Below are 44005 nucleotides of genomic sequence, written 5' to 3'. Positions count from 1 at the left end.
TACCGAAACATAAACCTATTCATATTCACTCATTTATTTATTATACATCGCTGATGTTATTAAATTTTCATTCCTAAAAGCTTAAGAAGTTGCTGAAATAGATAAATCAGCGTTTCAATCCCTGATAGGGATTTAGGTTGATTGCAACATGGTGCAATAATTGAGAGAGCATCAGAATGGATTGTGTTTCAATCCCTGATAGGGATTTAGGTTGATTGCAACTCTGGAATATCCCGGAAGGAGATTTGCTTAAAGAAGTGTTTCAATCCCTGATAGGGATTTAGGTTGATTGCAACTGGAACTACTTCTTACGCAGCCAATCAAGTAATGGGGTTTCAATCCCTGATAGGGATTTAGGTTGATTGCAACAGTTAGTTTCTGAAACTTTTACTGTATTTAATTTTCAAGGTTCGTTTGCGTCTGCACTAAAAGTACCATTTCAATACCGACCTGTCAAGAGGCAAATTTTTCAACAGCCCTCAAAACCAATCACAGCAAGCATTACAGCGTTTCCGCGAACCGATTTTTTCCCAAAAGTAGCTCAACTCCTTACATAGCAAGCGATACAGCCGAAAAAAAACCACCCCCAAAAAAAACCTACCCATTCCCGGAAAACTCAACCCTCAACCCGATTCAAATTCCAGTCGTAAGGCAAAAAAACGATCGCCCATCCATCAGTCACAGCCGCCTCCGGCCCCAAATAACCGCCCACATACTCAGCCACCGAACCCGCCGCCTTCACAAAATCCTCGCCGTACCACTCAAAAATTTTGCTCAAATAAAGCGTCTTTTTCTGGTCATCGTACCGCACCTTATCAGGATTGTGAATAAAACGGCTGGCATCCGCTTCTAATTGAGTCCGTACCGACTCGGGAAAATAAGCCCCCCGGCGCAGCAGCGGGCACCCGACAGCAGCGCAAACTAATGCAAAATGGATGCGCGGTTCCGCAAATTCCGGCCGCAATATTGCGTGTTCGATTTGATTGAGACTGTACTTTTTGCCGCCAATAATCGAATTTGAACGAGTGAAAAAATCCAAAAAACTCAGCCAGTTGGGAATTCCCAAAACTTTGGGACGGATGGACGCGATCGGATATACTTCCAGAACTTGAGAAATTGCGATCGCATTGTACGCATTCAGCCACAACGCCAGCCGCGCATCCGCATCGGTACATTCCGCCAAATCCAAATCGGCCAAACTTTCCAGCCACGCCCTCAAAACATCCGCCCCCTCAGCTTTCCAGCGTCGATAATTGACGCGGCCGAAATCGTCAACGTAGCGTTGCAGCAACTCGTCCCAAATCTTAAAGTCGATCGTACCGATCATTTATTACTATCCATATGATAAGGCGGGCATTGCTTTAACTTCTGCTTCTATTTAATACTACCGTCAATCGATTTTAGATTTGAGATTTGAGATTTTAGATTGACCCCACGGATAAATGCGGGGGCTTGAGGATTTTCGATTTGAGATTTTCGATTGATTCCACGGATAAATGCGGGGGCTTGTACCATCAAGAAATTCTTGGTCAACCGAAATAACACCTGCAACGGTAGCATTTTTTAGATTAGCCCCGTCAAACGGGATCGGGTTAAATTAGCATCGCTCAAATTAGCACCTTGTAAATTAGCTTGCCGCCAAGAAGCCCCGCGCAAATTCGCCCCCGATAAATTAGCTTCTCTAAAATTTCCTCCTCTCAAATCTGTCCCTGGCAAATCCGCATTTGCTAAACTCGCCTGCGCTAGGGGAATGCCGATCAAATCGCAGCCCGGAAACTGGTTAGCTTGCCGCAACTAATTGACTTGCTGGGGGTTAGCTGCAATCACCGGTGCAGCCAACCCGAACATCTGTCCCCATGAAACTGCTCCCAAATTTACAGATTTCCTGCTCTTTACCTTCTACAATTTTAAAAGATTCTTAATTTCAACTTCTACAGGGATCGGTTTCTTCCGGCACAACACCAATCCCACTTTGATCGGCAATTTTTTAAATTCCCCTTACCTCCCTAACAAACTATGACGGATCGAACCAACTTTTTCGATAAACTGTTAGCGGCTGTTGAAAACAATCAAAGTTTGCTGTATTTAGCCCTCGACCCCGACCCGGAAACCTTGCCCGCGCTGGTTTCCATGACTGGGGAGGAAACTCAAACTTTTGTAACTGATTTGTTGTCAAAGCTAAAAAGTGCGATCGACCAAACAGCCGATTTAATTTGTGCTTGCAAAATCACCCTCGGTTTTTACCAATCTCTCGGTATTCCCGGTTGGGCATTGCTGCAAGAAATTTTAACAATTATTCCCCCTCACCTGCCAGTAATTTTAGATGCCAAACACTGCGATTTAAATACCAGCACGGTGTTTGCAAAAATTGTATTTCAAGACTGGCGAGTTGACGCTATTACTTTAAGTCCCTATCCCGGATTCGACCAAGTAGCGCCTTTTTTGTTATACGCTGGAAAAACTGTTTTTGTGCTCTGTGCCACCGCCAACCCGTCAGCGACGGATTTACAAGAATACCCGACGCCAAACAACCCTTTTTACTTGCAATTAGTCCGACTCTCTCAAACTTGGGGAACTCCTGAAAAAGTCGGTTTAGAAGTAGGAGTAATGCCGGATATGTTAGCCCGCATCCGCAAAGAGGCTCCTGAACGCCTAATTTTAGTCGAAGGAGACATCCCCGCAGAAAATGACCTCACAGAAGAAAACGACCTCGCACAACTGCTGGCGGCCGGTTTAAGCAAGAATGGTGAAGATTTGCTGCTGCCAGTGCCCCCGAGTTTATTAGCGGGGAAAGAGCCGCGCCAAGAAATTGAGAAATTGCGGGATAGTATTAATAAACAGAGGCTGCGGGCGATCGAAGGTAGTCCCACTTGCGAACTGTGGCTGCCCGATGTTTGCTTTTTGCAACCGGAACCTCACCGCGATTTAATCTTGCAACTTTATGACATCGGCTGCGTAGTTTTTGGCGACCACGTACAAGCATCGGGAGCCGTATTCCCATATTACATCGACTTGCGGAAAATTATCTCAATTCCGCAGATTTTTCATCAAATTGTCAGCGCTTATGCAGACATTCTTAAAAACTTAAAATTCGATCGCATTGCCGGAATTCCCTACGGTTCTTTACCCACAGCAACCGGTTTAGCATTGCGGATGGAACGCCCGATGATTTTCCCGCGCAAGGAGGTTAAAACATACGGTGCAGGTAAGTTGATTGAAGGGCATTTTCAGGCGGGAGAAACGATTGTCGTAGTCGATGATATTTTGATTAGCGGCAAAAGCGTGATGGAAGGCGCGGCTAAGTTAAAATCTGCGGGATTAAATGTGGAAGATATTGTAGTATTAATCGACCACGAACAGGGAGTTAAAGATAAGATGCAGGTCAACGGTTATCGCGCACATTCTGTGTTAGCGCTTTCGGAAATAGCTGAAATTTTGTATCGAGCAAATCGCATTGATACCGAGCAATTCAATCTTTTGACTGCGGAACATTAAATTATAAAATTTCTAGTTACCAGGCTCTGCCTGGTAATTAATACCCGGAGGCTCTGCCTCCTTTATTTATGTCTCATTTGCCTTGTTTTAATGGAGGCAGAGCCTCCTGAAATGCGTTCCCAGGCTCTGCCTGGGAACGAGTAAAGGTAAATAAATCAACCTTGCAAAACTTCAATTAAAGCATTGCCCATCGCCCGACAGCCGACGAGTTTCATGCCTTCTGACATGATATCACCAGTGCGATAACACCGATCCAAAACTTCGACAACTGCTTGCTCGATTTTATTAGCAGCTTCCGGTTGATTTAAGGCGTAGCGCAGCATCATTGCCGCACTCAAAACTTGGGCGATGGGATTGGCTTTATCTTGTCCCGCGATGTCCGGTGCGGAACCGTGCACGGGTTCAAAAACTCCCGGCCCGGTTGCTCCCAAACTAGCAGAAGGAAGCATCCCAATACTACCAGTTAGCATTGCCGCCGCATCGGAAAGAATGTCGCCGAATAAATTGCCGGTGACAATTGTATCGAACTGTTTCGGCCAGCGAATTAACTGCATTGCTGCGTTGTCAACGTAAATGTGAGAAAGTTCGACATCAGGGTATTCTGAAGAAAGGGCAATAATACGATCGCGCCACAGTTGCGAAACATCCAAAACATTCGCTTTATCAACGGAACACAGCCTTTTTCCCCGCTTCCTGGCCGTCTCAAAAGCGACTCGCCCGATTCTGTCAATTTCTGACTCGGTGTAAGCCATCGTATTGACACCGCGTTTTTCGCCTGTTTCCGTCTCAAAAATACCTTTCGGTTTGCCGAAGTAAATGCCGCCTGTGAGTTCGCGGATGACCATAATATCGACGCCTTCGACAACTTCCCGTTTCAAACTAGAAGCATTAACCAATTGCGGTAAAATAGTCGCCGGCCGCAAATTTGCAAACAATCCCAATCCGGCGCGCAGCCCTAATAATCCAGTTTCCGGGCGCTGTTCGCGGGGCAAATTATCCCACTTGTAACCGCCAATGGCTGCTAACAACACTGCATCGCAGTTGCGGCATTTTTCCAGTGTTTCTTCTGGCAGCGGATTGCCTGTTGCGTCAATAGCAGCGCCGCCCATTAAAGCTTCTTGAAATTCAAACCCGATGTCCAATTGTTGACCGACAAGTTTCAGGACATCTACCGCCACAGCGATAATTTCAGGGCCGATGCCGTCTCCTGGTAAAAGAGTGATGCGGTAGTTTTGAGTCATATCTACTAAGTTGAGAAATTTTTGCGAGCTTATCATTGTATCAGGACAAGTCAGCTAAAAATTCATTCTCGATCTCTTAGTCCGCAGAGGCAGACTTCGTTTGACTCTTAAGCGGTTTCAACCGCCGATTGATAAAGACGATAACTTAATCTATAACTAACAATAGTTCGATCGCACGCACGTACAAAAAAATCGGCAAGGAGTCGCGGAGTGGCAGAGGGCGAAGGCATACCAATATCAGCACAGATTGATTCTCGGGACTATTCTTGGGCCTTTTGGCCAGTCGTCCCCCTCTATCCCTACAGCAAGCGGCGCACCATCCGCAAGGAAATAGTCAAGGACACAATCTGGACTTTTGACCAGCTACAAGGCATTTTCTACGTTGTCGTCCCGATTCGGATGACAGTAATTAAATTAGAACCCGAAGGCCTTCTCGTCTACGCCCCCGTTGCACCGACTCCTGAGTGCATCCGCTTGGTAAAGGAGTTAGTAGCAGAGCACGGCGAGGTGAAGTACATCCTGCTGACAACGGTTTCAGGCATCGAGCACAAAGTTTTTGTCGGCCCCTTTGCGAGGAGTTTTCCCGAAGCGCAGGTGTTGGTCGCCCCGCAGCAGTGGAGTTTCCCGGTGAATTTGCCGCTGAGTTGGCTGGGTTTGCCCGCGAAACGCACCTCTGTACTGCCCTTTGACAGCAGCAACACGCCGTTAGCAGATCAATTTGACTGGGCAATTCTCGGCCCGCTGGACCTCGGTTTGGGCAGATTTGCAGAAGTTGCGTTATTTCACAGACGATCGCGCACGCTGATGTTAACAGATTCCATAGTTTCCATTCCCGAAAATCCGCCCGCGATCGTCCAACTCGATTCGTACCCGCTGCTGTTTCACGCCAAAGACAGCGCCTTGGACACGGTGGCAGACACCCACGAAAATCGGCGCAAAGGGTGGCAGAGAATCGCCTTATTTGCCATGTATTTTACGCCTAGCGTGCTGGAAGTGCCGCCGTGGTCGGAGGTATTTGCCAAAGCACGAGAAGCGCCAGAACGCTCTAGGAAAGCTTATTTCGGGTTATATCCGTTCAAGTGGAAAAAACATTGGGAGCGATCGTTTGAGGCTTTGCGGGGAGGAGGGCGGTTGTTTGTCGCGCCGATTTTGCAAACATTGATTCTCAACCGCGCGCCGAGGGAAACTCTCGATTGGGTGGATAAAGTGGCGAGTTGGGACTTTGAAAAAATTGTACCTTGTCACTTCGATGGTGCGATCGACTCCCGGCCGCGTGAATTTCGGCAAGCATTCTCGTTTCTGGAAAAACACTCGCCTGTTAATTCTTTACCCGAAGATGATTTTAAATTGCTCAGGCAGATTGATGCGGGTTTGAATAAAACTGGTTTGGTTCCGCCTGCGAAAGACAAGGTTTAATCTTACATCTTGCACCTTTGTTAAGAACAGGCAAGATGCCTGTTCCACAAAACTTAATTTTCTTGTGGAACGGGCATCTTGCCCGTTCCTAAACAGCTAATTGATAATAGTGCAACATCTCAGTTTAATCTTACATCTTCCACTCTTCTCAAGAACAGGCATCTTGCCTGTTCCACAAAGAATGAATTTCTTTATTGTGGAACGGGCATCTTGCCCGTTGCTAAACAGCTAATTGAGAATGGTGCAACATCTCAGTTCACTCAGATATCTGTAGGGACAGGGCATTGCCGTGCCCTTACCTTTCGCACTTAAACTCATCAAACTTCACCACTTCCGACTCTGGTTTCCGCGTATCAAAATAGTAGCTGCTAACCGTACCCTTCCCCGTATCAAAAATAGTAAAAGCCGTAATATCGTTACTCTCAATATACGGCAGCGGCCGCCCGTCTTCTCCCAACAAAGGCGCAACAGTCGGCACCACAGGTTCCAATCCGTTCGGGTCTCCAATTGCGCTGTAATCTTCCCGATATCCCGGCGGCACAAATCGGCGCTTTTCCCCCGCAAAAGCACCGTAACTGTTACCAACATTAGAAGTCTCCAAAAAGTGCATTCCGCTGGAACTTACAAACCGGTTCCACAAGTGCGAATGTCCGTAAAATACCAACTGCACCCCCGCTGTTTCTAGTAGTGGCACTACATCCCGAATCAGATAATCTTGCTGTTTCGGATACTCGTAACGCACCATTTTAATCTCGCCATTCTCAGCGCGATCGACTATTTGCACTGGATCGGTATAAGCAGGTACAATATTGTCACCCAGAGAATGCGGCGGGTGGTGAAACATCACAATTTTATATTTTGCCTGCTGGAATTCCGCACTCTTTAACTCTTGTTGCAACCAAGTATATTGAGCGCTGCCCTTGACAATCGGCTCAAAAATATGCTGTCCGTATCCCCATTTTTCGGGATTATTAAAATCTTCGTTTCGTTCCCGATACCTGCCTCTAGCAGCCGGATCTAAATTCGGAGTTCGCCAGATATTGGTAACATACAAAGTTACTAACCGCACGTCCCCAAAAGTCACAGCATAGTATTTTTTGCGCCCATAAAAGTTGAAAATTTCCTCATAGGTATCGCTATTAAAACTATTGTTTTTCCGCCAGATTTCCCGCACTGAAGGCTCATTGTTGGGATTCACAAATGCAGCTCGTTGAGCGTAGATTTTATCGGCAGCGGCGCGGGGAAAAGGATCGTTAAATTGGTCGCCGAGTGTGCTGTTGGTTGCAAACCTACCCATGATTTCGTGATTGCCAATCGCCGGAAATAAAGGCGCGTGTTGGATCAGTTCGCCGCCGCTGTAAACTGTTTTGATGCCGTTTTTGTCGAGTTCGGAAAATGCGCGACCTTGCATAGCTGGAAAGAAGGCGCGGCCTCGGTAGTCGTCGAACCATTCAGAAGCGCGATCGGGTATATTAATTAAATTTCCTGCCATAAAAACCGCGTCAACTCTCCCAATTGTTTCGGCTACTTTCTGGAGATTTGCTGCTGTCATAGGCATCAATTGATGGTCGGAAGTGAGGAGAATTTTGAGCGGCATTCCTGCTGCTGGTGTCGGAGAAAGAGTGAAAACCTTGCTGCTGACAGATGCGCCGTCTTCTCTTTCGCTGGTGACTCGATAAGGAATGCGAACACCGGGCTTTAAATTGGGGACTTCTGCTTCGTGCCGCCAGATGTCGCGGACAATTGGATTGCTGTCAATTATGCTTTGTTTGATTTCATCGGAAATGTGCGAGTCTTTGTCTTCGCGAGTGCGACTTAGCTTGGTAGTATTGGCGGCCGTAATTTCATTCAAATTTTCGCCGTAATCAACCGTGTTGCGAGTACCAGCAAACTCGGTAAACCAAACAACTCGTACAGAGTTTGCTGTTGGGATTTGCAGAAACGGATCGGTTAAAAGTTGAGGTTCGTTGAGGTAAGATTGCATCATGAAACCTAGCAAGAAAATAATCAAAATCAAAACAGCAAAAAACCAGGGAGTGCGGGGCAAATCTCTAAGATTTTCTAATTTATCAGGCAATGGTGTCAACATAAGTCATTAGCCATTAGTTGGTAGTGGCGGGTTTCACCAGCCAAATAGAACTCTCCACCCAAATACATATAAACTCGCCCCCGCAAACTTTAAATTTTAAACTACCAACCTTATCAAAAAGTTAAGAAATTAGTAAAATATCTCACATCTAACAAACTTAAACCATTTTTTCACATCTTCCGATCTCTCCATTCTCTTTCTCTGCGCCCTCTGCGGTTAATTTTTTTAAAAAATTTTTCTCAAAAATGATTGAGACTTGCGATATAACATTCTTAACACCCTTCCTTCAATCTAAAATCTAAAATCTAAAATCTAAAATCTCATGACCCGCCACCTTCTCAAGGCTAACTGCAAAACTGTACACTTGGGCGGTTTTTCTCCGAAGATCGAACCTGCTTTAAGGGTGGATTCGGGCGATCGCATCGATATCGAAACCTATTCAGGATATTATGTTGCTGACAAGGCGCCGCCGGAATTTCTGACGCCGGAATTTTTAGATATTTGTCAGAATTTGTCGAGCAACCGCAAAGTTGGCCCGGGGCCCCACTTGCTAACAGGCCCGATTTATGTTAATGATGCCGAACCGGGAGACGTTTTAGAAATTCACATTGAGGATGTTTACCCGAGTTTACCAGTAGGATTTAATGCAATTCGCGCCGGATGGGGAGCTTTGCCTGAGTATTTCCCCGAATCGAAATTGCGATTTATTCCGCTAGATTTAGAGCAAAAAATTGCTGAATTTCCCGCAGGTAGCGGCATTCGGATTCCCCTGCATCCTTTTTTTGGAATTATCGGCGTTGCCAATGCAGAAATCAACCGTTCTTCTATTCCTCCAGAGCGCTACGGCGGCAATATGGACAATCAGGAACTCCAAGCAGGAACGCGCTTATTTTTACCTATTTTTCTGCGCGGCGGTTTACTGTCCATCGGCGACGGACATTCGGCACAAGGAGACGGTGAAGTTGGCGGTACTGCAATTGAAACTTCGATGAACGGGACTATTCAAATTATCTTGCGCAAGGATTTATTTCTGATATTTCCGTTTGCTGAAACGCCCACTCATATTGTGATTATGGGATTTGGTAGAACATTAGATGAAGCGTTTGAGATGGCGGTAAAACAGACGGTTTATTGGCTCCAAAATTTTGCGGCTCTCAAAGAAGAAGATGCTTATGTTTTGTGTTCCATCGCGGTAAATTTTCGGATTACGCAGGCTGTCAACAATCCCCAAAAAGGAGTTCACGGAATGATGCCCAAGTGTATTTTGCCGGAGGTAAAAATTATTGGTCATCGAGTTTGAGGTAGTATGATAACACGCGATCGACAAAAAAATTAAGATCGCGATCGCACAATCTACACAAATTTGTCACTGCTGTGGCCGATCGGGATCGCCATGCTGTTGACAATTAAGCTTAAAATGAGATAAGTTACAATATCACCTAAATCGAACTCAACATGAAAAACCAGACTGACGATGTTGCCAAAAAAGATTTAGTCGATCGAGCTTTTGAGAGTGCAGAAATACCAGATCCGACAGCGTGGGTGCACGAACATTATTTTCTGGCTAATTTCGCCTATACTCTGGCCAACATTCAAGAACATTTGTCTGATGAGAGTTGCGAAATCGGCGAGAATGGCGAATCTGGCGAGGGGATCTTATCGATCGATGCCAAAATTAGAGATATGTTGAGAGCTACTTTTAGCGACGACGGCTGGCAGTATGTCGAAAGTTTATTGTGAGTTTGGTAAAATCGATAACAATTTGTACGTTCATAACTTTAGAGCGTCCATTCTACCAGTTTAAAAAAAGAATGTAACTGTAAGCCCGTGCTCGCAACCCTGATATCGTCACTCATTCCTAATTCTTCAATTCTTTAATCTAAAACCTCAAATAGTATCAGTTTCCTCCCCCAACATTGACTAGCAACTCAGAGGGCCGGGGTGCATTTCCACCACAATTTGACCCCGCCCAAAAACGGATACTTGCGAAGGAATCCTCTCGTCGTGGATAGCTCAATATTTTAGACTAAGGTTTAAGATTCCAAATTTACCTGTGGAATCAATCAAAAATTTCAAATTTTAAATTTCAAATCGACTGACGTATTGTGATGTATGATACTCTACGTCAACCCCAAATTACTGTCGCTAGGAATTTCGATCGATCGCACAAATTCCGCACTTTCTTCCGGCAAAGCAGTATTGATAAACATCCCGCTGCCCAACTCAAACCCAGCTTGCTTGGTGACTCTGGGAATAATTGCCATATACCAGTGAAAGTATTTTGTTGCCCGTTGGGCGATCGGCACCGATCGAATATTATAGTTGTAATCGGGATTGTTCAATCCGTAATAAAACTTAGCTAGTACAGTTTTAACAGTCTCAGCAAGATCCGTAATTTCCGCATCAGTAATCTCATCAAACGAAGAGGAATGCCGGCGCGGAAAAATCCAAGTGTGGAAGGGTGAAAGTGCAGCGTAAGGGATAAACGCCACAAAATGTTCACTCTCAAAAATTACTCTTTCTCCTGCCGCTAATTCATCTTCCAAAGTCCGGCAAAACAGACATTCTCCCGTGTCGTCAAAATATCTAATAGCTTCGTCGATGCGGCTGCGAAATTGACTCGGTACAACGGGCGTCGCTGCTATCTGCGAGTGGGGGTGTTCGAGAGAAGTTCCGGCAGTTTCACCGTGATTTTTGAAGATAATAATTGTTTCAATGTGGGGATTTTTTCTAATTTCTACATACCGCTGGCGGTATACTAAAAGTATGTTGGCAATTTCTTCAACCCTCAACAAAGCGGTCGTCAAATCGTGTCGCGGGTGTTCGACAATTACTTCGTGAACGCCGATTCCGGCCATTGTGCGGTGAATTCCCGATGATATCCTCATCCATTCTGCTGTCGGGGAGAGTGCGGGATATTTGTTGTAAATTGCCCGGACTTTCCAGCCAGTGCGATCGCCCAAACGGCAAGTTTCTAAGGTTCCGTCTTCTTCATTTCCCACGCAAAACGGGCAATCGGCACGGTGCGGTGGCACTACTGCTGTCCACTGTTTTTTGTTAGCGAATTGATCCGGTCTTGTCGCCCGTTCCGTGGCGATAATTACCCAATCTCTGGTAATTAGATTTTGTCTAAGTTCAGACATTTTCTTACCTTCAGTTTCCGGGTCAAATTGTCTCTTATTTTAGATACATAATTTGTGATTTGTCATCGTTTTTTGGTAAAACCTTAATAAATCTTGACTTTTAAATTGCCGGCTTGTAGTCTGCTAGATACCAGAATTATTCAATAATTCTGGTGTCTAAAGTGGGTAAAGCTAATAGCAGTTTGAAGAAGTGAAAAAGAATCGTAAAATCGCATCTCTTGTCGGGCTAAAACTGACACTATTTCCCGAGTTATTATGTCCGGTGAATGTTACCAAGCAGTTACCCAGAAAATATTTCCGAAAAAACAGTGTTGACATCAGTTCTGTTATTTGTTACTGGTTATTGGTTATTTGATGACTTCGGTCGGAGTTTGGGCGATGCCCTAGGGGATAGCTGCGCTTCACGGGCTTATTTGAAAAAACCAGGGTCGATTTATGTGAAAAGCAATATGAGAGAAATTATGTCGATTTCGGCAATAGAATGTCCGCCACTTTCAACTCAGGGTTGCACCTGTTCAATTGGGATTTGTGGAGATTGCAGCCAGAACTAAATCAGGTTGATTGTCTAGCCTTTAGTTTTACAGTTTCTCAAGAATCGACCAAAGTTATGAGCCGCTAAAGTTGTCTTGAAGGCGAAATCGGTGCCAGAGTCTGATAAAGTTCGCAGTCTTTGTATTATGAAGCGTCCTGCGAGGATGGCGACTGACTCTGGATTAAATTGGGACATTCCGGCCGCGAGCGCATCTGGATTGACATATCCCAAACCTTCTAAAAATTTGGGTAATAATCCCAGAAAAACTATATTTTTACCTGAACCGTTAGGGCCGCAAATCATGTAAATAATTGGCATAATAGTAATATTAATTTTCTAGCTTTTCTCTTAGTCCCCCTCGGCTGGGACGATAGTTTGTGTAGGATTGGTTTCAACCGCCCAATACTCAAAGGGATAACTAACTATTCCTTCCCTCCCCATGACATCTGAACCCAGCGGCGGAATAGTTCGACAGTAATACTGTAGCAACCATCACTTTCTCGAACCACATCGTGGCGATCGAGAGTTTTTAGTGCTTCCTGTAAACTTGTCTCATCCATCCCTGTTTCTTGACTCAGCCTGTCGAGATTCATTCCTTCTAAGTGAGGTGCTAAGGCTTTTAAAATCTCCTGTAGTCCCGATGCGCCTTGCGCTGCTTGACCCCAAACTCCTGTAAAATAGTAGCGACCTCTGCTGAAGAATTCCGGGTCATCGATGACAGTTGCTACGTCTTCTAGTGTAAACATTGGATCGCGGGGGCGTCCGATTTCAAATACTTGGTCGTTGTAGAGGCGGACTAACAGAAATCCTACCAATTGCGTGAGATAGGGTTGACCGTGAGTTAGTTCATAAATGCGATCGAGGGCTTCTGGTTTGTAGTCGAGGAGAAAATCATCATCGGGATTGGCTAAAACTTGGCGAGTTGCACCTAGACTCAGGAAACCTACTCGGATGGGGATAATGCTAGCAAAAAAAGGATTGAAATAATCCTGGGTCATTTCATCCAAGGTGTGCAATCCGGCAAAAGCAAAGGCTACTTTAGAACTCATTTGTACCATCCCTCGCAAAAAACCGATAAAATCTTGATTGATGTTTCCAGCGTCTATCAATTCTTCTATTTTTTCAAACTCGTCTAAAGCAACGATCAATCCACTTTCTACATTTGCTATTACTTGTTCGATGTAGCGTCCAAAAGTGAGATAGGGTAAATCCAGTAAATCGCGATCGGCAGGAGGTGCAATCTTGACTGTTTTGGCAATGGCATCGGTGATGAAGATTAGCAGTTCGCCGACTCCTTGAGAGCAATCTCCTACCCGCAGCAAATTCACATAAGCTACCTGTACTTTTGAGCCTAAGCAGTTGCTAGCATTCAACAAAATCGAAGTTTTTCCCATCCGCCGATGACCGTAGAGAGCCACAGATTGAAGGTGATTGCCTTTTACCCACAACTCCTCTAGCTGTCTGATGATGTCTTCGCGGCCGACAAATAGATTGCCTTGGACTGGATCGCCAATTACATAGGGAATACGGACAGGTTGAGTAATCGAAATATCTCCGATTTTACCTGTCAATGGTAGTAATATGTCTATCCATTGTATGACAGTTTTAATAATTAAAATTCGTTCGGCTTGTGGTATAATATCTGCATTCTTGAGGGTAGTTGCAATCTCACCTAATGCTCGGTTGAGTGCAAAGGAACGGCCAGAACGAGATACGCTATTCTGGACGACTTGAACATCGGCAATTACCCGCCGTAGAGAGGCAATTGCTTCCCAAGTAGTCTTGCGTAGCAGAGGTGGATTTGGGGAAGCAGGCAGATTCAGGGAAGCAATCTCGGCTAGTTCTGCTGTTTGGTGAAAACCTGTGAGAATTTGCGCTAAGGTGAACATCTCCTCTCCATAAACCAGATCTCGCACTACAGCGAAAGCCTCTATAGCTTTGTCTGGTTTTTGCTCGTGGAGATACCAGAAACCAGCAGCAGAGGCACGGGCAGGAGTATCTAAACGAATTTCTGTTTGAAAAAGAGCTTTAATTTGTTCTTCTTGCCAACGTGTGATGGTAAAAAAACCTGCTACTGCTTCTGACTTCATTACTTCACTGAGAGAAGCTGAGGCAAAACGCACTAACTCGTAATCATAAGGATCTTCTGATAATTGAGCGACACGATCGATAAGTTGTTCTTTTGGCGTCTCTGCTAGCACGCTATTTACAGCTTTAACAACAGGGATAAACTGAAGGGTAAATCGTAGAAATTGGTTAATGTTGTGCAATCCTATTTCCCAATCCCGCCTCAGCCAATTAGCTATTTGAGAAGACAGGAAGGGAAGGGGAAGTGGTGTAATGTGAGGAAATTGTCTATTTTGCTGTTGAGGCTGGAGTAAGGTAAACGGTACAGCGAAAAGCCAATTTTCAGGACGTGCGAACGCCACGCCGAACGCCACGCCGAACGCCACGCCGAACGCCACGCCCGCCACGCCGAACGCCACGCCGAACGCCACGCCGGACGCCACGCCGGACGCCACGCCGAACGCCACGCCGAACGCCACGCCGAACGCCACGCCGAACGCCACGCCGGACGCCACGCCGAACGCCACGCCGGACGCCACGCCGAACGCCACGCCGAACGCCACGCCGAACGCCACGCCGAACGCCACGCCCAACCAATCGATAGAAATGCCTATTTCCTCGAAAAGTCTACTCAAGCCTACGGGGATAACAATGATTAACATCAAGGCTTGTAGAATTAACTGACGCTGGACGGAATTTTGACGCAACCACTCCCACTTTTCTCGCCAGGTTTTGGCGTCTTTTAAATTAGATTCACCCCCAAAAGTAGACTCATACCACCGCACAGCTTGAGGAAACAAAAACACCCAATATAACAATCGCAGGTAATCTAAAGGATTCCACAAAGAAAGAGGACGCTTCAGTTTGGGAGCTAAATCTAACCGCGGAACAGGACGATCGTTTTGACTCATAAATAGGTGGGAATGAATAAACAGGACTTACGCACGGGTGGTGAGAAACCGGGTTTTTTACCGAATCTGCGATGCTCTAACGAAATATTTTCGTAAAAAACCCGGTTTCTGGGCCCCGATGTGTAAGTCCTAGTTGATATAACGGGCATAAGTTTGATAGCACAACTGCATCAATTTCTGAGGATAGCCGCCACTTTCAGCAATTAACCCCGCAATTTCTTCCTCAGTAAAATTCACGGGCTGAGCAACAGGTGTTAACCAGGAAGCCTGGAGGCGACTAGCAATAAATTCACGGCTGATTTTTTCATCCCATTGCTTCAGATTTTCCTCAATGCAAATCCCTTTAAAAGGAGATGTCATATTTTTGTCTTGACTGTCAGGAAACAGCGTATCAAGAGAGGTGCAGGCGGCGACAACTAGACGCAAAGGTGCGTTATTTCCCTCCGCCAAACCCCGCAATTGGCCGCGTACTTGGTTAGTAAATCCATCCCAGGTCATTTTCTCGACTTCATCTAAAAGCAACAGCAATCGGTGCGATTCTAAAGCCCGTTCTAGTAAATATCCCTTCACTGTTTCGATACCCGCTTTGTGGCACAAAGCGCCGTAAAAGTCATTTTCATCGCAAACATTTTTTAAATCGAGGTAAATGGGTTGGCGCAGATGATGAAGTTGATTTGGTGCTTCTCGGTAAATGGCTTGTAGCACAGAACTTTTGCCGATCGCTCTTTCACCAATGATTGCTACGCTACTGCCACAATTCAGCGTCTGGAACACCCACCGAATTTCCCTTTCTCTGCCAAAGAAAAATCGCGGATCGTCTATCTTGCCATGCTGGGGAATAAAGGGATTATTATGGTTGATATTTAGCTGTTCTAATTCTGCTATTGGATTGTCATTTGGTAAGGATGTTTGGGGCGATGTAGTTGTATTAAGCTTTTTAATTTCTTGCCAATCCAATCCTAAAGCCTTGCAAATTCCAACAAAATACTGGCGTTTGACTCTGTTGCCGGTGAAAAAATTATTAACTGTTTGAAGACTGATGCTTTTCTGGAGAGTTTTGCCTTCCACCACGACGTAATCGGCTAAGTCTTCGCGACTCCAGCTTTTGCCTGTGAGAGCAATTGTTGCTTTTGCGATTCCGGCCTTAGATGCTGTGAGCGTTGGTTGTGGCATACCTAAATTACAGACCTTTTAAGTATTATAGCGAGCGATCGCCAACCAAACGCATCCTAAACGCATATCAAACTCATAGTATTTGAAACCCATACACACCTTGGTTTTCAAGGTTTTGCCCTTTATGATTAAAACATCACCAATCAAAAGGTAGCAATTATGAAAGCTCAACCAAATATGACATCTGCTAAACTCAAATCTACTAAAATGACTCATAAAAACACTTCTCCTCAATCTCTCTCTCCTTTCGAGTACGTCTTCGCAACTGTTGTCTGTATTACCTTTTTTTCGGGAGGGATGTCTTTTTGGATTAGTACAGAAGTTCAGCTATCTCCCCAACGAGAACGCATTTTCGAGAATTGCAATCGCACTTGGAATATGGGTGTGGGTGCGATTTTCGGAATTTTAGGTAGTAAGGTAGTTCAAGATGATGATGATGATGATAATGAGTAATCTCTGATAGTTTATTTGCAAAAAGGCGATCGCCCGACCTGTCCAAAAGTGCGATCGCTCTTTCAAAAACCCTAACTCCTGCTCAGACATTTGACGTGCTACACTCAGAGTATCGTCACAGCCACAAACAGAATGCAAACTATTTCCATCACAATTCCAGACGATCGCCTGCACAAGCTCCAAGAAATCGCCAACCGCCTCGGCGTTTCCCTAGAAGCATTACTGCTTGCCGGCGCTGAAAACTTGCTCGCACCACCAGAAACATCCTTCCAAAATGCTATGGAATACCTCCTCAAAAAGAATGCTGAACTTTACCAAAAGCTCGCGTAATGCGCTATCTAACTTTAACAGAAGTCTTAGAACTTTATCGGCGCATTATTGAGCAGTCTGGCTGCGCTGTCATATTGTTCCTAATTCTATTTGAGAAATTCGGGCTCTGAAAACTAAACTGTATTATGCCACAGTACCATCGCCCTTCATCTCCAAAACTCCGTGAAGCGTAGCTATACCGTAGGGAATCGCCCTTAATTTCACTTCCCTTAGTTACAAAACAAACTCGGCTCTACATGAAAAAAACTTCCCAGAATCAATGCCAGCTCTTTACCAATATCTCGCTCGCCGTTAACCACTTCATACACTCTTTTTTCAGAGCCAATCACTCCCACCAAATCCGCAGGCTGTAACTCTCTTTGTTCTATCAAAAACAGCAATATTGAATGAGGCGTTGCTGTGAGTCCTGGTGCATAGTATTCTTGCTCAAATTTTTCAATTAATGCAATTAGCAATTCATATAACTCGTCTTCTTCAGGAGTGCGATCGCCCCGGTGCATTAACTCTTCCACCATAGCCAGAGCCTTCTCATTATCCGCTTCATTTCTAATGATTTTAGGTTGATACAGAGACAATAACTCTTTGTATTTATCTGGATTAAAAGTAAGGGTCATTTTTCCATTTCTCCTTATCATACTCAGCATGGGTGAGAATATATTTGATATAAATTAATTGGCTTTCATAATCCATACTAACGATTAATCGATAATTATTACCTTTGATATTAAAAACTGTAAACCCTCCAACAGCTTCGGCTTTAGGAAAAACAGATTGTACCTCAATTAAGTTAGACCATTTAGCCTTGCTAGCAATTTTAAACCAGTTATCCAAAGCTTCCCCGCAATCAGCATGAGTTTGGCTGTATTCACGCACCCGTTTGTAGCTGATTATGTGCATCTACTATACGCAATTTAAACTAAATTTTAGTTTAGCTCAAGCAATTTCTTTGGGCAAGAGCGATCGCCCTTAATCTGCAAAAGGTAGAATAGGCCGGAAAGCCTGTTCCTAGAACCCCATTTGTGGAACAGACCGGAAAGCCTGTTCCTAGAACCGACAAAAAAACAGACTCTTTGTGGAACAGACCGGAAAGCCTGTTCCTGACAAAAAGCCACACACATTACGAATCCCGATCGAGCTTCAGCACAGCCATAAAAGCCTCTTGCGGCACATCCACAGTACCCACAGACTTCATCCGCTTCTTACCCTTCGCCTGCTTTTGCAGCAACTTTTTCTTCCGCGAAATATCACCGCCGTAACACTTCGCCAACACATCTTTCCGCAAAGCTGGAATGTGTTCCGAAGCAATCACCTTAGCGCCAATTGTCGCTTGAATCGGCACCTTAAACTGGTGTCGGGGAATCAACTCCTTGAGTTTTTCCGTCAACCCGCGGCCCACATTATAAGCCTTATCGCGGTGTACGATCATCGCCAAAGCGTCAACCGGATCGCCATTAATTAAAATGTCCAATTTCACCAACGGATTTTCGCGGTAGCCAATTATGTGATACTCCATGCTCGCATAACCGCGCGATCGCGATTTCATCTGGTCAAAAAAGTCCGTCACCACCTCCGCCAAAGGCAACTCGTAAACTAGCGTAGTTCTGCCTTGACTCAGATACTTCATATCCATAAAAATGCCCCGCCGACTTTGAGACAGTTCCATCAGCGCCCCCACATAAGTTTCCGGCGACAGCATTTCTACCCGCACATAAGGTTCCTCAATTTTCTCCCGATACTGAGGATCTGGCAAGTGGCTGGGATTATCAATTGTTAAGAGTTCTCCTTTAATTGTTGTGACTTGATAAACCACAGAAGGAGCCGTAACAATTAAATCCAAATTGTATTCTCTCTCCAGTCGTTCTTGCACAATTTCCATGTGCAGCAAACCCAAGAAACCGCAGCGGAAACCAAATCCCATCGCACTCGAAGTTTCCGGTTCGTAAGAAAGCGCCGCATCGTTGAGTTCGAGTTTTTCTAAAGCTTCCCGCAAATCTGGAAATTGGTCAGCATCGATCGGGAACAAGCCGCAAAAAACCATCGGTTTTGCCTCTGTATAACCCGGCCAAGGCTCCGATGCAGGCTTTTTGACCAAAGTAATCGTATCGCCGACGCGAGCATCAGCTACCGCTTTAATTGCCGCGCCCAGATAACCCACTTCCCCCGCGTGCAGTTCGTCTACTTGAACTTGAGTCGGTGAAAGGATGCCCAATTCATCGATGACATATTCCTTACCCGAAACCATCAATAAAACTCGATCGCCCTTTTTGACACTTCCGTCCATCACCCGGAAATACACAATTACCCCGCGATAAGCGTCGTAATAACTGTCAAAAATTAGCGCCCGCAGCGGTTTGTCAACAGTATCCTGCGGTGGCGGCACCAATTCGACGATCGACTCCAAAATCTCATTTATACCAATTCCTTCCTTAGCCGAAGCCTCAATCGCCCCGCTACAGTCCAGACCGATAATTTCTTCAATTTCCCCTTTTACCCGTTCCGGTTCTGCCCCCGGCAGGTCAATTTTATTTAAAACAGGAATAATTTCCAAATTGTTTCCCAAGGCAAGGTAGACATTTGCCAGGGTTTGTGCTTCCACGCCTTGAGATGCGTCTACCACCAGCAGCGCCCCTTCGCAAGCAGCGAGCGATCGCGACACCTCGTAAGAAAAGTCCACGTGTCCGGGAGTGTCGATCAGATTGAGTACGTACTCCTGACCGTCCTTGGCAGTGTAATTCATCCGAGCCGCCTGCAGCTTAATCGTAATGCCGCGTTCGCGCTCGATATCCATATTGTCTAAAAACTGCTCCTTCATCTCCCGTGGCTGCACAGTCCCAGTCGCCTGCAACAGGCGATCGGCCAAGGTGGATTTTCCGTGGTCGATGTGAGCAATAATCGAAAAATTGCGAATGCGAGATACAGGGACGTTAGTCATGTTTTTTGTCAAAGAGCTAATCGGCAAAGGATACTTTTTGTTGTATGATTACACAAGCAAGAGTAGAGTGCTTACTTCCACCTCTTACTGGGATTGAGATCAAACCACAACTGAGGCAAACCTCAAGAGTATCAGTTATTACCCTTTCAAGTGTCCGACCGAGCCCGGACACCCAAAAGGAAAAAACTTTTCTCTCTCTCATTGTACAGAAAGCGGTTAAGCGGTTGAGGAAAGGTTGGGTGCAAATCAGGGACTTCAAATATCTAGTCCAGTCGGTTGTCATCAAAAGAATTGAAACTTAAGAATTAAAACTAGGATTTTTTAACTATGAGCGAATCAAGAATACCATCCCACAGTTCCTCAGAAAAAGTCGAACTGTCCATCCATATCGATCCTGAACTGCTAGACCAAATTAAGCACTTGACGAATGACCCCAGCAAAGTCATTGAAACAGCAATCAAGCAGTGGCTCAGAGGCGAGCGCCGCGAAGACGAGCTGGCTCTGAATTTGCGCCGCAACCCGCCAGTCCCGCCGCGCGGCGAGTGGAACGACTGAGCTTCTCTTGCCCCAGACGGCACGCGCAAATCTGCGGGCTGTAAAATTTAGATCGCGTCGGCGATCTCCGGCAGATTTCGCGGCGAAAGCTACAGGTTGTTCGGAGCGAACTGCGCTAACTCACAACCTCGTAACTCTTCAAGGTGACGTAAAAAATGCGCGATCCAGTCCCAGACTTGAGTTGTTCGCAGCCTTAGATTTTGGCGTAATTTTCAAACTCGATCGTTAATCGGTGCAGATTCCTAATTCCTAAATCTTAATTGTTATTTTTAAATTACCCAAAACGGCTGACAACAAAGAGTTTTGAGCTTTGAGTTAAGTTCAGAATTAAATAATTAATTCTTTTTGAGTTCATTGATTGCTAAAAAATCAATGGTAGAAGCATAAAAATGTTGCGATTTGTGAGTTTTGATAGGTTAATTTTTCATTAAAAAGTCAACAACTTTTTAGTGGATTAATAACTCACAACTTAACGGTCGAAGCCCCAAACAATTTGGAGTCGTGAGTTTTTAATTAAAAAATCACGACTCCAAAATCAGAACTACTTTCATCCTCTACTCTGATGGACTCTAACACAGATTTCCGGCGATCGAGCCTCGCCTCTACAGCCTTTTTTCAAGAGTTAGGGGCAGAATTAGTATTTACCCAAGACGCCTCTGGTCGATATCTATCTTTTTACTGGCAAAAAGCCGAGCAGTACAACCTCACAGCAGAACAAATTGTCGATCGCCCCCTCAGCGAAACCCTGCAACCCATCGCCCCTGAGCCTTATCTCGATATCCTGCAGCGGGCGCTCGAAACCCTCGTACCGCAACGCTTCAGCTATCCATTTTCCCACGCCGGACAATATTTTCTCTTCGATTTGACACTCACTCCGGCGATCGACTCAAACGGCAAAGCTGCAAAAGTCTTAGTTATGGGAAGGCTGCTGTCTGACAAACCCACAGACAGACCGCCAGATTCACCAGAATTCATGCTCTATCGAGCTTTGCCATCCCCCTCGGACGCCCACCAACAAATGATGCTTTCCGCGAGCCGCATCCCCGGTCGATCGCTCCCTCCGTACTCGGAAATCGACCGCAAAACCATCTCCCAAATCGCTCAAAACCTGCATAAAACCCTCGACCTAGAGACAATTTGGCAGCAAACTGTTAACAGTTTGGGTCAAGTCTTGAACGCGAGTCGCTGCATCATCTGTTCCTACACAAAAGATAGCGAAAATCTCGAATCATCCCCGTTCCTAGCCTCGGAAAATCAACAAAATTATTCAGCCGCAGCAGCCGAATTACAACACTCAATTGCCAGCGACCGCTCGCCCCCGCTTTCCCCAGCTCAAATCGAAAATCTCCAATCGAAAACTTTTAAAGTAGTAGCTGAGTACCGCCAAGAACCTTACTCTTCTATGCTGGGATTAGAACTGCGCGCAGCGGAACAGCAGGGGTGGATTCAAACTTTAGCCACCCTAAAACCAGTAGCAGTAGATTACGCCTCCCCCCTCGCCGATCCCTTCCACCGTCATTCCGTGCTCGTAGCAGCTACTTCCCATGAAGACCAACCCAATGCACTGATATGTTTGCACCGCTGCGGCAGTTCCCCGAAATGGAGTCCTGTCGAACTCGAATTCGCCCGCGAGTTAGTCGCTCAAGTCGGCAGTGCGATCGCCCACGCTACACTTTACCAAGAATTAGAACAGGCCCGCGCCGAAGCCGTAGCTCTTTCCCAACTTAAAAGTCAATTTCTTGCCAATACTTCTCACGAACTCCGCACCCCCCTCAACGGCATCCTCGGTTTCCTGAAACTGCTTGTGGACGGCATGGCAGATGACCCCGAAGAAGCGCACCAATTTATCGAAGAAGCTTACCGCTCGGCAGTACATTTGTTCAATGTTATTAACGATATTTTGGATGTCGCTAAAATCGAAGCTGGCAAAATGGAGTTAGACCTCGCTCCCGTCCAACTCGGCGAACTCTTGCAACAAGTTGAGAATTTCACACGGGTTCAAGTCGAGCAAAAGCGATTGCAATTTCAAATCCAAAAACCCGCTGTGGAAGACGAGATTATTGTATATGGCAACTACCAACGCCTGCTTCAAGTAATCTTGAACCTCACGGGCAATGCAATTAAATTTACCGGGGAAGGGGGAATTCGCATCAGTGCCGAAGTTATTAAGAAAAAGGTGACTGTTGACAACCAGCAGTTCCCCGGAATGGTAAAAATTCGAGTCGCTGATACTGGCATTGGGGTTTCTCTCGACAAGCAAGATAAATTATTTGAGTCGTTTTTTCAGGTGGACGGCGATCGTACCAGGCAATACGGCGGCACCGGTTTGGGATTGGCCATTTCTCAAAAACTGGTAGAAGCAATGGGGGGTACAGTAAATTTTTACAGTATGGGGGAAGGACTGGGATCGACTGTTACTTTTACTGTCCCGCTTTATCAAGAACCACTATTGAAAAATTAATCACTTGTAATCAATCATCGGTAATTTATCGTCGGAACTTTGAAGTAATCAGGAATCAGCAAGAGGGAATTAGGAATCAGGAATCAGGAAAAAAACAGCTATACCAGTTCTCAACTTTCGTGCGTTACTCGCCAGCTTTCTTACCAATTAGCAATTAGCAATTAGCAATTACCCAACTGTACCTCACTCACTTAAAAATTGCCTGAAGAATTGCTAGATTCGCGTATCCGCGAGTTCCATTTCGTGCATAAAGGTCATCGATAATTGGTAATTATCCTACCCAAACAGTTCGATCGCCAGTGTATCAATTTTAACTTTTCTCCGTCGCCAAGCTCCCTCCTTGGGATGCTGGAAATCAGATCGATCGCCCCCGCCGCTTCCGGGATCTACCCAGAATTCGCATCAATGGAATCCGGGGGTACGGATAACAAAGCCGATCTTTATCTGTCGGCTGGCAGCTAACACCTCCGAGTAAACCCCCGTAAACCGCCAACTTTACAAGAACTTAATCCCAGCTTTTATCACTGATTCAGCTTCTCAAACGCCTAAAGTAAAGGATTATTTAGAATACTGGATACTCTCTGTTCTCTGTAAAAACCATAAAGATCTTGTAAAGACACCGAAACTACTTAGTAATGTTTGACGGCGTGTGGCAAGATTTAAGTATAATTACGTAATTCCTAAATCGGACAGCGACAGGCTGGTAAATTCGGTAAATTCCTGCTCTGTTGGCCCAGTGGTACACTTTTGCCAGTGTAGTAGAACAAGGGTTGCTATGAATCAGCAAATATCAGCTCAATCGCAAAAACTTTTACTCCAAATTGGCAGAAAGATTCGTCGAACCTTGGATCTTGATACCATCTGGCAGCAAACAGTTAACAGTCTGGGAGAAACACTAGGCGTCAGCCGCTGCATCATTTGTCCTTATGAAAGTTCTAGCCGGCAAGTCAAAGTAGCTGCTGAATACTGCCAAGAACCATTTTTACCCATGCTGGGAATGGAAATCTCGCTCACAGCAACACCTCATTTCATTCAAGCTCTAGCCACCCTCGAACCGGTGGTAGTAGAGTCCTTTGCAGCCAATGAACCTTTTGGGCCGCAGTCGCTGCTAGTGCTGGCTACCGCTTATCAAGACCAACCTAACGGCATAATTAGCTTGCATCGGTGCCAGGGCCGATCGTCGCGGAAGGGTAAGACCGATCGACCTTGGACTCAAGGCCAAATCGAATTTGCACAAGAACTTGCCGATCAAGTAGGAAGTGCGATCGCCCTCGCCACCCTCTACCAAGAGCGCAGCAAGCGAGTACAAGGACTATCCCAGCTCAAAAAGCAATTTTTGTTGAAGGCGTCCCACGAGCTGCGCACTCCCCTAAATCACATCATCGGCTATCTACAACTAACCATAGACGATCAAGCTGACGATCCGATCGAGGAGAGAGATTTTATCCAAGAAGCTCACCGTTCCGCTATCCACCTTTCTAAGGTAATTTCCAATATCTTAGATTACATTGAGTTAAGTGAATCTTGCCAGACTCACGGAGAGTTAGCCGCTTTCAGGAGCCAGGAGGAATCTGGGAACGAGTAAAGATTCGAGCGGCGTATTCAAAAACTCGAATATTTACCGTGCAGACAAGTCTTCCGCCTGATAAATCGGACACTTTATCGATAGATTCCTTCAATAAATTCCGTAGCTGGTTAATCTATTATTTTTATGTAATTAGAGTTTTATACAGCGCAGAAGACCAACTACTACACCTAGCAGCCTGGTGTATTTATCATATTATGTCCGCTCGATCGACTGCCATCAAATAGGTTATTTTACCGGAAATTATATCGCCAGCAAAAGATTGCAGTTTCACACTTTCCATGCTCTTAACTTGTGCTTGATAAGATTAGCGTTCGCCATTTTTTGTCTTGGTTTTTGGAGGGCTGACATAGCGCGCCCAAAAAGGTTCCTCGATATCATTCATCGCTGCTAATTTTTGGCGCTCTTCCTCTATGCGCTTGCGTTCTGAAAGATCGGAAAATATGTTGATACTGCCGACAGTCTGGCCGCCTGGCTCTCGCACGGGAGCAGTCCAAAGCCAAACATCGATCGAGCTACCATCTTTTTTCAACAAAGATACTTCCAAACCGTTTTGCGGTTGGCCATTAGACGCAGACTTCAGCAGCGCGTAATAATCTTGCTTTTGCCCTCTAGGAATATTCGGTAAAGGTTTCCCTAAAACCTCAGCCGCAGTCCAGCCAAAAAAATTTTCGGCGGCGCGGTTCCAAACAACGGTATTGCCGTCATTGCTGGTACAGTTAATCGCCAGCGGCGCCGATGCTATCTGCGCTTGCAAAACTTGGTTAACGAGTTGCAGTTTCAATTCTACTTGCTTGCGATCGGTAATTTCCTGACAAGCGCCCCACAAACGGACAACCCGTTCAGCAGTTTTGTCCCACACAACTTGCCAGTAGTCCCGCAACCAGCGCACCTCGCCTTTTTGATTAATAATGCGATACTCGTTGGCTCCCGTGCGGCTGAAACTACAGCATTCTAATTGTTTAATTAATATTTCCCGGTCGTCGGGATGAACGATCTCGGAGTTCCACCAACCAAACGATTCTAATTCTTCAGGAACGAGACCAGCGCAGCGCTCAAAAGCTTCTGTCGCCCACTCGCAGGCGAACTTGCCGTCTGGCAGTGCCTTAAAAGAATAGGCAAAATCCGAAGTAATTTGCGACATAACTCTGTAGTGCAGTTCCGACTCCCGGACTGCCATTTCTGCTTGCTTGCGTTCCCCTATTTGCCGCGAATTAATTATAACTCCCTGCACGCTAGAATCGGAAACCAAACTGTTACCTATCGACTCGATGTAGAGCCAATAACCGTCAGCGTGGCGTATCCGATATTCGATCGGTCCAGCAATTGCGGGAGCTTCTAACAAATTGCCAAAATACGCCTGCCAAGCCAGTAAATCGTCTGGATGGATTAACTCGCCGTGAAAATTGCCAATTCTTTCTTCTAGGTTGTAACCCACAAGCCGCTGTAAAGCTCCGCTGTGGTATCGAACTCGCCCGTCGGAGCCGACAATACTAATTAGATCCGGAGAATTGCGCAGCAGAGCTTGCAGTTTTGCTTCGCTTTTAATTAATCCTTGATTGTCCCTGCGGAGCTGGCTGATTTGTTTTGCCAACTGTTCCTGTAGCTGTCTGATTTGCGATGCTTGCTGGGCGACAGTGCGTTCCAATAGGCGATTATTTTTTTCAATTTCAACCAGCTTTGCTTCGTTATATCTCGCGCTTTCAAACAGGCTGCTGGCTGCTATTTCCTGCAATGAATTTGATAATTTTTCCAGAGTTTTTGTTAAAATTGCCTGTTGCTGTGGTGGCAATTCGCTAGCTTGTTTCTGCAATGTTTCTAAATGTTTGTAGACTGTTTCTAGCATTTTATTAATGGGGGAATCTGAGAGTTGCCACAGGTGCAACCCCTAAAAAGCGGACACAAGTTTTTTCAAAATAACCGATAACTAAGATTGCTGTCTGGCGATCGACCGATCGCGATCTCAATAACCAGGCATTTTGTGACTTTATTTTCAGATCATAGCAACCGATAGAAAAAGTAAATTCTTGTTGCGATCGAATTACCTGCCCAGCAGCACCCCCAAGAAGTGCTCGCCAGGAGTGCGGGTAACTCCCCTATCCAGTGAATGTGGGGGTTCTCGCGGTTAAGCTAAACTAGATGGGTGTCAAGAGAAAGAGGGATTTATGACAGAGCAAGCCAACGCTCGCGATTTGTTTCGCGCTGCTTACGAACACCGCTACACCTGGGATGCTAATTTTCCCGGTTACAGTGCCGATATTGAACTCAAACAGGGCGAGGAAGTATACACGGGTCATGTTTCCATCAAACCCGACATGAGCGTGGAAGTCAGCGGCATTGAAGACGAGGAAGTGCAGCAAAGCGTCTACACCCAAATGCGCGATATTGTCACCCACCGCAAACGCTCGACATTTGAAAAATCTCACGGCAAAAATAGCTTCACCTTGGGCGAGAAAGACAGCACCGACGCTGTGGATATTTTAGTGCAAGGCGACTCAATGGGTTCTAACTATAAAATTCGAGGTCTTTCAATTTGTCAAGTCAGCCGGGTGATGGGCCGCATGGCTTTCGTAATTGACACGCACAAAAGCTTAGAAACACCCGAAGGTTCTTTGGCGACTCACTACGATGCCGTTTTCCGCAACCCCCAAACAGACGAAATCATCAGAGAACTCGAATTTGAAGATACCTTTGACAAGATAGGCGACTATTATGTCATGACAAAGCAAGTAGTTCGATCGAAAGAAAAAGGTCAACTGACAACAACCGAGTTCAACTACTCCAACGTCAAACTGCTAGAACCAGCAGTAGTGTAGCGCGATCGAAAACCCAATTTATTAAATAAAACGGGTTTTTTTGGTTAACCTATCAGAATCAACTTGATTTGGCAGCAAGTAACGCTACGATCGAACCAGAGACCGAATTCAGATCTAGCATCAGCGTGACAGAAACCGGGTTTCTTGCAGCCAGCTCACCTGAGTGCGCAAGTCTTTTGTCAAGAAACCCGGTTGCTTAAATCCTGCGCGGTTGAGAATGCTGCCCTTGAGTCAAATCGAACAAAATCAACTGCAAGAAATCATCACAGAGGCGAAATATGACACTAGCACTAACGAAAGATAACGTCGAAACAGTTCTCGATGAAATGCGTCCCTACCTGATATCAGATGGCGGCAACGTCGAGCTCGTAGAAATCGACGGCCCAGTCGTACACCTGAGACTGCAAGGAGCTTGCGGCTCTTGCCCCAGTTCCACAATGACTCTGAGAATGGGCATTGAACGCCGCCTGCGCGAGGCCATCCCAGAAATTGCCGAAGTCGAACAGGTAATGTAATTAGTCAGTTGGTAATTGGCAGTTGGCAGTTGACGGTTGACAGTTGACTGTTACCAATTACCAGTTGACTGTTACCAATTACCAAATTCAATTACCAATTACCAAATTCAATTACCAATTACCAATTACCAATTACCAATTACCAATTACCAATTACACAATTCAATGTCTCACCCTCTTTATGTAGCCTTCATTTGGCACCAACACCAACCGCTGTACAAATCCCGAGTATCAGCTAGCACAGCAGCAGCTCAGTACCGACTGCCTTGGGTGCGCTTGCACGGAGTCAAAGACTACTTAGATTTAGTTCTCCTTCTGGCAAAATATCCCAAACTGCATCAAACGGTAAACCTGGTTCCATCCTTGATTTTGCAGATAGAAGACTGCATCGCAGACAGAGCATTAGACCCTTACTTGACGGTGACATTAAAGTCAGCAGAAATTTTAACCCTCCCAGAACAAGAGTTCATTTTAGAACACTTTTTTGACGCCAATTACCACACTCTGATTCAGCCGCATCCCCGCTACGCTCAACTCTACACTCAGCGGCAGGAAAAAGGCATTCAGTGGTGTTTGACAAACTGGAAATTGCAGGATTTTAGCGACTTGCTGGCGTGGCACAATTTAGCTTGGATTGACCCGATGTTTTGGGACGACCCCGAGATTGCAGGGTGGCTGAAACAAGGACAAAATTTTAGTTTGACCGACAGAAAAAACATCTACTCAAAACAAAAAGAAATCCTCGCTCGCATCATTCCCCAGCACCGTAAAATGCAAGCTGAGGGACAGTTGGAAGTCTCCACAACCCCCTACACGCACCCGATTTTACCGCTGCTTGCCGACACCAACGGCGGCCGCATAGCCATTCCAAACATGACGCTGCCACAACATCGGTTTCAGTGGGAAGAAGATATTCCCCGACACCTGAGAAAAGCCTGGGAAATGTATGAAGACCGGTTTGATTGCCAACCGCGCGGTTTGTGGCCGTCGGAACAAGCAGTCAGCCCGGAAATTTTGCCCTACATTGCCAAACAAGGCTTTAAATGGATAGTCTCGGACGAAGCAGTATTGGGGTGGACAATTAAACACTTTTTTAACCGCGACGCGGCAGGGAATGTCGGCGAACCAGAATTGTTATATCGCCCTTACCGTTTAGAAACTCCTGACGGCGATTTAGCCATAGTATTTAGAGACCACAGATTGTCCGACTTGATCGGGTTTACTTACGGTTCGATGGAACCGAAAAAAGCAGCATCAGATTTAGTGGGACACTTAGAAGCGATCGGCAAAACTCTCAAACACCGACAATCCGACGGCCAAACAGCTTTAGAAAATCCCTGGTTAGTTACGATCGCCCTAGACGGCGAAAATTGCTGGGAATTCTATCCGCAAGACGGCAAACCTTTCTTAGAATCCCTCTATCAAACTCTCAGCGACAATCCAGATATCAAATTAGTCACAGTCTCGGAATTTCTCGACAAATTCCCAGCAACCGAAACAATTCCCGCAGCCCAACTGCACACCGGTTCCTGGGTGGACGGTTCTCTCACAACTTGGATCGGCGATCCCGCGAAAAATCGCGCTTGGGACATATTAGGGCCCGCGAGACAAATGCTGGCAAACCATCCAGAGGCCACAGAAGAAAGCAACCCAGAAGCTTGGGAAGCGCTTTATGCAGCCGAAGGTTCCGACTGGTTCTGGTGGTTTGGCGAAGGTCACACATCGAACCAAGATGCCATGTTCGACCAGCTATTTCGCGAACACGTAGCGGGGATTTACGAAGCTCTCGGCGAACCCGTACCCCCGGAAGTGCGGCGGCAAGTAGAGGTGCACGAGGTTCAAGGCGACCACCAGCCGCTGAGCTTTATTCACCCGGTGATTGACGGTATCGGCAACGAACAAGATTGGGACAAAGCCGGCCGGATTGAAGTTGGGGGAGCAAGGGGTACGATGCACCGGAGTTCGGCAATTCAGCGGCTTTGGTACGGGGTTGACCACTTGAATTTTTACATTCGCGCCGACTTCAAGGCAGGGGTGCGGCCGGGAATTGATTGCCCTCCAGAGTTAAATTTGTTCTGGTTTTATCCCGATCGCACGATGAAAAACAGTCTGATTCCGCTGTCGGGTTTGCCCGAGGAAGCACCGCTAAACTACCGATTCCACCATCAGTTAGAGATTAATTTGCTGACGAAATCGATTGCGTTTCACGAAGCAGGAGAGGGCGATGAGTGGCAGCCCCGCCTCAGCCGGGCCCAAGTGGGATTGGATAAATGTTTGGAGATAGCAGTGCCCTGGGCGGATTTGCAGATTATGCCCGACTGGCAGATGAGGCTGATTGCGGTTTTATCGGAAGGGGAGCGTTACTCTACCTGTATGCCGGAAGATGCTTTGATTGCGATCGGAATGCCGTAAAAAGTAATTAGTCATCAGTCATTAGTCATTAGTCTGTAGGGGCGGGTTTCACCAGCAAAATAGCACTGCAAAGCCAAATACTAAATATAAACCCGCCCCCCCCAACTGAATTAGTCAACACTCATTAGTCATTTTGTGAAGGAAAAAACAATTCAATAATTATCAACTTTTCTTGACAGGGAGATTCGGATATTGCTGCCTAATGCTTTCATCATTACGCTCGCATCCAGTCGTTGTATAGCTATAAAATTTGTTTGTAGTGAGGGCTTGAACCCTGATTGCAAAGAGGAAAGGATTCGTCAATACAAACCGTATAATAATGGTTAATTTACCGGATCATCATATCATTAGTCATGGGGAAATCAACAAACTAATGAGCTGCATTTTACTCTTGGTCGATCGCCACCAACAACCTAATTTCCCGATCGCCAACCTCAACACCGAGCATGAGGTGATCGTAGTCGATCGCGCTTTAGATCCCAACTCCGAATTTCCCATTCCCCAAATCCCTTTTGACTTGTGCATTCTCGACGAGGCCTCTTTCGATCGCATCGGGCCGCTGATAGAAGCATTAAAAGCTGCCGCCGAGCCGATATTTTTACCGTTTTTGCTCCTTAGCCAATCCCAAACGCCTGCTCTTTCTGAGCAATTTTCGCTGCCGGCAAAACAACTCGATGGCAGAATTGACGATTTGATAGCAACTCCCCTCGATGCCGCCCAACTGCACTTGCGGGTAGAAAATTTGTTAGCCCGCAGGCGGCTGTCGCTAGAACTCCACAGACTTCAAGAAGTAATTAAAGAAAGAACTGTTAAAGAAAGTTTGTTAATCGACTCGCTGCAAACGGCAAACGAAAACCTGCAACGGGAAATCGCCAAGCGGGCGGAGGTAGAAGCTGCAGGGCGAGAAAACTCCTATCTCGACTTGCTGATGAATGCCATGCCAGATATTGTCTGCTTCAAAGATGGCGAGGGCAGGTGGCAGGAGGCAAATCAAGCGATCTTGGAAGTGTTCGAGCTAGAAAAAATAGACTACCGCGGCCTTAAAGATTTTCAGCTAGGAGAACTCAGCACTTTTTACCGCGAGGCCCTACAGGCGTGCGAGGTCAGCGATCGAGAAGCGTGGGCAAAAGGTAAGCTTTCTAGGGGGGAAGAAATGATTCCCCGATCGGACGGTACTGTGAAAATCTACGACGTGATTAAAGTACCCGTATTTCACCCGGACGGCAGACGCAAAAGTATCGTGATTTTGGGCCGCGACATCACGGAATACAAGCAAGCTAGAGACGAGCTCGTGCGCTTAGCGTCGATTGTCGAGTCTTCCGACGACGGTATAATCAGCAAAACCCTCGCCGGGACAATTCAGAGCTGGAACGCAGGAGCAGAGAAGATTTACGGCTACTGTGCGGCGGAAATCAAGGGGCAGTCGATCGAGATTTTAGCAATACCCGAACGCCCCAAGGAAATTCCCCAAATTCTGGAACATATTAGGGCGGGAGCCAGCATCGACCATTACGAAACCGTGCACTTGCGGAAAGACGGCCAACAGATAGATGTGTCCCTGACAATTTCTCCGATTAAAGACGCCACAGGAGCGGTAACCGGCGTTTCAACAATCTCTCGCGACATCAGCGACAGCAAGCGAGTCGAAAAAGCCTTTGAACAACTCCGCCACCAAACAGAAATGATTTTGTTCTCCGCAGGAGAAGGAATTTGCGGGTTGAACAGACATGGAAAAGTAACTTTTGTCAATCCTGCGGCGGTGAGAATGGCCGGCTGCGAATTGAAGCAATTGATCGATCGACCGCTCTATGAAAGCTTACACCGTTCACAGGAAGAATCCTCAAGGGCGATCGATCAACTCTCACCTGCAAAAGACATCAATTCAGGCGCTGAAATTGTCCCACACTGCGCGGCACCGCAGGCCGGCAAACTGCTGCCTCAGCGGGTAAGTTCTCAAATTTTAGCCACCTTGGAAGACGGAGAGGCGCGGCGCGTCACCGATGAGATTTTTTGGCGGCGAGACGGTAGCAGTTTTCCGGTTGAGTACGTTGTTGCTCCGATGCGAGAACAAGGCGAAATTATTGGAGCTGTGGTGACTTTTAAGGATATTACTGAGCGACTGGCGATCGAGCGCATGAAAGATGAATTCATCTCTGTTGTCAGCCACGAACTGCGGACGCCCATGACTTCGATTCACGGCGCCCTCGGCCTTCTCAACAGCGGCCTGCTTGACGTTTACCCCCACAAAGCCAAGCGGATGCTGGAGATTGCTGTCACTAACACTGAACGCTTGGTGCGCTTGGTCAACGACATCTTGGATTTAGAGCGGATGGAGTCGAATTACAGCACTGCCATCAAACAAACTTGCAATGTCGCTGAGCTGATGCGGCAGGCGGCCGACGAGATGCAAGGAATGGCTCAGGAGGCGGGAGTTACTCTGTCGGTGAGACCTGTGGGGGCGCAATTGCAAGCTGTTCCCGATCGGCTAATTCAAGCCTTGACAAATTTGCTCAGTAATGCTATTAAATTTTCTCCCTCCGGGGCTACGGTTTGGCTGAGCGGGGAGTTGATCCACAATCGGGATTTGGCAGACAAAGCTGGGTTGAAGTCGGTGTCGTCTCCGTCTTTGTTGTCTGCTGAGGCTGCCGTCGCCCATCCGCACTTGACAGTATCGAGATCGTCGTACATCCTGATTGCTGTGAAAGACCAAGGGCGGGGTATTCCGGCAGACAAGCTGGAAATGGTCTTTGAACGCTTTCAACAGGTTGATGCTTCTGATTCTCGGCAGAAGGGAGGTACTGGTTTGGGGCTGGCTATTTGTCGCAGTATCGTGCAGCAGCACGGGGGCCGGATGTGGGTGGAGAGCGTTTTGGGGGAGGGCAGCACTTTTTTCTTAAGTCTGCCAGTTCCAAGGGAGGCGCTTGCAACGGAAAGTTAATTTCTACGCGGGTGTATCCAAAGTTACTGATTTTGTGCAGATTGTTCGATCGAGTCAATCGATTTTAGATTTTAGATTTTAGATTTTAGATTGAAGCATTGACCCCACGGATAAATTCGGGGGCTGGTTTATCGGATACAGGTTTTTTATTTCTCCACGGATGAATACGGGGGCTTGTATCCTGGATGCTTTCGGTCACCGACTAACAATCTCAGCCTTTTCTGTCGTTCGGGGACTGCGAGCAAAAACCGCGATTTGAGGTCGAAAAACGGCTTTTTTTGGGGGAGAGATTTTACAGCAACCGCGCCGGACGGTTAGGATGTTCTTAATTGTTGAAAACCTGGCGGTCGATTACAACTTCGGTCTTCTTTCTTCTTTCTTTTTACCCGCTCAGCTTCGCCGCTATAGCCTTCAACACCTGCTATGCAGTTTTGAAAATTTACTGTAAAGTCTGATCTGGTAAGATAATTTGTTTTACAAAAAATTCACATTTCGCCTCTAGTCTACGATCAGTTCTCATTTCTAAAAAAATGTTAATATTGACTGCCAAGCGCATCTTGGTTATTGACGATGCGGAAGATATTCGGGAAGTGGCTCAAGTCAGTCTTGAGGTAGTGGGGGGCTGGGAAGTCCTGACTGCTAGTTCTGGCCGCGAGGGTGTTGCTAAGGCTCTTGCCGAACAGCCTGATGCTATTTTATTGGACGTGATGATGCCCGACCAAGACGGGCCTACTACTTTTTTACAGTTACAAGCTAATAATGCTACGCAGCACATTCCCGTAATTTTATTGACGGCTAAAGCTCTGGCTGGGGACAGGCGGATGTTCGCGGATTTGGGGGTTGTGAGCGTGATTGCTAAGCCTTTTGAACCGATGTTTTTGGCGGCTCAGGTCGCTGAAGCTTTGGGCTGGGATCAAAAATAGATCGATCGCGCGCGTTGAATTGTGAAGTTTTTCAAGCATTAGTCTTGCAGGCAAAGAAAGTTAAAAAAACTTGGTTTCTTTGGTATTGTGCCTCAGATTAAATCCGGGCGATCGTACAGCATAAGTCTAAGGACTTAGGCTCTGTGCCTTTCGTCCAGTCAGTTTAAGACTAAAAACCGCAAGGAAGGCAGGGTTGAAACGCCTGCCTTCCTTGCGGTGAAATTGATACCAATAGACTAGGCCTAAATCCCTATTTCTAGTGCGTTCATTTAACCGGATTCGACCTCAGCCATGAACTCAATATTCCTGCTGGTTTCTGATAAAAATATAAGCTGGCAGGAGTATTTTACTTTTTGTGACAACTTTCTCGTCTTCATAAGTTCTTCAGGTTTTAGTTTTAAGTTTAAGCACATGGTCAGGGAGCGATCCTGACTGGTGGCAGATACATTGGGAGAAGACGACTATGCCCTCAGCTTACATTTTGCTACTGATAGTTTCTCTGGTGGCAGTCGGGATTTACTGGCAAACATCTCAAGATATTTTTGTTCTTGTGGCTTTAGCCGGACTTGGTTGTTTTCTTTGGGGTTTCTCTTGGGCCCCTTGGAATGTTCAGCTTCTGATAGTGGTGTTGCTGTTCGGTTTCCAAAAATGCTACTTGCGAGACGCTCAAAGTTGTGATTGAAAAGAGATTTTTTCTTGTTGTGTATGAAGTTGAGATGCACCGACATTCGTCAATATCTGTAATGAATTGGTTATCGCTCCATATCTTAAAAAAGGTTTAAAATCTCATGAATAGTTGCCCTTGTTGCTCCTCTCAATTGCTCCGCCACGCTCGCCACAATCGCGTTTATTGGTTTTGCTCGCACTGCTGGCAGGAAATGCCGGATTTGTCGGAGATGATTTTAGGTAACAGCGCCGCGCGGACTCACAAACGGGACGGTTTGGTGAAGCTTCCTGCTTTGACTCCTAAAATGAGGATGTTGGATTCAGTAGGAATTGCTTAGTTTGCTGGAGTTAGTCTCGCGATAAATATCGAGACGGAAAAGATTTTTGATTCTGCCATCTGTGGGATTTTTTGAGAGAAAATGCAAAAGCCCCCTTCCGTGTGAAGTGAAGGGGACTTATGAGCGGGGGGGCTTTTGCAATTGTGATGGGGTCGATCGCCCGACTGAATTTCAGCTATTGTATGCAGAAGAGCTGATTACATCAAACCGACTTGAGAGAGAATGCCTTGACCGGTGAGGAATTCGGTAGCTAGACCGATAACGAAGCCCAACATTGCCAAACGGCCGTTCCAGGTTTCAGCAAACTCAGTGAAGCCAACTTTTGCGTCTTTGTTTTCCATGACCAGAAACCTCGTTTAATTTCAACCTTCTGTAACTAAACTTAACACAGCAGTACAAAGTTTGCAACATATTTTTACATTTACAGTTCAAATGCCGGAGATAAGCGGGATGGGCCCGCAGGGAGAGGGGCGATCGGGCGATCGCATCGAAGGCGAGAAACCCGGTTTCTTCTTGTATTTTTTGTGACTCGTCGCAAAATCTCGTAGAAACCGGGTTTCTGAGGTCAGGGCGCGTGGGTCGAAGGATGTCAGAAAAATAATTTTTAGTTAATATAAAATAGCAAAAATCTAGTGACACTCCGCCTGGGGTGCCGCGGAAGAGCAAACCCTAATTGTTTCGCACACAGCATAATTCCGGGGCACCATGCAATCTGAATCTATTAGATGCGAAGGTATTTCACAAAAATACTCATCACCTCACCACTTTTAGCAGTTGGTAGCAGGGGACTCCAGACACCAACCTCAGCGTACCCGCGCGCGTGGAGTACGTAAATTGTACTCCTGACAGCTTGGGGAGAACCTATCAGCAGATGTTTGAGGGGTTCTTTCTCAGGATTTGCTGCGTCGGGAGTTAGCAGGGACGCGGGAAGTTGAATGGCGTCGCTGCTGGAATTCGATAAAAAACTCTGTGTCACAGTGATTAAAGGCTTTTGCTAGTTGAGTGCTACATCCAAAAAATACAACACCCAGCCCGCTTGACACCACCAATTCAGTGTAAATATTCCCCTATTTTCTTAGATTTGTTTTTGATTCGTTCTAGTACCTCCTCCAAAAAATCTTCATTTTTGCCAGCAACCTCTATCATCTCTCGCAGCGTGTCAGCGTATGACAAGGTACGCTTGTGGTGGTCTGGCATTTTTTCAAAACTCGGCCCCCACCGCTTGACGGCATCAATATTAACGCCTAAAACCTTTACCAGAAGCAGGTTGCAACGCGCTTTGTAGCCTCTGGCTTTTTCTTCTTCTTGTGTGGCGTGGAACCACCGACGGCAAAAATCCCAAGCTTCCATTGACTCACTCAGCCAGCTAAACCATTTGTCGCGTCGCGACGTTCTGCAAGTTCGCAACATAGGGTAAAAATTACACTGTTTTAGGATTATGGTATCATCCCATTTGGTGTAAAATTTCCCCTAATAGACTATAGCTGACAATTGAGACTTACCCACAAGTAGCCAGAAACCGGGTTTTTTTGCGAAAATACTTCGCTGCATCCCGCAGATTCGATAAAAAACCCGGTTTCTTTTGTCGGATCGCATAAGTCCCGTTCATAAAATCAAGCTCAAAAAATAAATCAGATTACCCCTTGAAATTTTAGAATTAATGTGCCAGCATCAAAGTAGTATAGCTGAGATAAACACCCTCATTCAAAAGCAAGGAGTGTTGGTTAAGTCGTCTCAGCGAGGATGATGGGTTTATTTCGGCTGGCACAACATTTGTTTAAATGTGTATATCAACGGGTTTTTAGAACCCCTAGCCGAAGTTTACGCATCGTATCGCTGAGACGCTAACCAAACAAATACAAACTAAATTCATAGTTTGTTACTAGAGCCATTTGTTAAATGGGAAAGCTCATTTTTGAGCGAACCCAAAAACAATACTTCGTGCTAGATGGGTAATTTATTGATGCTGTCTGCTCACCCTTTTTTAGGAACGATCCAATGACAGACAATCATCGAACAACAGGCCAACAAAAAAGCCAGTCTCAGCCTTTAGTTTCCATTTATTGGGATTATCAGAACATCTCTCATTACAAACGAGCCAAAGATTTATTACTCTTTGCTAGTGGACTGGGATGTGTCGTCAACCGCAAAGTTTACAACAATTGGGAAAAACAAAATAAGGAAGCAAAAGAAACTTTACGCTGTCTAGATTTTGAATTTGTTCATGAACCGGTAAAAATCACAGGTGCTGTAGACTTTAATTTGTTTGGCGAGTGCTATAGCGAGGCGTCAAGTAGCCTATACCCACATACATTTATTATTGTGTCTGGAGACGGCTACGGTGAAATTTTGATTCGCAAGCTGCATGAAAAGGGGAAGAAGGTAATAATTGTTGCCCGCAAAGGTAATGATAGTCACAATCTCAAAAAGCTTGCGGATGGATTTTACTTTGTCGATGAATTGCCAAAGTCGATCGAGACTTACAAACTGACTGCCTAAACTTCCTAGACATTCACCAGGTCGCAGATAGCAAAAATCCAGTTTATTTGATAAACTAGATTCTCCAAACCTACCGCTATCTGCGGCTATTTCATGTCAACTCCCGCCCTAGCCCTGAAGTCTGCCCAAAATGACAATTATCAAACTCCCATGCCATTAACTAATCCAACACAAGAAATCAAAATTCCCCTTCCCGAATTCAACAATGAAAAACTGCTGCGCCAAGCGCTCACTCACCGTTCCTACGTCAACGAAAACCCCGCATATCGCGAAGAAGACAACGAACGCTTAGAATTTCTCGGCGATGCTTTGCTGACTTTTCTCAGCGGCGAATATCTTTATCAGCGTCACCCAGAAATGGGGGAAGACCAACTGACTCGCCGGCGTTCAGCATTAGTAGATGAAAAACAATTAGCCAGATTTGCTACTGAAATCAATTTAGACTTAAAAATGCGGCTCGGAAAAGGAGCTTATCGAGAAGGTGGGATTACCAACCCAAATTTGCTCAGCAGCACTTTTGAAGCATTTATTGGCGCTTACTACCTCGACACGCAAGACATGGACAAAGTTCGCAACTTTGTGCGACAAATGTTTGATTCTGTTCCCGAAAATGTGGTGGAAACTCGATCGACTGTAGACTCGAAAAATCGGTTTCAGGAATGGGTACAGGCCAACGGTGACACGACTCCGCCCAAATACGTGACCATCCAAGAAGGAGGCACACCCCACAAGCCGGAATTTCTCGCTAAAGTTTATGTCGCAGAGAAACTCTATGGAGAAGGTAAAGGCAAAAGCAAAAAAGATGCTGAGAAAAATGCGGCCGAAGATGCGCTAGCAAAGCTGAAAAAACGCGGACTGATCTAAATTTGAAAACATCGGTAAGAACTACTAGCTTTTTTGTGCGCTACGGGCGTTAGCGAAGCCCTCGAAGACGATCGCCAAAATTGATTGTCAGAGTCCACAATCGGCTATAATCAGGACTTGCGCAAGTGTTACCGCCGTCGATAGAGGGTGGCAATGGCAGAAATTCGTTGACGAGTACCCGAGTGTCGATCGTAATTTTGGGAAATATCAGAGCAATTCATGTCTACTCAAAACCCGACTACCCTAACTGTTGAAGAAGCACAGCAAATCCTCAAGGATTTCACTTGTCTGGATATGCAATCTGTAGCATCGCCGCTGGAAAAACAGGCGCTGCGTCAAGCGATTTTGCTGGTAGCAAGTTTGTCGGATTATCAAATGTTGGGAGTGTGCGCTTCTTCGACGGATGAGGGGTTTTTAGCTTTAGAAGCTTATTTGAAAGCTTTGGGATATCAAGCTGTTTTAGATCCCAATGCTGTCTCGACCTTTGCTGGTTCGGTTTATATTAAGTTTAATACTTTGAAGGGTTCGTATTATGTTGACGGTTATATCGGAACTTACCGGGGCGTTTTGATTTCGTGTCAATCTTCCTCAGAAGGTGGAGTTAGTGGCACTTACGGTCATTTACCTCTCGATTTATTTGTTGATTAATTTGTCAGTAGTCAGCAGTCAGCCGATCGATTAAATTGAATCAAAAACTGACTGATGCACCTTACTAAGCTGGTGCGTCAGCCGATCTCCTCTCGATTCAGTCGAATCAAACACCGACTGATATCAATTCCGTTAGCCTCGGAATGATATAAACGGAGGACACGGCAGTGCCGTTTCCCTACCACGATTAATTGTAGGGACACGGCACTGCCGTGTCCTCTATATCATAAGGAGTGCAGCCGGAATTGATATGACGCACTGTACTAAGATTAACTTTTACCAACGATCAATTCTGGCTGTGGTTCCGGTGCAGTTTCTTCGGGCGGCAGTCCCAAAATATCGCTGTACAAGTTGACGTATTTCCGGGCAGAAATATCCCAGCTAAAATCTTCTCTCATGCCGCGCTGTTGCAGTTCTTTCCACTTATCTTTGTAGCGGAAACCTTCCCAAGTTCTGATCATGCAGGTGAACAAGTCGAGGGGTTCGTAGCGATCGAAACAGTAACCTGTACCAGTGTTATTGATCGGATCGTTGTGGGAAACGGTATCGACTAAACCCCCGGTGCGGCGCACCATTGGCACGCACCCGTAGCGCAGGGCAAGCATTTGGCTGATGCCGCAGGGCTCGAAACGGCTGGGCATCAGGAAGGTGTCGCAGCCTGCGTAAACGCGACGGGAGAGGGCTTCGTTGTAGAGTAATTGGGTGGACATCCGACCGGGATAGCGGGCTGTCATTTGCCAGAGTTGGGTTTCGTAGTAGCGATCGCCCGTTCCAAGTACAATAAATTGAGCGTCGGTATAGGCCATGAAGCGATCGAGCATTTGAATAATCAAATCCAATCCCTTCTGTTCTACCAGCCGCGTCACCATGCCCATTAAAAAGGCACCTTTATTCACTTCTAAACCGACTTCTTCTTGCAGGGCAATTTTGTTAGCTGGGCGCTTTTCAATAGTATCAGCACTGAATTGTTGATGGATGTATTTGTCAGTTTCTGGGTTGTAAGATTCTGTATCAATTCCGTTCAAAATGCCCGAAACCTTGCCGCCGATGAAAGACAGCAAACCTTCCAAACTTTCCCCGTAAGCTGGGGTTTTGATTTGCTCGGCGTAAGTCGGCGAAACTGTATTTACTCGATCGGCAAACTGTACTGCGGCAGCCATTGTATTGTGACCTTGCATATACCAAGGACACCAAGTCATCTGCTCCAAACGCCAGCGCCACGGCCCTTGATAAGCTAAATTGTGAATAGTAAAAACCGTGCTGATATCGGGGTCTTGGCTCATCCAAACAGGTATCATCCCGGTATGCCAGTCATGACAGTGGATAATTTGGGGCTTCCAGTGATTCCAGGCAAATTCAGCCGCAGCATTGGCAAAGAAAGTGAACCTCCAATCTTCATCTACACCGCCGTAAACGCGGCGCGGCAAGAAAGATGGATGTTGCAATAAGTATAAAGGTACATCGGTTCCCGGCAAAACAGTTTCAAAGACGGAGAAGCTTTGGAACATGGCCGCCCCATCCCAAACAGGTTTTTTGGGAACGTCCATTTTGTCGGGGATGAAACCGTAGTAGGGCATGAAGATGCGGACATCATGTCCCATGCGCCGCAGAAATTTAGGCAAAGCGCCGACGACATCGCCCATACCGCCGACTTTGGCGAGGGGTGCTGCTTCGGCGGATACAAATAAAATGCGCATTATTTTTTTGTGTTCCTTGAGATTGTTAGTCTAGATTAAGTTTAAATGGCGAGCGGCACAATATTAACGCAGCGCCCAAAAACAAGTATAAATCTGAGTTGCTGTAGCGATCGCCCTTTTTCCATCCGTGTTTATCCGCGTTGCGGAGGGCCGAACAAAAGAGCGATCGCCTGGACTCTCCTCCCGCCACAATTTTCACTATCTAATCAAATTTATATCTCACTTTTTGATTGACGGTAAACATCAAAAATGGTATGCAGTTTGATGATTTTTACGCCTTAGTAAAACTGAACGCAAAGCCATCAGTATGGAATTAAGCAAATAGCGATCGCCTTTTGCATCCCTATCATAAAAAGAGCGATCGCCCGAATCACATATTACCGACAACTCCCGACTAATTCTGAGAATCCTCCTCAAAACTTTCTTCAAATCCAGCTAAAAAATCATCCAAAGCTTCAGAGGCGATCGCCAAATTAATATTATCAGCATCTTCCCATCCCCACGTATTCACCCCAACCACTTGACCGGCCATATTAATCAGCGGCCCGCCGGAATTTCCCGGATTAATCGCCGCATCAGTTTGCAACACCTTCACCTCAGCAACATCATCTACTTCTTCGTCGCCTTCTTCATACTCATCGGGTTCGCGAATTGCACTAATAATACCTTGAGTTACAGTTGAAGCAAACTGCCCCAAAGGATTGCCCACAGCAATTACTGTATCTCCCACTTTCACATCAAAAGACAACTCTAGGGGAGGATATTCCTGGGGAGATTCGACTTGTTCCCCTGTTTCCGGGTTGAAGGTAAAATCGCTAATTAAGAGCAACACTAAATCTTCTTCCGCATTACCGGTAAACACCACCTCTGCCAGTCTCAATTTTCCGTCGTAAGTTTCCACTAAAACCTGTTCGACTTCATCTTCTTCATAGAAGTAATCTTCATCAGCAATATCTTCGACCACGTGATAGTTCGTGACAATTACGTCCGGCGATACAAAGAAGCCACTCCCTGAAGAAATCTCTTCTTGTGTCTCCCAATCCATGACGTAAACTGAAACTACGGACGGCAAGACTTGCTCGACTACATCCGAAAAATTTCCTGCCTGAGTTTTAAACTCTTTCAATTGCTGCTGCAAAGCTTTTTGGTCGGCCTGCATTTTGCGATAAAGTTGCTGAACTTTGTTCAATTCCAGCTTTATTTGAGTTTCCCTAGCGCTCATATTTTGCCTTTTTCTGAAATAGATTGCTGATTAATTTCGGATGTTTGATTGTAGATTTTGGATGGGTCTATTGATAATTATAGGACTTACGAAAAAAATCGGTTTTTGGGAGAAATCTTGGGTACTAAATCGAAATCTCCACCCGTGCGCAGCGTCCTAAATTAGTCAGAATTTTTTGAAACCGACGGTCAACTTTATGCTCTAATCGGACTTACGCTCAGAAACCCGGAATCAGCGAAAATCCTTGGTTTGACGACCAGATATAGAACAAACCGGGTTTCTGAGGTCGGGATCGTAAGTCTAATCTAAAATCCCATCAAAAATCTACAAACATACTGCTAGTGTATCTGTGAAAGCAAAAGCGAACCGCCAGTTATTTTTATTTTACAAAAGGCGATATCTCTAGATTAGTCTAAAAGCATTGACAAATAGATGCCGATCTGGTTTAGGAACCGCGCTGAACTTGGACAAATATTTCCTCCAAAATTTCACTAGCTCCCTGTTGGCGCAGGCGGTGAGCGAGGTCAATTCCCAACAGTTCAGCAGTCTCGGCAGGGCCGGAAACAGTATCTTTGACAAATCGCTGGCCGTCGAGACTCGATACCATTCCGGTTAAGGTTAATTGACCGTTTTCTATTTTGGTATTGACGCCTATAGGCACTTGACAGCCGCCTTCTAATTCCCGCAGAAATGCGCGTTCGGCATAACATCTTTGGGCGGTTTCCGAGTGTTCGAGAGCTTTAATTACTGCCATGATTTCTGTATCTCCGGCGCGGCATTCGATGCCCAAAGCACCTTGTCCGACGGCGTGAAGGGAGATTTCAGCAGGGATAATTTGGTGGATGCGATCGCCCATACCCAATCTTTCCAATCCCGCCACTGCTAAAATAATGGCGTCGTAACCGCCCTCATCTAATTTAGCGAGTCGAGTATTGAGATTGCCGCGAATATCTTTAAATTCAAAATGAGGGAAATGGTGGCGCAATTGAGCTAGCCGCCGCAGGGAAGAAGTGCCGATTACTGAACCTTCTGGGAGGGTGTCGAGTTGCTTGTCTTTGTGCTTGGAGTGAACTACCAAGGCGTCAGCGGGATTTTCCCGTTCGGTGACGCATCCTAAGATTAAACCTTCGGGCAAATTGGTAGGCAAATCTTTGAGGGAATGAACGGCAAAGTCCGTTTCATTGTTAATCATTCCCGTTTCTAATTCTTTGGTAAAAAGTCCTTTATCGCCAATTTTAGCGAGGGCGACATCAAGAATTATGTCCCCTTGGGTGGACATGGTGTGGACTTCAAAAGTGTGTTCCGGGAAGTGTTTCTGTAGCTGTTCTTGCACCCAGTGGGTTTGCACGAGAGCGAGTTGGCTTTTGCGGGAACCGATGCGAACGGTTCGGGAAGGGGCAGATGTGGTTGGGGACATAAGATCGATCGGAGGATAGCTTGAAATCAGCCAATATATTCACCTGATCTAGCGTACCGCAGGTGGGGACTTTAATTGCTGGTTGGGATAATTCGGGCGATAAAATAGAAATACCTGATTTTGACCGCCAGTTTGAAAAAAGGATGCAACGGTAGGCAAGCTCCAAACCTTTACATAATAAGCCATTGGCAATCTAAAATCTAAAATCTAAAATCTAAAATTGTATGACTGCCAGTAGCAGTTAGCCTTGATGATGTTTCCCATCCTGCATTGGGCGTCGCTGGCACGGGGGCGATCGACATTCCGAAGCAAAGGCTGCCGGTCATGTAAGATTTACCTAGCGTCGAGCCGGATGAACCTGGTTGGCATGACGAGTTAGCTCAGCGGCAGCTCGAAAGAATTAGCTCAAAGGTGGCCAGATTTGGGTAGAGAAATGTAGTTGCGAGGGGAAAAGAGCGATCGTAATTGCGATCGTACTTCTAAAGCCACCAAATAGCTTAGCATCAAAAGTGAATTTGTCAAATTACTAAAATCCTAAAACTATGAAAAGTGCTCTTGACGTAGCTCGTTACTTTTTATGCCGTGTCGATCGGGAGCGTGTCACTTTTGCGATGAGTATTTATACTCAAACATTTCTTCGCTTACCAATTAAGCCATTTAAGTAAGC

At 45.9% G+C, this 44005-nt stretch carries 38 protein-coding genes; 20 read left to right on the top strand and 18 right to left on the bottom strand.

Translation table 11 applies throughout. The annotated features are described in order from the left end of the window. Positions 1-616: 616 nt before the first annotated feature. Positions 617-1327: a DUF547 domain-containing protein gene (locus tag QUA20_RS25385; protein WP_333192229.1), complete on the bottom strand. Its 711-nt coding sequence runs from the start codon at positions 1325-1327 to the stop codon at positions 617-619. Positions 1328-1563: 236 nt separating this feature from the next. Beyond that, a complete protein-coding gene (locus tag QUA20_RS25380) occupies positions 1564-1794 on the bottom strand; it encodes a pentapeptide repeat-containing protein (protein WP_333192226.1) in 231 nt (76 codons plus the stop codon). Positions 1795-2016: 222 nt separating this feature from the next. Here QUA20_RS25380 and QUA20_RS25375 point away from each other — a divergent pair, with 222 nt between their 5' ends. Next, positions 2017-3495 (top strand): bifunctional orotidine-5'-phosphate decarboxylase/orotate phosphoribosyltransferase, encoded by a 1479-nt coding sequence (locus tag QUA20_RS25375; RefSeq protein ID WP_333192224.1) that lies wholly within the window; start codon positions 2017-2019, stop codon positions 3493-3495. A 155-nt stretch (positions 3496-3650) separates the two neighbouring features. On the opposite strand, the gene leuB is transcribed toward QUA20_RS25375, so the two are convergent. Continuing rightward, complete coding sequence (gene leuB, locus QUA20_RS25370; RefSeq protein WP_333192232.1) at positions 3651-4736, bottom strand: 3-isopropylmalate dehydrogenase; 1086 nt, start codon at positions 4734-4736, stop codon at positions 3651-3653. Positions 4737-4946: 210 nt separating this feature from the next. Between leuB and QUA20_RS25365 the strand changes: the two genes are divergently transcribed. After that, positions 4947-6152 carry a DUF4336 domain-containing protein gene (locus tag QUA20_RS25365; protein ID WP_333192222.1) on the top strand — a complete coding sequence of 402 codons (1206 nt, stop codon included), beginning with the start codon at positions 4947-4949 and terminating at the stop codon, positions 6150-6152. 295 nt (positions 6153-6447) lie between these two features. Here the strand turns inward: QUA20_RS25365 and QUA20_RS25360 are convergent, their stop codons facing one another. Then, positions 6448-8241, bottom strand: coding sequence for a metallophosphoesterase family protein (locus QUA20_RS25360; RefSeq protein WP_333192220.1), 1794 nt, complete (start codon positions 8239-8241; stop codon positions 6448-6450). Between the two features lie 322 nt (positions 8242-8563). Between QUA20_RS25360 and QUA20_RS25355 the strand changes: the two genes are divergently transcribed. Together QUA20_RS25355 and QUA20_RS25350 are read left to right on the top strand one after the other, a co-directional pair. Continuing rightward, entirely contained in the window at positions 8564-9541 is a 978-nt protein-coding gene (locus tag QUA20_RS25355; RefSeq protein WP_333192218.1) for an acetamidase/formamidase family protein, read from the top strand. 155 nt (positions 9542-9696) lie between these two features. Continuing rightward, positions 9697-9981 carry a hypothetical protein gene (locus QUA20_RS25350; protein ID WP_333192215.1) on the top strand — a complete coding sequence of 95 codons (285 nt, stop codon included), beginning with the start codon at positions 9697-9699 and terminating at the stop codon, positions 9979-9981. Positions 9982-10361: 380 nt separating this feature from the next. Here QUA20_RS25350 and galT read toward each other — a convergent pair whose 3' ends face one another. The 4 genes from galT to QUA20_RS25330 form a co-directional block, all read right to left on the bottom strand. Continuing rightward, positions 10362-11384, bottom strand: coding sequence for a galactose-1-phosphate uridylyltransferase (galT, locus tag QUA20_RS25345; protein ID WP_333192213.1), 1023 nt, complete (start codon positions 11382-11384; stop codon positions 10362-10364). Positions 11385-11949: 565 nt separating this feature from the next. After that, complete coding sequence (locus QUA20_RS25340) at positions 11950-12234, bottom strand: hypothetical protein (protein WP_333192209.1); 285 nt, start codon at positions 12232-12234, stop codon at positions 11950-11952. 104 nt (positions 12235-12338) lie between these two features. After that, the gene (locus tag QUA20_RS25335) at positions 12339-14894 is read right to left on the bottom strand and encodes an ATP-binding protein (RefSeq protein ID WP_333192207.1); all 2556 of its coding nucleotides are present in this window, start codon (positions 14892-14894) and stop codon (positions 12339-12341) included. 129 nt (positions 14895-15023) lie between these two features. After that, positions 15024-16067: an ATP-binding protein gene (locus QUA20_RS25330; RefSeq protein ID WP_333192204.1), complete on the bottom strand. Its 1044-nt coding sequence runs from the start codon at positions 16065-16067 to the stop codon at positions 15024-15026. A gap of 159 nt (positions 16068-16226) precedes the next feature. Between QUA20_RS25330 and QUA20_RS25325 the strand changes: the two genes are divergently transcribed. Then, positions 16227-16520, top strand: a complete 294-nt coding sequence (locus QUA20_RS25325; RefSeq protein WP_333192202.1) for a hypothetical protein — start codon at positions 16227-16229, stop codon at positions 16518-16520. 132 nt (positions 16521-16652) lie between these two features. Then, the gene (locus tag QUA20_RS25320; RefSeq protein WP_333192200.1) at positions 16653-16850 is read left to right on the top strand and encodes a DNA-binding protein; all 198 of its coding nucleotides are present in this window, start codon (positions 16653-16655) and stop codon (positions 16848-16850) included. A gap of 209 nt (positions 16851-17059) precedes the next feature. Here the strand turns inward: QUA20_RS25320 and QUA20_RS25315 are convergent, their stop codons facing one another. From QUA20_RS25315 to lepA, 3 genes are all read right to left on the bottom strand, one after another. Then, a complete protein-coding gene (locus QUA20_RS25315) occupies positions 17060-17464 on the bottom strand; it encodes a transcriptional regulator (protein WP_333192197.1) in 405 nt (134 codons plus the stop codon). Continuing rightward, positions 17448-17747, bottom strand: coding sequence for a type II toxin-antitoxin system HigB family toxin (locus QUA20_RS25310; RefSeq protein WP_333192195.1), 300 nt, complete (start codon positions 17745-17747; stop codon positions 17448-17450). The genes QUA20_RS25315 and QUA20_RS25310 overlap by 17 nt, the downstream gene beginning before the upstream one ends. A gap of 220 nt (positions 17748-17967) precedes the next feature. Next, a complete protein-coding gene (gene lepA / locus QUA20_RS25305) occupies positions 17968-19782 on the bottom strand; it encodes a translation elongation factor 4 (RefSeq protein WP_333192193.1) in 1815 nt (604 codons plus the stop codon). A gap of 327 nt (positions 19783-20109) precedes the next feature. On the opposite strand from lepA, the gene QUA20_RS25300 reads away from it, so the two are divergent. The 4 genes from QUA20_RS25300 (at position 20110) to QUA20_RS25285 (ending at position 24383) form a co-directional block, all read left to right on the top strand. After that, positions 20110-20337, top strand: coding sequence for a type II toxin-antitoxin system CcdA family antitoxin (locus QUA20_RS25300; protein ID WP_172191156.1), 228 nt, complete (start codon positions 20110-20112; stop codon positions 20335-20337). 562 nt (positions 20338-20899) lie between these two features. Further along, a complete protein-coding gene (locus QUA20_RS25295; RefSeq protein ID WP_333192189.1) occupies positions 20900-22798 on the top strand; it encodes an ATP-binding protein in 1899 nt (632 codons plus the stop codon). Between the two features lie 264 nt (positions 22799-23062). After that, positions 23063-23260 carry a hypothetical protein gene (locus QUA20_RS25290; RefSeq protein WP_333192188.1) on the top strand — a complete coding sequence of 66 codons (198 nt, stop codon included), beginning with the start codon at positions 23063-23065 and terminating at the stop codon, positions 23258-23260. Positions 23261-23573: 313 nt separating this feature from the next. Then, complete coding sequence (locus QUA20_RS25285; RefSeq protein ID WP_333192186.1) at positions 23574-24383, top strand: GAF domain-containing protein; 810 nt, start codon at positions 23574-23576, stop codon at positions 24381-24383. Between the two features lie 307 nt (positions 24384-24690). Here the strand turns inward: QUA20_RS25285 and QUA20_RS25280 are convergent, their stop codons facing one another. Further along, on the bottom strand, positions 24691-26229 hold the full coding sequence (locus QUA20_RS25280; RefSeq protein WP_333192183.1) for a PAS domain S-box protein: 1539 nt from the start codon (positions 26227-26229) through the stop codon (positions 24691-24693). A gap of 319 nt (positions 26230-26548) precedes the next feature. On the opposite strand from QUA20_RS25280, the gene QUA20_RS25275 reads away from it, so the two are divergent. The 7 genes from QUA20_RS25275 (at position 26549) to QUA20_RS25245 (ending at position 34991) form a co-directional block, all read left to right on the top strand. Continuing rightward, positions 26549-27199 (top strand): DUF3386 domain-containing protein, encoded by a 651-nt coding sequence (locus tag QUA20_RS25275; RefSeq protein WP_333192180.1) that lies wholly within the window; start codon positions 26549-26551, stop codon positions 27197-27199. Between the two features lie 278 nt (positions 27200-27477). Further along, positions 27478-27714: a NifU family protein gene (locus QUA20_RS25270; RefSeq protein ID WP_172191146.1), complete on the top strand. Its 237-nt coding sequence runs from the start codon at positions 27478-27480 to the stop codon at positions 27712-27714. A 165-nt stretch (positions 27715-27879) separates the two neighbouring features. Beyond that, a complete protein-coding gene (locus QUA20_RS25265) occupies positions 27880-30126 on the top strand; it encodes a glycoside hydrolase (RefSeq protein ID WP_333192178.1) in 2247 nt (748 codons plus the stop codon). A gap of 373 nt (positions 30127-30499) precedes the next feature. Then, entirely contained in the window at positions 30500-33064 is a 2565-nt protein-coding gene (locus QUA20_RS25260) for a PAS domain S-box protein (protein WP_333192175.1), read from the top strand. A gap of 530 nt (positions 33065-33594) precedes the next feature. Beyond that, positions 33595-33987, top strand: a complete 393-nt coding sequence (locus QUA20_RS25255) for a response regulator (protein ID WP_333192173.1) — start codon at positions 33595-33597, stop codon at positions 33985-33987. A gap of 463 nt (positions 33988-34450) precedes the next feature. Beyond that, complete coding sequence (locus tag QUA20_RS25250; protein WP_333192171.1) at positions 34451-34669, top strand: hypothetical protein; 219 nt, start codon at positions 34451-34453, stop codon at positions 34667-34669. Positions 34670-34775: 106 nt separating this feature from the next. Next, complete coding sequence (locus QUA20_RS25245; RefSeq protein ID WP_333192168.1) at positions 34776-34991, top strand: hypothetical protein; 216 nt, start codon at positions 34776-34778, stop codon at positions 34989-34991. 197 nt (positions 34992-35188) lie between these two features. Here the strand turns inward: QUA20_RS25245 and QUA20_RS25240 are convergent, their stop codons facing one another. From QUA20_RS25240 to QUA20_RS25230, 3 genes are all read right to left on the bottom strand, one after another. Continuing rightward, complete coding sequence (locus tag QUA20_RS25240) at positions 35189-35332, bottom strand: chlorophyll a/b-binding protein (protein ID WP_172191134.1); 144 nt, start codon at positions 35330-35332, stop codon at positions 35189-35191. 380 nt (positions 35333-35712) lie between these two features. Further along, positions 35713-35967: a hypothetical protein gene (locus tag QUA20_RS25235; protein WP_333192165.1), complete on the bottom strand. Its 255-nt coding sequence runs from the start codon at positions 35965-35967 to the stop codon at positions 35713-35715. Between the two features lie 74 nt (positions 35968-36041). After that, the gene (locus QUA20_RS25230; protein WP_333172864.1) at positions 36042-36401 is read right to left on the bottom strand and encodes a hypothetical protein; all 360 of its coding nucleotides are present in this window, start codon (positions 36399-36401) and stop codon (positions 36042-36044) included. 588 nt (positions 36402-36989) lie between these two features. Here QUA20_RS25230 and QUA20_RS25225 point away from each other — a divergent pair. The 3 genes from QUA20_RS25225 (at position 36990) to QUA20_RS25215 (ending at position 39002) form a co-directional block, all read left to right on the top strand. Beyond that, positions 36990-37490 (top strand): NYN domain-containing protein, encoded by a 501-nt coding sequence (locus tag QUA20_RS25225; protein ID WP_333192162.1) that lies wholly within the window; start codon positions 36990-36992, stop codon positions 37488-37490. A gap of 93 nt (positions 37491-37583) precedes the next feature. Further along, positions 37584-38354, top strand: a complete 771-nt coding sequence (gene rnc / locus QUA20_RS25220; protein WP_333192159.1) for a ribonuclease III — start codon at positions 37584-37586, stop codon at positions 38352-38354. Between the two features lie 219 nt (positions 38355-38573). Continuing rightward, entirely contained in the window at positions 38574-39002 is a 429-nt protein-coding gene (locus tag QUA20_RS25215; RefSeq protein ID WP_172191128.1) for a DUF1824 family protein, read from the top strand. Between the two features lie 269 nt (positions 39003-39271). On the opposite strand, the gene glgA is transcribed toward QUA20_RS25215, so the two are convergent. The 3 genes from glgA to hemC form a co-directional block, all read right to left on the bottom strand. Continuing rightward, positions 39272-40699 (bottom strand): glycogen synthase GlgA, encoded by a 1428-nt coding sequence (gene glgA / locus QUA20_RS25210; protein ID WP_333192158.1) that lies wholly within the window; start codon positions 40697-40699, stop codon positions 39272-39274. Positions 40700-41093: 394 nt separating this feature from the next. Next, on the bottom strand, positions 41094-41921 hold the full coding sequence (locus QUA20_RS25205) for a S1C family serine protease (protein ID WP_333192156.1): 828 nt from the start codon (positions 41919-41921) through the stop codon (positions 41094-41096). 445 nt (positions 41922-42366) lie between these two features. Beyond that, the gene (gene hemC / locus QUA20_RS25200) at positions 42367-43338 is read right to left on the bottom strand and encodes a hydroxymethylbilane synthase (RefSeq protein WP_333192154.1); all 972 of its coding nucleotides are present in this window, start codon (positions 43336-43338) and stop codon (positions 42367-42369) included. Positions 43339-44005 lie beyond the last annotated feature (667 nt).

Origin of the sequence: Microcoleus sp. Pol7_A1 (assembly GCF_036701085.1) — a bacterium.
GTDB lineage: Bacteria > Cyanobacteriota > Cyanobacteriia > Cyanobacteriales > Microcoleaceae > Microcoleus > Microcoleus asticus.
The sequence above is the reverse complement of the archived record's forward strand: the minus strand, read 5'-3'. Positions and strand labels throughout refer to the sequence as shown.

Coding starts and splice junctions, on each gene's coding strand:
- QUA20_RS25385 (WP_333192229.1), bottom strand. CDS start 1,327: ATGATCGGTACGATCGACTTTAAGATTTGGGACGAGTTGCTGCAACGC.
- QUA20_RS25375 (WP_333192224.1), top strand. CDS start 2,017: ATGACGGATCGAACCAACTTTTTCGATAAACTGTTAGCGGCTGTTGAA.
- leuB (WP_333192232.1), bottom strand. CDS start 4,736: ATGACTCAAAACTACCGCATCACTCTTTTACCAGGAGACGGCATCGGC.
- QUA20_RS25360 (WP_333192220.1), bottom strand. CDS start 8,241: ATGTTGACACCATTGCCTGATAAATTAGAAAATCTTAGAGATTTGCCC.
- QUA20_RS25355 (WP_333192218.1), top strand. CDS start 8,564: ATGACCCGCCACCTTCTCAAGGCTAACTGCAAAACTGTACACTTGGGC.
- QUA20_RS25350 (WP_333192215.1), top strand. CDS start 9,697: ATGAAAAACCAGACTGACGATGTTGCCAAAAAAGATTTAGTCGATCGA.
- galT (WP_333192213.1), bottom strand. CDS start 11,384: ATGTCTGAACTTAGACAAAATCTAATTACCAGAGATTGGGTAATTATC.
- QUA20_RS25340 (WP_333192209.1), bottom strand. CDS start 12,234: ATGCCAATTATTTACATGATTTGCGGCCCTAACGGTTCAGGTAAAAAT.
- QUA20_RS25335 (WP_333192207.1), bottom strand. CDS start 14,894: ATGAGTCAAAACGATCGTCCTGTTCCGCGGTTAGATTTAGCTCCCAAA.
- QUA20_RS25330 (WP_333192204.1), bottom strand. CDS start 16,067: ATGCCACAACCAACGCTCACAGCATCTAAGGCCGGAATCGCAAAAGCA.
- QUA20_RS25325 (WP_333192202.1), top strand. CDS start 16,227: ATGAAAGCTCAACCAAATATGACATCTGCTAAACTCAAATCTACTAAA.
- QUA20_RS25320 (WP_333192200.1), top strand. CDS start 16,653: ATGCAAACTATTTCCATCACAATTCCAGACGATCGCCTGCACAAGCTC.
- QUA20_RS25315 (WP_333192197.1), bottom strand. CDS start 17,464: ATGACCCTTACTTTTAATCCAGATAAATACAAAGAGTTATTGTCTCTG.
- QUA20_RS25310 (WP_333192195.1), bottom strand. CDS start 17,747: ATGCACATAATCAGCTACAAACGGGTGCGTGAATACAGCCAAACTCAT.
- lepA (WP_333192193.1), bottom strand. CDS start 19,782: ATGACTAACGTCCCTGTATCTCGCATTCGCAATTTTTCGATTATTGCT.
- QUA20_RS25300 (WP_172191156.1), top strand. CDS start 20,110: ATGAGCGAATCAAGAATACCATCCCACAGTTCCTCAGAAAAAGTCGAA.
- QUA20_RS25295 (WP_333192189.1), top strand. CDS start 20,900: ATGGACTCTAACACAGATTTCCGGCGATCGAGCCTCGCCTCTACAGCC.
- QUA20_RS25285 (WP_333192186.1), top strand. CDS start 23,574: ATGAATCAGCAAATATCAGCTCAATCGCAAAAACTTTTACTCCAAATT.
- QUA20_RS25280 (WP_333192183.1), bottom strand. CDS start 26,229: ATGCTAGAAACAGTCTACAAACATTTAGAAACATTGCAGAAACAAGCT.
- QUA20_RS25275 (WP_333192180.1), top strand. CDS start 26,549: ATGACAGAGCAAGCCAACGCTCGCGATTTGTTTCGCGCTGCTTACGAA.
- QUA20_RS25270 (WP_172191146.1), top strand. CDS start 27,478: ATGACACTAGCACTAACGAAAGATAACGTCGAAACAGTTCTCGATGAA.
- QUA20_RS25265 (WP_333192178.1), top strand. CDS start 27,880: ATGTCTCACCCTCTTTATGTAGCCTTCATTTGGCACCAACACCAACCG.
- QUA20_RS25260 (WP_333192175.1), top strand. CDS start 30,500: ATGAGCTGCATTTTACTCTTGGTCGATCGCCACCAACAACCTAATTTC.
- QUA20_RS25255 (WP_333192173.1), top strand. CDS start 33,595: ATGTTAATATTGACTGCCAAGCGCATCTTGGTTATTGACGATGCGGAA.
- QUA20_RS25250 (WP_333192171.1), top strand. CDS start 34,451: ATGCCCTCAGCTTACATTTTGCTACTGATAGTTTCTCTGGTGGCAGTC.
- QUA20_RS25245 (WP_333192168.1), top strand. CDS start 34,776: ATGAATAGTTGCCCTTGTTGCTCCTCTCAATTGCTCCGCCACGCTCGC.
- QUA20_RS25240 (WP_172191134.1), bottom strand. CDS start 35,332: ATGGAAAACAAAGACGCAAAAGTTGGCTTCACTGAGTTTGCTGAAACC.
- QUA20_RS25230 (WP_333172864.1), bottom strand. CDS start 36,401: ATGTTGCGAACTTGCAGAACGTCGCGACGCGACAAATGGTTTAGCTGG.
- QUA20_RS25225 (WP_333192162.1), top strand. CDS start 36,990: ATGACAGACAATCATCGAACAACAGGCCAACAAAAAAGCCAGTCTCAG.
- rnc (WP_333192159.1), top strand. CDS start 37,584: ATGTCAACTCCCGCCCTAGCCCTGAAGTCTGCCCAAAATGACAATTAT.
- QUA20_RS25215 (WP_172191128.1), top strand. CDS start 38,574: ATGTCTACTCAAAACCCGACTACCCTAACTGTTGAAGAAGCACAGCAA.
- glgA (WP_333192158.1), bottom strand. CDS start 40,699: ATGCGCATTTTATTTGTATCCGCCGAAGCAGCACCCCTCGCCAAAGTC.
- QUA20_RS25205 (WP_333192156.1), bottom strand. CDS start 41,921: ATGAGCGCTAGGGAAACTCAAATAAAGCTGGAATTGAACAAAGTTCAG.
- hemC (WP_333192154.1), bottom strand. CDS start 43,338: ATGTCCCCAACCACATCTGCCCCTTCCCGAACCGTTCGCATCGGTTCC.